The sequence below is a fragment of the Rhodococcus sp. NPDC079359 genome (assembly GCF_040702585.1).
In the GTDB taxonomy this organism is placed as follows: domain Bacteria; phylum Actinomycetota; class Actinomycetes; order Mycobacteriales; family Mycobacteriaceae; genus Rhodococcoides.
The window spans coordinates 749,729-807,399 of the sequence record NZ_JBFBLH010000001.1 but is presented as its reverse complement, the minus strand read 5'-3'; the positions used below and the strand labels follow the sequence as shown (position 1 = coordinate 807,399).

Annotated in this window: 53 protein-coding genes and 1 riboswitch (2 of these 54 running past the window's edge); of the genes, 27 read left to right on the top strand and 26 right to left on the bottom strand. The window is 65.1% G+C overall.

Annotated features, from left to right (window positions below):
* The 4 genes in view from AB0362_RS03680 to AB0362_RS03665 are tightly spaced (at most 40 nt apart) and all read left to right on the top strand, a layout consistent with a single transcriptional unit that may run on beyond the window.
* Positions 1-188 carry the 3' end of a cytosine permease gene (locus AB0362_RS03680; RefSeq protein ID WP_149405703.1) on the top strand. 1,270 nt of this gene lie to the left of the window's left edge, so 188 of the gene's 1,458 nt are visible here — the last part of the coding sequence; its start codon lies beyond the left edge, outside the window; the stop codon is at positions 186-188.
* A gap of 40 nt (positions 189-228) precedes the next feature.
* Positions 229-1,749, top strand: coding sequence for an amidohydrolase family protein (locus AB0362_RS03675; RefSeq protein WP_149405704.1), 1,521 nt, complete (start codon positions 229-231; stop codon positions 1,747-1,749).
* Positions 1,750-1,772: 23 nt separating this feature from the next.
* Complete coding sequence (locus AB0362_RS03670; RefSeq protein WP_149406002.1) at positions 1,773-2,405, top strand: GyrI-like domain-containing protein; 633 nt, start codon at positions 1,773-1,775, stop codon at positions 2,403-2,405.
* Between the two features lie 13 nt (positions 2,406-2,418).
* Positions 2,419-3,690: an MFS transporter gene (locus AB0362_RS03665; protein ID WP_149405705.1), complete on the top strand. Its 1,272-nt coding sequence runs from the start codon at positions 2,419-2,421 to the stop codon at positions 3,688-3,690.
* A gap of 18 nt (positions 3,691-3,708) precedes the next feature.
* Here AB0362_RS03665 and AB0362_RS03660 read toward each other — a convergent pair whose 3' ends face one another.
* From AB0362_RS03660 to AB0362_RS03640, 5 genes are all read right to left on the bottom strand, one after another.
* Positions 3,709-4,131, bottom strand: coding sequence for a VOC family protein (locus AB0362_RS03660; protein ID WP_068047305.1), 423 nt, complete (start codon positions 4,129-4,131; stop codon positions 3,709-3,711).
* 98 nt (positions 4,132-4,229) lie between these two features.
* Entirely contained in the window at positions 4,230-4,526 is a 297-nt protein-coding gene (locus tag AB0362_RS03655) for a transcriptional regulator (protein ID WP_149405706.1), read from the bottom strand.
* Entirely contained in the window at positions 4,523-4,942 is a 420-nt protein-coding gene (locus AB0362_RS03650) for a hypothetical protein (RefSeq protein WP_149405707.1), read from the bottom strand. Before AB0362_RS03650 ends, AB0362_RS03655 begins: the two co-directional genes overlap by 4 nt.
* Positions 4,943-4,992: 50 nt before the next feature.
* Entirely contained in the window at positions 4,993-5,283 is a 291-nt protein-coding gene (locus AB0362_RS03645) for a hypothetical protein (RefSeq protein ID WP_149405708.1), read from the bottom strand.
* Between the two features lie 19 nt (positions 5,284-5,302).
* Positions 5,303-6,454, bottom strand: coding sequence for an FAD-dependent oxidoreductase (locus AB0362_RS03640; protein WP_366234812.1), 1,152 nt, complete (start codon positions 6,452-6,454; stop codon positions 5,303-5,305).
* An 81-nt stretch (positions 6,455-6,535) separates the two neighbouring features.
* On the opposite strand from AB0362_RS03640, the gene AB0362_RS03635 reads away from it, so the two are divergent.
* Positions 6,536-7,099: a dihydrofolate reductase family protein gene (locus AB0362_RS03635; RefSeq protein ID WP_366234811.1), complete on the top strand. Its 564-nt coding sequence runs from the start codon at positions 6,536-6,538 to the stop codon at positions 7,097-7,099.
* Between the two features lie 16 nt (positions 7,100-7,115).
* Here the strand turns inward: AB0362_RS03635 and AB0362_RS03630 are convergent, their stop codons facing one another.
* Complete coding sequence (locus AB0362_RS03630; RefSeq protein WP_269594049.1) at positions 7,116-7,412, bottom strand: DUF503 domain-containing protein; 297 nt, start codon at positions 7,410-7,412, stop codon at positions 7,116-7,118.
* 103 nt (positions 7,413-7,515) lie between these two features.
* On the opposite strand from AB0362_RS03630, the gene AB0362_RS03625 reads away from it, so the two are divergent.
* Genes AB0362_RS03625 through AB0362_RS03610 form a run of 4 tightly spaced genes read left to right on the top strand, consistent with a single transcriptional unit; the run spans position 7,516 to position 12,379 of the window.
* A complete protein-coding gene (locus AB0362_RS03625; protein WP_068047468.1) occupies positions 7,516-8,190 on the top strand; it encodes a GntR family transcriptional regulator in 675 nt (224 codons plus the stop codon).
* A 57-nt stretch (positions 8,191-8,247) separates the two neighbouring features.
* The gene (atzF, locus tag AB0362_RS03620) at positions 8,248-10,080 is read left to right on the top strand and encodes an allophanate hydrolase (RefSeq protein ID WP_366234810.1); all 1,833 of its coding nucleotides are present in this window, start codon (positions 8,248-8,250) and stop codon (positions 10,078-10,080) included.
* On the top strand, positions 10,077-10,790 hold the full coding sequence (locus AB0362_RS03615) for a cysteine hydrolase (protein ID WP_366234809.1): 714 nt from the start codon (positions 10,077-10,079) through the stop codon (positions 10,788-10,790). Before atzF ends, AB0362_RS03615 begins: the two co-directional genes overlap by 4 nt.
* Positions 10,791-10,798: 8 nt before the next feature.
* Positions 10,799-12,379 carry a regulator gene (locus AB0362_RS03610; protein WP_366234808.1) on the top strand — a complete coding sequence of 527 codons (1,581 nt, stop codon included), beginning with the start codon at positions 10,799-10,801 and terminating at the stop codon, positions 12,377-12,379.
* A gap of 42 nt (positions 12,380-12,421) precedes the next feature.
* Here the strand turns inward: AB0362_RS03610 and car are convergent, their stop codons facing one another.
* Positions 12,422-15,949, bottom strand: a complete 3,528-nt coding sequence (car, locus tag AB0362_RS03605; RefSeq protein ID WP_366234807.1) for a carboxylic acid reductase — start codon at positions 15,947-15,949, stop codon at positions 12,422-12,424.
* 316 nt (positions 15,950-16,265) lie between these two features.
* On the opposite strand from car, the gene AB0362_RS03600 reads away from it, so the two are divergent.
* A complete protein-coding gene (locus AB0362_RS03600; protein ID WP_366234806.1) occupies positions 16,266-18,062 on the top strand; it encodes an acyl-CoA dehydrogenase in 1,797 nt (598 codons plus the stop codon).
* Between the two features lie 26 nt (positions 18,063-18,088).
* Positions 18,089-18,850, top strand: a complete 762-nt coding sequence (locus AB0362_RS03595; RefSeq protein WP_149405717.1) for a glucose 1-dehydrogenase — start codon at positions 18,089-18,091, stop codon at positions 18,848-18,850.
* Positions 18,851-18,853: 3 nt separating this feature from the next.
* Here the strand turns inward: AB0362_RS03595 and AB0362_RS03590 are convergent, their stop codons facing one another.
* The 3 genes from AB0362_RS03590 to AB0362_RS03580 form a co-directional block, all read right to left on the bottom strand.
* Complete coding sequence (locus AB0362_RS03590) at positions 18,854-20,116, bottom strand: cupin domain-containing protein (protein ID WP_366234805.1); 1,263 nt, start codon at positions 20,114-20,116, stop codon at positions 18,854-18,856.
* The gene (locus AB0362_RS03585; protein ID WP_032398144.1) at positions 20,113-20,370 is read right to left on the bottom strand and encodes a hypothetical protein; all 258 of its coding nucleotides are present in this window, start codon (positions 20,368-20,370) and stop codon (positions 20,113-20,115) included. Before AB0362_RS03585 ends, AB0362_RS03590 begins: the two co-directional genes overlap by 4 nt.
* 103 nt (positions 20,371-20,473) lie before the next feature.
* Positions 20,474-20,632 (bottom strand): hypothetical protein, encoded by a 159-nt coding sequence (locus AB0362_RS03580; RefSeq protein WP_317785032.1) that lies wholly within the window; start codon positions 20,630-20,632, stop codon positions 20,474-20,476.
* Between the two features lie 44 nt (positions 20,633-20,676).
* On the opposite strand from AB0362_RS03580, the gene idi reads away from it, so the two are divergent.
* The 12 genes from idi (at position 20,677) to gcvP (ending at position 31,229) form a co-directional block, all read left to right on the top strand.
* On the top strand, positions 20,677-21,285 hold the full coding sequence (idi, locus tag AB0362_RS03575; protein WP_317785033.1) for an isopentenyl-diphosphate Delta-isomerase: 609 nt from the start codon (positions 20,677-20,679) through the stop codon (positions 21,283-21,285).
* A 27-nt stretch (positions 21,286-21,312) separates the two neighbouring features.
* The gene (locus tag AB0362_RS03570; RefSeq protein WP_366234804.1) at positions 21,313-21,948 is read left to right on the top strand and encodes a CoA pyrophosphatase; all 636 of its coding nucleotides are present in this window, start codon (positions 21,313-21,315) and stop codon (positions 21,946-21,948) included.
* Positions 21,949-22,009: 61 nt separating this feature from the next.
* A complete protein-coding gene (locus tag AB0362_RS03565; RefSeq protein ID WP_149405720.1) occupies positions 22,010-22,612 on the top strand; it encodes a CDP-alcohol phosphatidyltransferase family protein in 603 nt (200 codons plus the stop codon).
* A 56-nt stretch (positions 22,613-22,668) separates the two neighbouring features.
* Positions 22,669-23,484: a DUF881 domain-containing protein gene (locus tag AB0362_RS03560; RefSeq protein WP_317785035.1), complete on the top strand. Its 816-nt coding sequence runs from the start codon at positions 22,669-22,671 to the stop codon at positions 23,482-23,484.
* Complete coding sequence (locus AB0362_RS03555) at positions 23,481-23,909, top strand: DUF1290 domain-containing protein (RefSeq protein WP_149405722.1); 429 nt, start codon at positions 23,481-23,483, stop codon at positions 23,907-23,909. The genes AB0362_RS03560 and AB0362_RS03555 overlap by 4 nt, the downstream gene beginning before the upstream one ends.
* A 3-nt stretch (positions 23,910-23,912) precedes the next feature.
* Positions 23,913-24,662, top strand: a complete 750-nt coding sequence (locus AB0362_RS03550) for a DUF881 domain-containing protein (protein ID WP_269594061.1) — start codon at positions 23,913-23,915, stop codon at positions 24,660-24,662.
* 41 nt (positions 24,663-24,703) lie between these two features.
* Positions 24,704-25,108, top strand: coding sequence for a glycine cleavage system protein GcvH (gcvH, locus tag AB0362_RS03545; RefSeq protein ID WP_068047421.1), 405 nt, complete (start codon positions 24,704-24,706; stop codon positions 25,106-25,108).
* A gap of 213 nt (positions 25,109-25,321) precedes the next feature.
* A complete protein-coding gene (locus AB0362_RS03540; protein ID WP_032377955.1) occupies positions 25,322-25,819 on the top strand; it encodes an FHA domain-containing protein in 498 nt (165 codons plus the stop codon).
* Positions 25,816-26,553, top strand: coding sequence for a MerR family transcriptional regulator (locus tag AB0362_RS03535; protein ID WP_037189245.1), 738 nt, complete (start codon positions 25,816-25,818; stop codon positions 26,551-26,553). Before AB0362_RS03540 ends, AB0362_RS03535 begins: the two co-directional genes overlap by 4 nt.
* A gap of 100 nt (positions 26,554-26,653) precedes the next feature.
* Positions 26,654-27,127, top strand: a complete 474-nt coding sequence (locus AB0362_RS03530; protein ID WP_149405724.1) for a bifunctional nuclease family protein — start codon at positions 26,654-26,656, stop codon at positions 27,125-27,127.
* A 398-nt stretch (positions 27,128-27,525) separates the two neighbouring features.
* Complete coding sequence (locus AB0362_RS03525) at positions 27,526-28,083, top strand: MerR family transcriptional regulator (protein ID WP_094642346.1); 558 nt, start codon at positions 27,526-27,528, stop codon at positions 28,081-28,083.
* Between the two features lie 12 nt (positions 28,084-28,095).
* Positions 28,096-28,193: riboswitch (glycine riboswitch) on the top strand.
* Between the two features lie 144 nt (positions 28,194-28,337).
* Positions 28,338-31,229, top strand: a complete 2,892-nt coding sequence (gene gcvP, locus AB0362_RS03520) for an aminomethyl-transferring glycine dehydrogenase (RefSeq protein WP_366234803.1) — start codon at positions 28,338-28,340, stop codon at positions 31,227-31,229.
* A gap of 61 nt (positions 31,230-31,290) precedes the next feature.
* Here gcvP and AB0362_RS03515 read toward each other — a convergent pair whose 3' ends face one another.
* The 9 genes from AB0362_RS03515 to AB0362_RS03475 all read right to left on the bottom strand — a co-directional run bounded on the left by AB0362_RS03515 (position 31,291) and on the right by AB0362_RS03475 (position 43,819).
* A complete protein-coding gene (locus tag AB0362_RS03515) occupies positions 31,291-32,430 on the bottom strand; it encodes a metallophosphoesterase (protein WP_269594064.1) in 1,140 nt (379 codons plus the stop codon).
* A gap of 3 nt (positions 32,431-32,433) precedes the next feature.
* On the bottom strand, positions 32,434-34,092 hold the full coding sequence (locus AB0362_RS03510; RefSeq protein ID WP_317785038.1) for a substrate-binding and VWA domain-containing protein: 1,659 nt from the start codon (positions 34,090-34,092) through the stop codon (positions 32,434-32,436).
* A gap of 67 nt (positions 34,093-34,159) precedes the next feature.
* Positions 34,160-36,334 carry a malate synthase G gene (locus tag AB0362_RS03505; protein ID WP_149405727.1) on the bottom strand — a complete coding sequence of 725 codons (2,175 nt, stop codon included), beginning with the start codon at positions 36,332-36,334 and terminating at the stop codon, positions 34,160-34,162.
* A 65-nt stretch (positions 36,335-36,399) separates the two neighbouring features.
* A complete protein-coding gene (locus AB0362_RS03500) occupies positions 36,400-37,314 on the bottom strand; it encodes a 3-methyladenine DNA glycosylase (RefSeq protein WP_366234802.1) in 915 nt (304 codons plus the stop codon).
* Positions 37,315-38,451, bottom strand: a complete 1,137-nt coding sequence (locus AB0362_RS03495; protein ID WP_149405728.1) for a hemolysin family protein — start codon at positions 38,449-38,451, stop codon at positions 37,315-37,317.
* Positions 38,444-39,823: a hemolysin family protein gene (locus tag AB0362_RS03490; protein ID WP_317785040.1), complete on the bottom strand. Its 1,380-nt coding sequence runs from the start codon at positions 39,821-39,823 to the stop codon at positions 38,444-38,446. The genes AB0362_RS03495 and AB0362_RS03490 overlap by 8 nt, the downstream gene beginning before the upstream one ends.
* 347 nt (positions 39,824-40,170) lie before the next feature.
* Complete coding sequence (locus tag AB0362_RS03485; RefSeq protein ID WP_317785041.1) at positions 40,171-41,607, bottom strand: GuaB1 family IMP dehydrogenase-related protein; 1,437 nt, start codon at positions 41,605-41,607, stop codon at positions 40,171-40,173.
* 11 nt (positions 41,608-41,618) lie between these two features.
* A complete protein-coding gene (locus AB0362_RS03480) occupies positions 41,619-42,518 on the bottom strand; it encodes a DMT family transporter (protein WP_094671513.1) in 900 nt (299 codons plus the stop codon).
* A complete protein-coding gene (locus AB0362_RS03475; RefSeq protein ID WP_366234801.1) occupies positions 42,515-43,819 on the bottom strand; it encodes a DEAD/DEAH box helicase in 1,305 nt (434 codons plus the stop codon). The genes AB0362_RS03480 and AB0362_RS03475 overlap by 4 nt, the downstream gene beginning before the upstream one ends.
* Positions 43,820-43,964: 145 nt before the next feature.
* Here AB0362_RS03475 and AB0362_RS03470 point away from each other — a divergent pair, with 145 nt between their 5' ends.
* Positions 43,965-44,435 (top strand): DUF4262 domain-containing protein, encoded by a 471-nt coding sequence (locus AB0362_RS03470; protein ID WP_149405731.1) that lies wholly within the window; start codon positions 43,965-43,967, stop codon positions 44,433-44,435.
* Between the two features lie 70 nt (positions 44,436-44,505).
* On the opposite strand, the gene gndA is transcribed toward AB0362_RS03470, so the two are convergent.
* From gndA to AB0362_RS03450, 4 genes are all read right to left on the bottom strand, one after another.
* A complete protein-coding gene (gene gndA, locus AB0362_RS03465; protein WP_094615060.1) occupies positions 44,506-45,957 on the bottom strand; it encodes an NADP-dependent phosphogluconate dehydrogenase in 1,452 nt (483 codons plus the stop codon).
* Positions 45,958-46,122: 165 nt separating this feature from the next.
* Positions 46,123-47,772: a DEAD/DEAH box helicase gene (locus AB0362_RS03460; protein ID WP_317810525.1), complete on the bottom strand. Its 1,650-nt coding sequence runs from the start codon at positions 47,770-47,772 to the stop codon at positions 46,123-46,125.
* 313 nt (positions 47,773-48,085) lie between these two features.
* Entirely contained in the window at positions 48,086-49,042 is a 957-nt protein-coding gene (locus AB0362_RS03455; protein WP_094641731.1) for a M56 family metallopeptidase, read from the bottom strand.
* A 23-nt stretch (positions 49,043-49,065) separates the two neighbouring features.
* Positions 49,066-49,482: a BlaI/MecI/CopY family transcriptional regulator gene (locus tag AB0362_RS03450; protein ID WP_094641733.1), complete on the bottom strand. Its 417-nt coding sequence runs from the start codon at positions 49,480-49,482 to the stop codon at positions 49,066-49,068.
* A 200-nt stretch (positions 49,483-49,682) separates the two neighbouring features.
* Between AB0362_RS03450 and AB0362_RS03445 the strand changes: the two genes are divergently transcribed.
* Together AB0362_RS03445 and AB0362_RS03440 are read left to right on the top strand one after the other, a co-directional pair.
* Entirely contained in the window at positions 49,683-50,984 is a 1,302-nt protein-coding gene (locus AB0362_RS03445) for an alpha/beta hydrolase-fold protein (protein ID WP_366234980.1), read from the top strand.
* A gap of 113 nt (positions 50,985-51,097) precedes the next feature.
* Positions 51,098-53,620, top strand: a complete 2,523-nt coding sequence (locus AB0362_RS03440) for a DUF2156 domain-containing protein (protein WP_366234979.1) — start codon at positions 51,098-51,100, stop codon at positions 53,618-53,620.
* A gap of 9 nt (positions 53,621-53,629) precedes the next feature.
* Here the strand turns inward: AB0362_RS03440 and AB0362_RS03435 are convergent, their stop codons facing one another.
* The 3 genes from AB0362_RS03435 to AB0362_RS03425 all read right to left on the bottom strand — a co-directional run bounded on the left by AB0362_RS03435 (position 53,630) and on the right by AB0362_RS03425 (position 57,068).
* Complete coding sequence (locus tag AB0362_RS03435; RefSeq protein ID WP_269594070.1) at positions 53,630-54,499, bottom strand: ABC transporter ATP-binding protein; 870 nt, start codon at positions 54,497-54,499, stop codon at positions 53,630-53,632.
* Positions 54,496-55,509 carry an iron chelate uptake ABC transporter family permease subunit gene (locus tag AB0362_RS03430; protein ID WP_231893713.1) on the bottom strand — a complete coding sequence of 338 codons (1,014 nt, stop codon included), beginning with the start codon at positions 55,507-55,509 and terminating at the stop codon, positions 54,496-54,498. Before AB0362_RS03430 ends, AB0362_RS03435 begins: the two co-directional genes overlap by 4 nt.
* Positions 55,510-55,592: 83 nt before the next feature.
* Complete coding sequence (locus AB0362_RS03425) at positions 55,593-57,068, bottom strand: iron ABC transporter permease (RefSeq protein ID WP_366234800.1); 1,476 nt, start codon at positions 57,066-57,068, stop codon at positions 55,593-55,595.
* Between the two features lie 181 nt (positions 57,069-57,249).
* On the opposite strand from AB0362_RS03425, the gene AB0362_RS03420 reads away from it, so the two are divergent.
* Positions 57,250-57,671, top strand: the 5' portion of a protein-coding gene (locus AB0362_RS03420; protein ID WP_317533970.1) for a hypothetical protein. The gene runs 340 nt beyond the window's last position; only the first 422 of its 762 coding nucleotides appear in the window; the start codon lies at positions 57,250-57,252; its stop codon lies off the right edge, out of view.

The following is a 57,671-nucleotide window of genomic DNA, read 5'->3' as shown; positions in this document are numbered from 1 at the left end:
ACGGCATGGTCCCGGCATTGCAGGGGTTCGGTTCGCAGGCGCTCGGCGGTCTCGACATCTCGTGGCTCGTCGGCGGTAGTACTGCAGCATCGACTTACTACCTTCTCGCCCGAAAATCACATCGGCAGTGGATGATTCGTCAGCAACAGCCCGAAGAGCAGGCTCCGACACCACAGCCGGTCGAATAGCTCGTAGCCGTCATCGCACCGCGCAGTCAAGGAAGGAAACATGGGAATCTTCATCAGGAACGCGCACGTCATCACCATGGACGCATCCACCGGATCCGAACCGATCGTTCGCAGCATCCGGATCGAGAACGACGTCGTCACTGCAATCGCCGCCGATCTCGAACCCGGCGACGGCGATACGATCATCGACGGCCGCGACAGGCTGGTGACACCGGGATTCGTGAACGCACACACCCATTCGTGGGAGACGTTCTACAAGGGCAGATACGACAACATGCCCCTCGAGATGTGGATGGCCATGGCGTATCCGATCCTCGGCGACAGTCGCGTCGAACCCGATCTGGTTCGTCTGCGCAGCACGTTGTTCGCAATCGAGTCCCTCGAAGCGGGCGTGACGACGATCGTCGACGACGTTCTCGAGAACCCGACTCAGGATTGGGCGCAACTGTCGGCGGTGTTCGACGCCTACGAAGAGATCGGCATCCGAGCGAACATCTCCGGACACGTGATCAGCAAACCGTTCGTCGATACTGTGCCGTTCATCGTCGATCATCTGTCGCCGGAGGCCACGGCCGAGATTCGGTCGCATCCGGTTCCCACCACGCAGGAGTACCTCGCATTCAGCAGGAAAGCATTCGAGCAGTATCACGGTCGAGGCAACGGGCGCTTGCGATACATGGTCGCGCCGTCCGCACCGCAACGGTGCGGTGCGGAGCTTCTGGTCGGTGCCACGCAGTTGGCGGCCGAATTCGACGCCGAATGCCATATTCACGTCCTCGAGACCAAGACTCAGTTGGTCACGGGAACGGAGATGTACGGCGGCTCCCTGGTGGAATACATGGGTCGGATCGGCGCACTGTCACCCAATACAACCCTGGCGCATGGCATTTGGCTGACCGAAGACGATATGTCGATGATCGCCGCGGCGGGTACGTCGATTTCGCACAATCCGATCTCGAATCTCAAGCTCGGATCGGGAATCGCCCCGTGGCATGCCCTGCGTGCCGCGGGCGTGAACCTCGGACTGGGAACCGACGGATGCTCGAGCAGTGATTCTCCCCGGATGCTCGACGTCGTGAAAGCTGCTGCGCTGCTGCACAAGGTGACCAACCCGGACTTCACCACCTGGCCCACGGTGGACGCGGTACTACACGCAGGCACCGTCGGCGGGGCCCGCAGTGCGCTCCTTCAGGACACAGTGGGCACCGTGGAGGTGGGGATGCAGGCCGACCTGGTGATCTTCGACCTCGACACCATGGCTTTCACGCCTCGGCAGAAGCTCGACCGGCAACTGGTGTACTCCGAGAACGGCTCCTCGATCGATGTCGTGATCGTGGCGGGCCGGATCGTCGTCCAGGGCGGACGCGTCACCACGGTCGACCGGTCGGCGGTGCTGGCCGAACTTGCCGAGCGCCTCGACGAGATCGTGGCACGCCAGAATGCACTCGATTCGCTGAACAAGCCCCTACTGGATGCGCTGGCGGCCATGTACGACAGAGCGGTTGCGACCCGCGGCACCGTCAACCGATTCAGCGACGACGAACGCGCGTGGCTCGTCTGAACGGCGGTGCCGGAGCGGGTGTCATGAAGGTCGATTTCAAGAAGACGCTCGACGCATATTCGGCACGGCACAACATTTTTCGTACCCTCGTCGTTCCGCCGCTGACCTACCTGATGCTCGACGGACACGGCGATCCGAACACCGCGCCGGAGTATGCCGAAGCAATCGGGGCGCTCTACCCCGTGGCCTATGCAGTCAAGTTCGCGAGCAAGAACGATCTCGAACGGGACTACGTCGTCCCGCCGCTCGAGGCTCTGTGGTGGGCCGAGAACATGAACTCGTTCACCACCGAGAGGGACAAGAGCGAGTGGAGCTGGACCGCCATGATCATGGTGCCCGACTGGATCGACCGTCCGATGTTCGAGACGGCAGTGGCGACCGCCGCCTCGAAGAGCAACTCGGACGCGTCGAGCAGGGTTCGGTTGGAGACTCTCGACGAGGGACTGTGCGTACAGACACTGCACATCGGGTCCTACGACGACGAGACGTCGGTACTCGACGAGCTCCATCATCGATACATCCCCAGTTCTGGATTGACGATGACGGGCAGACATCACGAGATCTATCTGAGCGATCCGCGCCGGGTCGAACCTGCGAAGCTGCGCACCATCCTTCGCCAGCCGGTAGCGCATTCAGCGGAGTCGGCGTCGCTCTGACACGATGGCCGTCATGACCAACGCGGTGCGCCCGGCGTCGTTCACCGCCGGGACCCTCACTCTCCTGGGGGCGCTCTACTTCGCGCAGGGAGTGCCGTTCGGATTCTTCACCCAGGCCTTGCCGGTGGTGCTCCGGGAGTCGGGGTTCTCCTTGGTGAAGATCAGCGCAACCGGTGTGTTGTTCCTACCGTGGGCGCTCAAGTTTCTCTGGGCACCGTACGTCGATCGGTACGGATCCAGGAGGCGGTGGCTGCTGTCGCTGCAGTGTTCGGCCGCAGCGGTGGCACTGGCGTTGTCGTTCCTCGATCTGTCGTCGACGTTGCGCTGGCTGTTCGTCGGCATCTTCGTCATGAATGCTCTGTCGGCGACGCAGGACATCGCGACCGACGGCATCGCGGTGCGTACGCTCACCGCGGCGCAGCGCGGGTTGGGCAACGGACTCCAGGTCGGTGCCTACCGCATCGGCATGGTGTGCGGTGGCGGACTGCTGTTGTGGCTGTTCACCTTCGCCGGATGGCGGGCGCTGTTCGTTGCGATGGCACTACTGATCGTGCTGACGACGCTCCCCGTGTGGTGGATGCGCAGACAACTCGACGCGGCCGACGCGGACTCCGATCCGCACGCCGAGCGACCGAGGCCGGGGCGGCTGGCCGGTGCCTGGTGGTCGCGGCTTCGCAGACCCGGAATGGTGGCATTCATTCTGCTGATCATCGGGTTCAAGTTCGGCAACTCGATGGGATCGGCACTCGTGGGTCCGTTCCTGTCGGACAGCGGTCTGTCGCTGCCCCAGATAGCGCTGGTCGAGGGCGGTCTGTCTTCGGTGGCTGCGGTCGGGGGAGCCGTACTCGGGGCATGGCTGGCGTTTCGGTACGGACGTCGTCGGGCCCTGCTGGTGGGCGGAGTGAGCCAAACGCTGAGCCTTGCCCTGTATGTCGTCGCGTCGCTGGGCGTAGGCGGCTTTCCGCTTCTGGTCACCGCCAACATCACCGAACATGTGCTCGGTGGTGCGGCCACCGTGGCGGTGTTCGCGCTGATGATGGACGCGTCCGAGAAGCGCTTCGCGGGAAGCGATTACACGCTGATGGCGTGCGCGATCGTCTTCGCGCAGGGTGCCGCCGGGATCGCCGCCGGTGTGGTCGGCGATCTGTTCGGATACACGGCGATGTTCGGTTCCGCGCTCGTCCTGTCCGGTATCGGCTGTGCACTGTTGCTGCTGGCACTCGATCGGGGCTGGGGGCCCGAAGGTCTCCGACAGGTGATCCCGCCGAAGACCGTCGTCGTGTAGGAGCGGCTGCGTCGGCGCTCAGCTCCCAGTGTTGGATCCTGCGATGTTGACCATCCACTGAACTCCGAACTTGTCGGTCAACATTCCGAACGTGTCGCCCCACGGAGCTTTCTCGAGACCCATGGTGAACTGCGCGTCGACGGCCAACTTGTTCCAGTAACCCGTCAGTTCGTCCTCCTCGTCGCCGCTGAGCGAGACGCTCATGGTGTTGCCGGGGGTGTGCTCCATCGACGACGGCGTGTCGGCTCCCATCAGAGTGAAGCCGTTCGAGGTTGTCAGCTGGCCGTGCATGACCTTGTCCTGGTCGGCGGGATCCTCGCTGGCGTTGGCCTCGCCGAGCGTGGTGACGGTGAGCTCGCCACCGAAGACCGACCGATAGAACTCCATCGCCTCGCGGGCATTGTCTCGGAACGACAGGTAGGGATTGAGAATGGACATGATCGAAGTCTCCTTCTTCGCTGAACGAGCGGGCTGAACTACGTCGACGGCATCCGTCGAAACAGTAGACACGCACCACGACGGAAAGTCACCGCAGAAGATCAGATGGAGGCGTCGGTATCGGCCAGAATGGTGCGGAGTGCAGCCACATGGCGTCGATACGCCGTTCTACCGTCCTTCGTCAACGACAACCACAGTCGACGCGAGTCCGTGCGTGATCGCTGCTGCTCGACGTATCCCGCATCGACCAGAGCGGCGACCTGCTTGCTCAGCGCCGATGCGCTCAACCCGCTGTGTTCCTTGACGATCGAGAGTTCCACCGTCGTGGCCGCGGCCAGAAGGGCACAGATTCGGAGCCGGTGTGCGGGATGAATGATGGGATCGAGATCGCTCGTCATCGACGTGTGCTGCGGTAGTGCAGGATCGATCCGATCGAGTAGATCGACGCAGCTGCGATGGCGAGCAGAAGCACAGGCCAGGCCGGTCCGCCGGGATTCCCGACAGCCTGCGCCAGTGCGACGCAGAGCGCCGAGAGCGCCACGCAGGTGAGGAAGCCTCTGTTGGTGGGTAGTGCCCACGGCGTCCCCATCCGATATCCGGTGATGACGTTGACCGCGATGATCACCGCGGCGACCCCGAGGAACGCGGCCCGGCTGTCGACAAGGGCGGTCAGTGCGAAGACTGCGAGCAGCACGGCGTTGACCGGATACAGCCACACCGGCCACGGAGTGTCTCGTACCGCGCGCTGAACTCGGTCGATGTCGTCGAGAGCTGTTCGTGCTTCGGCAGGTGTGGGTCTTCCGATGCTTTCCATGGTGGAAACTGTATTGGATAGTTTCCATCATGGCAACCATCTGGCGAGGGTCAGGTGTCGGCAGGCCGCGATACTTCCGATTCCCAGCGGGCTCGTCGTTCGTCGTCGGACTGCTCCCACCACGGCGTTCCTCGCTCGCCGAGGGCGACTTTGGTGGCATGCACGCCTGCGCGAGATTCGGGTGCGCCCGACGTACGTTTGACCTCCCTGCGCCACGCCATCAGAATCGACCGCAGTTCGGTATTGCGATCCTCGGGGATGTCAGGATCCGTTGCGCGCCAACGTCTACCCTTGATGACGATGTAGCGACCGTCCTCGGTGCGTTCCGGTTCTTCGGCCATGGGTCCACACTGCCATGCGTCAGCTGCTCAGATACTGCGGTACTGCAATCCCGTCGAGCCCGAGCGCAACGGCGGCACGAGCGGTGACCGGGCCGACCAGATTGCCTGTCCCGTTGTAGCCGCCGAATGCGACCACGGTGTCGTCGACGACTGTGCACAGCGGGCGCCCGTCCGCGGTGAATCCCACGGATGCAGCCCAACGCGCAACAACCGAAAAAGATTCTCCTGCAAACGATGTCGCGACAGATTCGATGTAGTCCTGCACCTGGGCGGTCGGTTCGTCGGACGGTGTCCACTCGTCGTCTACGAAGAAGTCACGACCGCCCCCGACATACAGCCGTCCCGACGCGTCCTGCTGCGCGTAGTCGTATCCCCATCGTCCGTACACGGGGCAGGGCAGTCGTCTCGGCGTGACGGGCGAGGTGGCGAGCATCTGCAGACGCGCGGTCCGAACCCGGCCGTCGAGCTGGGGGAGTACCTTTTCGAGCCGACCGTCGACGGCAACGAGAACCAGGCCGCACCGAATCACCCCACTCGGCGTCGTGACTGCTCCTGGCCCGATGGCGGTTGCGGGCGTGTGCTCGTACAACCGGGCGCGGCCCGCGAGGATCGACGCCAACCCCAGCGCGCGACGCGCAGGATTCATCACCGCGTCGTCCGGTAGGAAGATCCCGCGCCCCAACTCGCCGGAATACTGCTCGACGGCAATGTCGTTCTCGCGCAGGCACTGTGCCAGCGCATCGCAATCCTCCGAATCGGCGAGCTCGACCGGCGCGCCGGGCACTCCCGCGAGCCTGATGGATCCGGTGCGGCGGACGACGTCGGATCCGAGAAGCCCTTCCAGGGAGTCGATCTCGGCCAGAGTCGCTCGATACAGATCCACCGCACACGGGCCCCAGGTTGCGAGCGCAGTGTGCAGAAAGGTCGCCGGACCACCGAGCAGGAAGCCGCCGTTGCGACCCGCGGCACCGGCAGCGATCCGTCCTGCGTCGATTCCGACCACATCGAGACCACGGTCTACGAGGTCGGCTGCAGCGGCCAGACCCGAGCCTCCCAGGCCGACGACGCAGACGTCCGCGGTACTCCCACGCTCCAGTGCGGGCAGGCCCGGCCAGCCGGACACGACCGGGTCGTCGTCCCACGCCGGGCGGGCCGTCGCGCTGACATTCATTGGTCGATCGTATCGACGGATTCGGCGGGCGGATGGTTTACGATTCCGGCACCCGCATCCCAGCACCGGTAAGGACCGTCCATGCGCACTGTGATCGTGACCGCGTTCGTTTCGCTCGACGGCGTCATGGAAGGACCCGGCGGCGAGGTGGGTTATCGCAACTCGGGGTGGACGTTTCAGGGCATCGAATTCGACCCGGCAGCGTACGAGATCAAGGGGCGCGAGCAGGAAGAGGCCACGGCGCTGCTGTTGGGCCGCACCTCGTACGAGGCATTTGCGCCGATCTGGCCCACCATGGACGATTTCGCCGGGTACAACGCGATGCCGAGGTATGTGGTGTCGACAACGCTCGAACAGGACGACTCACGCTGGCCGGCAACCATTCTGCGCGGTATCGACGACGTCGCAGAGCTCAGGGACTCCGATGGTGGGCCGATCTCGATCCACGGCAGCGCCACCCTGGGGCGAAGTCTCGCCGACGCCGGACTCGTCGATCGGTACCACCTGCTCGTCTTTCCACTCCTGCTCGGGGCGGGAAAGCGACTGTTCAGTAAGGCAGACAAGGACACCACGCATCTCGAACTGGTCGAACACGAGGTCTACGGCAACGGAATTCAGAAGCAGGTGTTCGACGTACGTCGATGACCGGGCGGGGCAGGCCTCAGACGTCGTCGCTTCGGATGGTGCGCCGCCGCACGGAGACGAGTTGCAGCTCGGGACGTGAGGCCGCCACGCGCTCGATTCGGTCGAGAACATCGGTGACATGGTCGCGATCGCCTGCTACGACGGACGCGCCGACACCTGCTCGTCGGTGCAACTCGCGATGATCGGTCTCCGCGGCCGACACCGCGAACTTACGTTGCATTTCGGAGATCACCGGCCGGATCACTGAGCGCTTCTCTTTGAGTGAGTGAACATCTCCGAGAAGGAAGTCGAATTCTATCCATCCAATCCACATATGCCGACCATCCTAACGCTGGGGGATACCCGAGCACTCGGGATTCGACTCGGCGATGCTTCGGATGCGCACCATTCGCCGAACATGTTCGTACACTGGCGGCATGGCTGCACCGGCGGAACACGGCTCCTTGCCGCCCAGCCTTGTCGAAATGGCGACCCGTCAGGTCCGATCCGAGGTGCTCAGCGGTGCGCTCGAGCCCGGATCCCGAGTGGTCGAGGAAACCCTGTGCGCGCGCCTCGGGATCAGCCGAGCACCGGTACGTGAGGCCTTGCGCCTGTTGGCTCAGCAGGGTCTCGTCGAACATCTTCCACGTCGCGGGTTCCGAGTGACGGTGTGGTCGGCAGTGGACATTCTCGAACTCTTCGAGCTGCGTCAGGTCCTCGAACGGCATGCGCTCGAGCGAGCGCTCCCGCTCGGTTCGTCTCGCGACGGTGCGTTCGCGCCGGTACGAACGGCGCTCGACGAGATGCGTGACGCCGATGCGCGGGGCGACACCCTCGGCAAGGACGACGCCCACCGGCGTTTCCACGAAGCCATCGTGGCGTTGGCAGGCAGTCGCCAACTCGATGTGGCGTATGCACCGATTCTGCTGAAGTTGCAGCTACCGATGGCCCGCAATCTCAGGGAAGAAGCCCGAGTGGCCAATCCGGTCGACGGGATCCGGCGTCACGAATGGTTGCTCGACGCCATCGAATCGAACGATCTGTCGGTGGCTCTCGCTGCGTTGAAGCAGCACGGCGAGCTGACCTACCTGCATCTCGAGAGTACTTCCTAACAGACTCGAAACACGGCAACAACCTGCAGTAACAGAAAACTGTCGACAATCGACGGTATGAATTCAGACCTTGGACCGGTACCCGGCCCGACCGTTGCCGAGATGCTCGCGGCGTACCGAACCGGCGCCTCGACTCCCACGGCAACGGTGGAGGCCTTCTCGACCGCCGTGGCTGCGCGCGGCGACGACGGAACATGGATCACCGTCGTGGCCAGTGCGGAACTGCTCGCGGCCGCCGCGGCTCTGGAAGCGCGACCCGATGCGGTGTCGCTACCCCTGTACGGAATTCCCTTCGGCGTCAAGGACAGCATCGACGTGGCCGGATACCCGACCACTCTCGCCTGTCCCGACTACGCGTACACGCCGGATTCGACGGCCCCTGCAGTGCAGGCGTTGGTCGACGCCGGAGCCATCTTCGTCGGCAAGACCAGCCTCGACCAGTTCGCGACCGGGCTGAACGGAACGCGCACGCCGCACCCGATTCCGCGGAGCGTCTACGGCAACGACATGATCTCGGGCGGCTCCAGCTCCGGTTCGGCACTGGCCGTCGCCCTCGGGCAGGTGCCGTTCTGCGTGGCCACCGACACCGCAGGATCGGGGCGAGTGCCCGCAGCGCTCAACGGCATCGTCGGGTACAAGCCGTCACGCGGCCTGATCAGCACCGTCGGACTCGTCCCCGCGTGCAAGTCGCTGGACTGCATCACCCTGATGGCGACCACGGTCGAGGATCTCGATCTCGTCTTCGACATCATGTGCGCCGAGGATCCAGCGGACGGCTGGTCGCGTCGCCGCGGAGAGAAGTTCGACGGGCGCGAGGTCACTGTGGGTCTACCGGACCTGCAGCAGTTGGATTTTTTCGGCGACGCAGCCATGTTCGATGCACATTCGGTCGCGCGCCGGTCGCTTCCCGAGCATGGATTACGGACCACCGCAGTCGATCTCACTTCGTTTCTCGATGCCGGATCGCTGCTGTATCAGGGACCGTGGGTCGCCGAGCGGCTGGTCGAGTTCGACGAATTCCTCACCGACAAGCCCGATTCCATCGTTCCGGTCGTCCGCGAGATATTCCTGGGTGGACGGCATTACAACGCCGTCGATGCCTTCCGTGCCTTGCAGACGCTACAAGACCTCCGCTCTCGCGTAGCGCAACTCTGGACCTCGATGGACGTGATGATCGTGCCGACCATCGGTACCACCTTCACCGTGCCCGAGGTACTCGCGGACCCCATCGCGTGCAACACGAAGCTCGGCCACTACACCCACTTCGGGAACCTTCTCGACCTGACCGCCGTAGCGGTTCCCGCCGGACTCACCGAGGACGGTCGACCGGTCAGCCTCATGGTGATCGGGCCTGCGCTGGCCGACGATACGATTCTCGCAGTCGCGGCCCGGTTGCTCGGAGAGGGGCGCACCGTCTCACCGCCTCTCGCCGTCGAAGGGTCGGCAGTCGAGACCATCGACATCGTCGTTGCCGGGCACCATCTGTCAGGAGAGCGCGCCAACCCGCAACTTGTCGAGCTGGGCGGGTCCCTGGTCGAGGCCACGTGCACCGCGCCGACGTACACACTGCTTCGGATCGGAACCGCCGATCCGACTCCCGGCCTGCTGCGAGTTCCATTCGGCGGCAGCGCAATCGACGTGGAGAGGTGGCGTCTGCCCGCTACTTCTCTTGCAGTACTCGCGGGCAGAATGCCAGCGGTGCTCGCTCTGGGACGAGTGCTGCTGGCCGACGGTTCCGACGTTCTCGGCTACGTCTGCGATGCCACTGTGCAGACCGGCGCGGAGGGACACACCGTCGACGACATCAGCGAGTTCGGTGGCTGGCGGGCATATTCCCGGGCGATCAATTCTGCTCACGACACTTCCATTGCAGCACAGGAGATCTCATGACCTCAGCACACACCCCGGTAGCGTCGATACCGTCGGCGTCGCCATCGGAGTTCACCCTCGACGCGTCGACGACGGCACTGCTCGTCATCGACATGCAGAGGGACTTTCTGCTTCCAGGGGGATTCGGTGAGAGCCTCGGCAACGATGTAGGCCAGCTCCGAACCGTGATCGAGCCACTCGCGGGTCTCATCGCGGTGGCCAGGGATGCCGGGATACCGGTGATCCACACCAGGGAGGGGCATCTGCCGGACCTGTCGGACTGCCCGCCGGCGAAGTTGCGCCGCGGCGCGCCCTCTCGGCGTATCGGTGATCGGGGAGCGTTCGGCCGCATACTCGTTCGCGGTGAGTACGGCCACGACATCGTCGACGAATTGGCACCACTCGAAGGCGAGACCGTCATCGACAAGCCCGGCAAAGGGGCGTTCTACGCCACCGAGCTCTCCGAGGTTCTCACGAGCGCCGGAATCACCACCCTGCTCGTCACCGGTGTGACGACGGAGGTGTGTGTGCACACCACAGTGCGGGAGGCCAACGATCGAGGATACGAATGCCTCGTGGTGACGGACTGTGTCGGTTCGTACTTCTCGGAGTTCCAGCGAGTGGGCCTCGAGATGATCTCGGCTCAAGGCGGGATTTTCGGGTGGACCGCGCCGTCGGAGGACGTCGTGGCCGCGTTGATTGCGTTCGTTCCCACTTCTGCGAGCCGATAGGACCAGAAATGACCATGGACGTCAAAGACTCACCCGCTGCAGGCTCGTCGCCCTCGTTCACCCTCTCGTGGTGGACGAAGGGCGACACCAACGCATTCTTCGGACTCGGCTTCAACATCCTCGTCAACGTTCTCACTCTGACCACCTTGAGCATCGCGGTGGTCGGGATTCCGGGAAGCGAAGTCCTCGGGACGCTGCTGCCTGCTCTCGGAATCGCACTGATCCTGGGAAACTTGTACTACATGGTTCTCGCTCGTCGACTTGCCAAGCGCGAGAACCGAACCGACGTGACGGCGCTACCGTACGGTCCGAGCGTGCCGCACATGTTCATCGTCGTGTTCGTGGTCATGCTCCCGGTCTACCTGGCGACGGGTGACGCGGTTCAGGCGTGGGCGGCGGGACTCGCCTGGGCCTTCATGATCGGCATCATCGTCATGATCGGAGCGTTCGTCGGGCCATACATTCGCAGGATCACCCCGCGCGCGGCGATGCTCGGTACGTTGGCCGGCATCTCCATCACGTTCATCGCGATGCGCCCGGCCGCGCAGATGTGGGAGGCCGCCTGGATCGGGTTGCCCGTTCTCGCAATCATTCTCATCGGCTTCTTCACAGACGTGAAGTTGCCCGGCAACATTCCAGTCGGTCTCGCGGCGCTTCTGGTGGGCACGGCGATCGGCTGGATCGGCGGATACATGTCCGTGCCGGACGTGACCGAGGCCGCGAGCAATATCGCGCTCGGCCTTCCGGATCTGCGCCTCGATCTCCTGCTCGACGGTCTCGGTAACCTGGCACCGCTGCTCGCCACCGCAATTCCGTTGGGGGTCTACAACTTCACCGAGGCGATGAGCAACGTCGAAAGCGCGTCCGCTGCCGGAGACAACTACAACCTGCGCAGTGTGCTGCTCGCGGACGGCTTCGGTGCGGTCGTCGGCTCGGCGTTCGGATCGCCGTTCCCGCCCGCGGTCTACATCGGCCATCCCGGCTGGAAGGACGCAGGTGGCCGGACCGGATACTCGGTCGCATCGGGCGTCGCGATCGGATTGATGTGTTTTCTCGGGTTGTTCGGATTGCTGGCGACGTTGCTGCCGATCCCCGCGATCGTTCCGATTCTGCTGTACATCGGACTGCTGATCGGTGCCCAGGCATTCCAATCGGTGCCGAAGCTGCACGCCATCGCGGTGGTGGTGGCACTGCTACCCAACCTCGCGGAGTGGGCGGTGGGTCTGATCGACAACGCACTCAGCGCGGCAGGCACATCGGCTACCGAAGTGGGCAGTGAGGCACTGGGTCAGGCGGGTGTCGTCTACGACGGGCTGAAGACGTTCGGGTCGGGAGCGGTACTCGCCGGACTGATGTTGGGCACCATCGTCACGTTCGTTCTCGACAAACGGTTTCTCGCCGCCGCAGCAGCGGGTGGGGTGGCCGCGGCACTGTCGTGGGTCGGTCTGATCCATTCACACGAGGTGGGGTGGGCAGCCAACCCCCAAGTTGCCCTGGGTTATCTGTTCTTCGGGCTCGTGTGTCTGGCGTACTCGCGGCTGATTCCCGCCCCGAAGCAGACGAGCGAACCACAACCGGTCGGGGAGTAGGGCTTCCCGATGCGGGCCGCGTGGCCCGCATCGGGAACTGCTCTAGCGCGTGCTCACGAGCTCGAGCGCTACGAGATCGGAGAGATACTTCTCGATCAACTCGCGCCCGAGGTGCGGAATGTCCCCGACGGCCGAGGCGAACTCGTCGGCGGGCAGCATCGCCCCGGACGACGGGTGTTGCGGGTGTGCGTACGAGTCGATCAGGGGGAGCAGCGAGTGCGAACGCTGCTTCTCCGGCAACGCCTCGACTGCGGCACCGAACCGTTCGAACCACTCGTCGTAGTTCTCGACGATCTCGATGTCGCGACCTGCGTCACGGATCCAATCGACGAACGTGTCCAGCGAGATGTCGTCGTCGTGTGGGTTGAGGATGTCGAACGTTCGGTAGCCAGAGGTATCCCCGCCCGCGATCGACGTGATGGCCGAAGCACTGAAATCGGCAGGCAGACCGTCGTAGTGGGCCAGCGGTCGCCCTTTCTCGTCGGTCGGTGCCCCGGCGTCGGTGGCGTAGAACGTGTGAGGAGCCAGACCGGTTGCGACGACCGAGAGGATCAGGCGCGTGAACACGTCCGGAACGTTGAGCTGACCGGTCCATCTGCTGTGCGCCAGGATCATGTCCGAGCGAAAGACCGACACCGGTAGGCCGAACTCGTCGAACGCGTTGCGCAACAGCACTTCACCGGCCCACTTGGAGTTTCCGTAGCCGTTGGCGTAGGAATCGTCCACAGCTCGCGACGGGCTGTCCACACGGATGTCGCCGTTCTCCCGAAAGTTCTCGACGCCCGCTGCGACGGCCACCGTCGACAGGTAGGTCACCGGCTTGACGTGGTGGGTGAGCGCCAGCCGAATCACCTCGGCCGTGCCGACGACGTTGGGTCCGAACAGGTGCTCGTACGGCAGCGCGTGATTGACCAGCGCTGCGGGATGGACGATGCGATCCACCCGTTGGGCCAGCGCCTCGAACACGTCCTGGTCCACGCCGAACCGAGGTGACCCGAGATCACCTGCCACGACCTCGAGCGCAGCGTCGGCCACGGTTCGATAGCGCTCCGACAGGTCTGCATCGCCGCTGTCGAAGGCCGCATCGAGTCGAGCTCGCGCGTCGGTGTCGGAGCGTCCGCGCACCAGGCAGATCACCTTTCCGCCGATCTCGGCCATGCGCTCCAACCATTCCAGGCAGAGGAAGCGACCGAGGTATCCGTTGGCCCCGGTCAACAGAACCGTGCTGGTCTGTTCCCGCGGGCCTGGAATGTGGTGCGCGGCGTCGAGGAGGGTGTCGTCCAGAAATGCCGACAGTTGCAGGTCGGACGCCTCGGCGACTGTTGCGCCGCGGCCGTGGATCGATTCGAAAGTGGCCGTGTCGGAATCGTTGTCGCGGGCAGACGTGATGTACTCGGCCAGCGCTGCCAGGTCCATGGCGGGCCCGGTGATCACACCGACCGGAACATCGACGTCGTAGATCTCACGGAGCAACGTCGAGAACGTCAACGCCGACAACGAATCTCCGCCCAGGTCGCTGAAGTGGGCATCGGGGCGAACATCGGACCCGGCGCATCCGAGCAGGGCTTGGGCGGCATCGCCGACCGTGGTCAGGACAGGGGCATCGGCACCACTGCGCCTGAGCTCGCGCAGCCGGTCGTTCTGACCGGATTCGAGTTCTGCGTAGCGACGCTCGAGTTCGTCTCGGTAACGTTCGACGAGTTTGGGCCGCAGTTGTTTGCCCGCACCGGACAGCAGTCCGTTCTCCTGTGTGAACGGCTCGTGTTCGATGATGACCTCACGTGGAATCTCGTACGAGTTCAGCGCTTCCGTGCGTGCGATCCGTTGCAGCGATTCGATGACCGAACCCGCGGTGGTGTCCGGGTGGGCCGGAACGACGACCGCCAACAGATACGCCCGTTGGCCGTTGCCGTAGAGAAATATCTGATCGACCAGCTCACTGGTACCGAACAGGGATTCGAGGCGCGCCAGTGCGACGAACTCGCCCTGAGCCAGTTTCAGAACGTTCTTGCGTCGATCGACGTAGGCGAGTCGGTCGGGCTCGATCTCGGCGACGACGTCACCGGTGCGATAGAAGCCCTCGGAGTCGAAGACCTCGGCCGTGACGTCCGGGCGCTTGTAGTAACCGGGAATGATGGACGCGGTCTTGAGTAAGAGCTCACCGCGTGGATGCGGTGTGTCGGTGGAGAAGTAACCGAGTTCGGGCACATCGTCGAGCTTGTATTCGATCACCGGTGGACGTTGCACGACGCCGTCGTGCAACACCATCCCGGCTTCGGTGGAGCCGTAGTTGTCGCGGACCTCGATATCGAGCAGCTCCGTGACGAAGTCCTTGACCTCGGGAGCAATCGGTGCGGTGCCGACCATTGCGGCAAGGACACGACCGCCGAATTGCTCGATCCTGTTGCGCTCCAGAACCTCTCGACGCGTCCTGTCGGCATCGCCACCTGCAGAGCGTTCGACCTCTCGGTCGATCTCGGCGAGGACGTTGTGCCGAATCATCTCGCACACCCGCGGAATCAGCAGGGCCATCGTGGGCCGAGCGAGCGCGAAGTCCTCGAACAGGGTGGACAGGTCACTCGCCGCTGCGAAGTGGACGGTGCCGCCGGCCGCCAGCGTCGAGAAGACAAGACCACGCCCGGCCAGGTGACTCATCGGGAGATAGTCGACAGTGATGACAGGGAAGGCCGGCCGGTCCGCGGATTCGGAGGAAGCTCCGGTGTGGTGCCAGGCACCGGTCCAGGCTCCACACACGATTCGTTCGGTGTGCATCGCTCCCTTGGGAGTTCCGGTGCTGCCGGAGGTGTAGATCAGCGTCGCGAGTCGTTCGGGATCCTCGCCGTCGGGGAGCGGGATCTCCGGCAGTTGCGCGCCGTCGCGAACCAGCTCGGTGAGTGGCCGAATGACGACTCCCACCGGTTCGGCGTCGACCAGCGCGGATCTCATGGTCCGTGCATGCGCGTCGATCGCACCGTCGTAGTCGAGAACGACGATTCGACGAATGGACCGACAGTGCGTGGCAACCTGGACCGCGGCGGACAGGTTGTCGACATCGGCTGCCAGGACGACGGGTTCGACCTCGTCGGCGATGGCCGAGAGCTGGCCTGCGGTGGCACCGGCCTGCAGCGGAACGGCAATCGCGCCGAGTCGGATCGTGGCCAGTTCCGCAACGACGTACTCGGCACTCGCGAATCCCAGGGTTGCGAAGAAGTCTCCCGAAGAGATGCCGATCGCGTCGTGGGTCAGCGCCGAGGCCAGTGCGCCGGCGTCGCGCCATGCCTGGCCGTAGGTGATGGTGTCGAACCGGGGGAGAAGGTGAAACGTGTCGACGTCGTCGATCTTCACGATCTCTCGAGCTCGGCGGCCGAGGGCCGGCCGATCGGAGTAACGCGTCATGATCTCGGCGACCACTCGGGCCAGGTTGGGCGACAACTCCTGAGCGGCATCGGCCACGGCGCTGTCCGGTTCTGCGGCTCGAAACTCCCGGTCGGTCTCGTGCAGCTCCTGAAATCGGCTGCGTTGCCTGCTCTGTCGATCCTGTCGGCTGTCGACGTCCAGTGTGTGCGTCATGCTCGACTCCCTCCGACGAAGCCCGCCTACTGTTCGGGGGACCTCGCGATTGTCGCTCAATATCGTTATCAAAGGTAAGTATATGCCGTCGGGCCTCTCGCCAATCGTGACGCTCCTCATAGTCCGATAAGTCGTAAAAGTCTGGCTCACTGCACTTTTGGGGCCCGGATCGGCGACGCTGATTTGGGGTGGCAGCTCCCGTGGGTACTCGGTGAAAGCGGGAGATCGAGACTTGTATGGTGAAACCACAGTCATGTGCGTCACAGTGCTAGTCACCGTCGCGCGCACGTGTCACCCCTCGCGATCGGAGAAGTGAATGTCGGACGTCCTCTCGCGACGCGACCTGGATTTTCTGCTGTACGAATGGCTGGACGTGGCGGCACTGACAGCTCGACCGCGCTTCTCGGAGCACTCGAAGGAGACCTTCGACGCGGTCCTCGACCTCAGTGCGGACATCGCCCGCAAGCACTTCGCGCCGCACAACAAGAAAGCGGATGCGCAGGAGCCGACGATGAATGCGGACGGTTCGGTCGAGCTGATACCCGAAGTCAAGGAAGCGCTCGATGTCTATGCGTCCGCGGGTCTGATCGCCGGGCAGTTCGACGAGTCGATAGGCGGGATGCAACTGCCTGCGACCGTCTCTCGGGCAGCGATGGCGTTCTTCCAGGCCGCCAACGCCGGGACCTCCTCGTACCCTTTCCTCACCATGGCCAACGCCAACCTGATCGCGACGTACGGCACGCCGGATCAGGTGCAAGATTATGTCCGGCCCATGCTGGAAGGGCGCTGGTTCGGAACCATGTGTCTGTCGGAACCGCAGGCCGGATCGTCACTGGCGGACATCACGACGAAGGCAGTGCCGCAGGACGACGGTAGCTTCCGCATCACCGGTACCAAGATGTGGATTTCGGGTGGAGATCACGAACTCACCGAGAACATCGTCCACCTGGTGCTCGCCAAGACCCCGGGAGGACCGCCAGGAGTCAAGGGAATCTCCCTGTTCATCGTTCCCAAATTCCTCCCGAACGGCGACGGCGGTACGGGCGAGCGCAACGACATCGTGCTGACCGGCCTCAATCACAAGATGGGCAACCGCGGTACCACCAATACCCTGCTGGCGTTCGGCGACGGAACCCACTCTCCCGGTGGGCAATCCGGAGCTGTCGGCTACCTCGTCGCCGAGGAGAACCGCGGTTTGTCGTACATGTTCCACATGATGAACGAGGCCCGGATCGGCGTCGGATTCCTGGCCATCGCGCTCGGGTACGTCGGTTACCTGAAGTCGGTCGAGTACGCGAAGACGCGTACTCAGGGACGACCGCTCGGCGCGAAAGATCCGGCAGCACCCCCTGTCGCGCTGATCGAACACGCCGACGTTCGTCGAATGTTGTTGGCGCAGAAGTCGTACGTCGAAGGCGCGCTGGCCCTGGGACTCTATTGTTCGCGTCTGGTCGACCATCAGGATTCGGCATCCGACGATGCCGAAGCAGCACGATCGACACTGTTGCTCGACGTACTGACCCCCATCGCCAAGAGCTGGCCGTCTCAGTGGTGCCTCGAAGCCAACAGCCTGGCCATTCAGGTGCACGGCGGCTACGGATACACCCGCGACTACGACGTCGAGCAGCACTACCGCGACAATCGCCTCAACCCGATTCATGAAGGCACACACGGCATTCAGGGATTGGATCTGCTCGGGCGCAAGGTGATCATGCAGGGCGGCGCGGGATTGGCTCTGCTGGCCGAACACGTCGCGGAGACGGTGGAGCGGGCCCACGCAGCAGGCGGTGACGCTGCTCGATACGCCGCCGAACTGCACGCGCGCTTCGACAGAATCGTCGAGGTCACCGCGGCAGTGTGGGGTACCGGCGACGCCGCCGTGGCGCTGGCGAACTCCACGGCCTACCTCGAAGCGATGGGGCACACTGTCATCGCCTGGATGTGGCTCGAGCAGTTGCTGGCGGTCGGCACGAAAACCGGAGACTTCTACGACGGAAAGCGTTCTGCAGCTAAATACTTCTACGTCTACGAACTGCCGAAGGTGGACGTGCAGCTCGATCTGTTGGCGAGACTGGACCGCACCACCCTCGATATGTCACCCGCTTGGTTCTGAGTCGAAAACAAGGAGATTCATCGAACATGTCGATCTTGGAAAAATTTCGCCTGGACGGACGCGTCGTCATTGTCACCGGTGCATCCTCCGGACTGGGCGTGGCATTCGCCAAGGCAGCCGCCGAGGCAGGAGCGGACGTGGTGCTCGCCGCACGACGAGTGGACAAGTTGGCGCAGACCGCAGAGTTGATCGACAGCGTCGGAGGGCGTTCGATCACGGTCGCCACCGACGTGGTGGACCCGGACCAGTGCACCGCGATGGTCGAGGCCGCGGTCAAGGAGTTCGGAAAAGTGGACATTCTGATCAACAACGCCGGGGTAGGCACGGCCTACCCCGCAACCCGTGAGACACCCGAGCAGTTCCGCTCGGTGATCGACATCAACTTGAACGGGTCGTACTGGGCAGCGCAGGCCTGCGGACGGGTGATGGCACCCGGCAGTTCGATCGTGAACATCTCCAGCATTCTGGGGCTGACCACCGCAGGCCTTCCGCAGGCGGCCTACAGCGCGAGCAAGGCAGCGATCATCGGCCTCACCCGCGATCTGGCGCAGCAGTGGGGCGCGCGAAAAGGCATCAGAGTCAACGCCATTGCGCCAGGTTTCTTCCAGAGCGAGATGACGGACTCGTACCAGCCGGGATACCTCGACTCGATGGCTCCGCGAATGATCCTCGGACGCAAAGGCGATCCCGAAGAACTGGCCGCAACTGCCATCTGGCTCGCCTCGGACGCCGGGGGATACGTGACGGGTCAGACCATCGCGGTGGACGGTGGAATCACGATCACCTGACGGCTATCGTTCGGCCGGCACGGCGATGCCCTCGCGGATCAGTCTGCGCGCAACCACCAACGCGTCGTCGGTGTCGAGTCCGGGCAGGGCATCGAGGCGGCACGGTGCGCCCTGGTTCAGCAGGTCGAGAGCGTCTGCGCACTGGGGCGGCATCGTCACGGTCTTGGTGCGCACGACCACGGACACTGCGTGGGCAGATCGCACGACACGGGCGAACACGCCGGGCCGTAGTCGGATCGAATCCTCGCCCCGCAACGCTCCCATCGCAGCGACGCTTGCCAGTGGGCGCACCGGTTCCGGTCGGACAAGCTCGTCGTGACGATCAGCGACGCGTTCGGCCAATCGACGTATCGCGTCGGGGTCTCGGTCGATCTCGTCGAGCGCGGCGCGCATGGCGTCCACGACTCGGTGTACATGCGCAGCGATGGACTCCGAGTCGGAGTGGTCGAGGCCGGCGGGAAGGGGAGCGCGCAGACTCTCGACGTCGCCCAGCGACTTCAGCACGTGGTGGGCGACGTCGTAGTCGTTGTACGACGCCACGCCGATGGTCAGGTGCACGGTTGTGTCACCGAGCGCTTGCGCCGAGTGGATCCACCCGCGCGGCAGGTAGAGCACATCGCCGGGCTCGAGGACAACGTCCAGTTCGGGAGTGTTCGATGCGTGGTCCTCGACGGCCGACCGTCGGTCCGACCACGGTTGATTGTTGAGCGGATGCACGTGCACCGGAGAGTGAATGCTCCACCGCTTGGTGCCCGCGATCTGCACGACGAACACATCGTGTACGTCGTAGTGCGGTGAAAAGCCTTGCGATGCGGCCGGTGTCACATACGAGTTCACTTGCACGGGGTGGCCCAGCTCGCGAACGAGATCACCGACGAAATGAATCAGCGGCGGCCACAGTCGATGCAGGCCCTGAAGTACCAGCGTGTTTCCGGCCGCGAAGGCTGCCAGCACCGCTGCGGATTCGACCTGGTCCGTTACCTCGGCACCGAACCCGCCGGACGACGTGAACTGCGACTTGTCCAGCAACCGACCGTCTTTGGCCATCCGCACGAAGGGAGTGCGTACTCCGCGTTCGGAGATCAGCTCGTCGACCGCGTCGAGTGTCATCAGATCGTCGAACGAGTCCGACAGCTCGGCGGATCGGGTCAGTTTGGGAGCTGTACCCCAGAACCGGTCCGCGAACGTCCTGAAGTCGGTACCGGTGAGACGACGGAGCGCGGACCGATTATCCGATCCGCGCTCGCCGCTCGACTCAGTGCTCAAGCGGTACCGTCCGCACCGCCGTCGTGTCCGTTGGGGTTCGATCCACCGTCGGCCGGGCCCTCGCCCGCTCCGGCGGGGCCGTCTGCTCCGCCGTCGTGACCGTCGGGGTTGGATCCACCGTCGGCGGGTCCTTCACCGGCTCCGGCGGGGCCGTCTGCTCCGCCGTCATGGCCACCGGGGTTCGATCCGCCGTCGGCGGGTCCTTCGCCTGCGGCTCCGCCCGTGGTGGTGATGTCGTCGTCGTTGATGCTCATCGAAGTCCTTCCGGTCGTGGAGGTTCGTGTACCCGCGCAGCGCGAGAACATCGGAGGTATTGACGCAAACTCTGTTTCTCAAACAGCGGTGGTGTGGCGAATCTCAGGCAGAGTCCTCGGCGATCTCGGGTGCGTTCTCCCGGGTCGCCATTCCGCCTCCGCCGCCGCCGTCCACCGGTCCTGGTCGGCCGCCCTTCGGCGTGTCCGATGTCTTCTCGGGCTCTGTCGGGTTCTCGTTGTCGGTGTTCTCGTCACGTCCCATGGTTCGACAGTAGACCGCCGCGCAGGCCGTGGGACGATGGAACGATGGATCGATCCCGAGCGCAGCACGTGGTGCTGCTGGACGACGAAGGCCGCGCCGTCGGTACGCATGACAAGACCACCGTCCACACGCAGGACACGCCACTTCACCTGGCATTTTCCAGCTACGTGGTGAGAGCGGACGGCGCTGTTCTTCTCACGCGCAGGGCGTCGAGCAAGACGACCTGGCCAGGGGTGCTGACCAACACGTGCTGTGGCCACCCGGCTCCCGGTGAGAAGCTCGACGACGCCGTACTGCGCCGAATCGGTGAAGAACTGGGCCTGCGTGCGGAATCCGCCGAGTTGGTACTGCCGCACTTCCGATACCGGGCCGTCATGGACAACGGAATCGTGGAGAACGAGATATGTCCCGTGTACCGCGTGAGAGTCGACGAGCACGCGACACTCGATCCCGATCCGGCCGAGGTGGAGGAGACTCGATGGGTGTCGTGGCGTGAGTTCTCCGCGGGAGTGCTGGGCGGCGCCATCGACGTATCACCCTGGTGCCGAACGCAGGTGGAGCAGTTGACCGCTCTGGCCGACGAGCCACTCGGCTGGCCGGCATCGCCGGACGACATGCTTCCCCCCGCTGCCCGTCCTGCCGACACCCGCTGATCCTGCCCGGCCTCTAGGGTTTGTGCTGTGACCGTCGACAATTCCGACAGGCCGAACGAGGACCTGCTCGATCGTGCCTCCGTCGCGCGCGAACTCGCCCGCTTCTGCCACCGCACCGCCGAAACGGACGGACTCCGCGCCGCCGCCGTTGCCGTTGCGGTCGGTGGACCGCCGGGGGGCAGGCGCATGCTTCTGACGAGGAGGCCGGATCGGTTGCGCGCACATCCGGGCCAATACGCGTTGCCCGGCGGAGGTGTGGACCCGGGCGAGTCCCGGATGCAGGCCTGTCTGCGGGAATTGGCCGAGGAGTTGGGGATTCGCGCCGACGAGACCGACGTGCTCGGTAGGTTGGACGACTACGTCACCCGATCCGGGTACGTCATCACTCCGTTCGTGGTGTGGGTCGGCGACTACTCGTCCACGTTGCTGCCCAGCGAGGACGAGGTGGCCGAAGTGTTCGAGGTGACGGTCGACGAACTCGACGTCGACGCCCAATTCGTGTCGATTCCCGAATCGACGCGTCCGGTTATCCGGTGGCCGTACCGAACGGGTGCCATCCATGCTCCGACCGGCGCGATCGTCCATCAGTTCCGTGAAGTGGCACTGCATGGTCGACACACCCGAGTCGCGGACTTCGAGCAGCCGGTGTTCGCGTGGCGCTAACGTGGCCGCAAGCCCGAGCGGGCAGAGCGAGACAAGCGGCACGAGAAGGAGGTGATCGCCGATGACGAACGACCGTGAGCTCGAGGTATCGGATCGCATCGCGACCATTCCCAACCTTCTCAGCGCAATCCGGCTGTTGGGTGTTCCGCTGTTTCTCTACCTCATGCTCGGCCCCGAGGCCGACGGTTGGGCGCTGGTGCTCCTGCTGGTCAGCGGTGGAACCGATTGGCTCGACGGCAAACTCGCTCGCATGCTCGGTCAGGCATCGAAGCTGGGTGCAGTTCTCGATCCGTTGGTCGATCGGCTCTACGTGGTCAGCACCCTGGTGGCGTTCGTGCTGCGCGGCATCATTCCGTGGTGGGTTGCCGCGATACTCATCGGTCGCGATGCCGTACTCGGATTGACGATGTTCGTCTATCGCCGCAGATCCCTCCCGCCTCCGGACGTCATCTATCTCGGTAAGGCCGCGACCTTCGTGGTGATGATCGCGCTGCCGGTCCTCCTGGTCTCTGCCGGCAGCAATTCGGTGGCCGATGCCGCAGGACCGCTCGGATACGCGTTGCTGATCTGGGGCACCGCGTTGTACATCTGGACCGGTCTGCTGTACCTCGGCAAGGCGATCGCCGTCGCCAGGGCAGTCGAGCCGACTGTGGCCGGCACCTGACGGTGGAGCCTGCGGAACGACCGGAGAAACAGGTCAGGAGGAATCCCGTCCCGTCGTTGCTGACGTCCTTGTTGACCGACCATCTGGATCCGGGATACGGCGCGGCGGCTGCCGAACGAACTGCGCAGCACACCCGCAAGCCGCGGGTACCTGCCGCGCTCTGGTTGTTGGCCGGTGCGGTCGTCGTCGGGGTGATCTTCGGTATCGCGTTCTCGCAGCTGGCTTCCGGCGGCGCCGATGTGGACCGTGCGGGTTCCGATGCGTCCGCTGCTGTCCGCGCCGCGCAGGATCGCAGCGCCGAATTGGAAGCGACACAACAGGCACTGGTCGAGCAGGTGTCCTCGGAGCGTGACAGAGCTCTGCAGTCCGATGTCTCGGGCAGTGCCCTGCTGGACCGGTTGAGTGCTGTCGAATCCGCCGCCGGCATCGATTCGGTGACCGGCCCCGGGCTCTCGGTCGTCGTCACCGAGCCGGTGGCCGAGGACGCCACGTCGGATCGGTCGATTCGTGGGGGTTCGGGCGCAGCCGTGCTGGATCGAGACATCGCTGCGATCGTCAATTCGTTGTGGGCGAGCGGTGCCGAGGCGGTGTCGGTCGACGGTATTCGCGTCGGACCCAACGTGACCATCCGGCAGGCAGGCGGGGCAATGCTGCTGGACAATCGCCCGATCGACTCGCCCTACGCCATCGACGCGATAGGGCCGCCCCAACGCATCCAGGTCCAGTTCGTCGTCAGCGACGCCTATCTGCGAATGAGCACGGTGGCGCAGTTGTACGGCGTCGGATTCACGGTACGCCCGGCAACCGATCTCGAACTCGGTCCCGCCGCTGTGAGAGAGTCGTTCGTGGCAGAGGAGGTAGGCCGACGATGACGGAGCACGATCCACCGAGTGCCCACCCGGCGGAGTCCGACGTGCACGAACCGTCCGACTCGCCGATCACCCCCACCCACGGGGTCTACGCTCTTGCCGCGATCGCCGCTCTGATCGTCGGAGTCGTCATCGGGACGGTTGCAGGGCCGCAGGTTCCCGCCGTGGTTGCGCCCTATCTGCCGATTGCCGTCGTCGCGGCGATCGACGCGGTGTTCGGCGGTGTACGGGCTTTCCTCGACGGAATCTTCGACGCCAAGGTGTTCGTGATCTCGTTCGTCTTCAACGTCCTCGTCGCGGCTCTGATCGTGTGGCTCGGCGATCAGCTCGGAGTGGGAACTCAGCTGTCCACGGCAATCGTCGTGGTCCTCGGAATCCGTATCTTCGGCAACGCCGCCGCCCTGCGCAGGCGTCTGTTCGGTGCCTAGATCATGACGGCAGGCGGCGGTCGGCACGGATGGCGCGCGCGACGTCCCGGTGCACAGGGACGAAGGCGCGGAGCGGCATTCGGTGTTCTCGCGCTCGCGCTGTTGTGCGTCCTGGGAATCGGCCTGGCCACGCAGGTACGAGAGACGAGCACCACCGACGGCCTGGAGAACTCTCGGCCCGAGGACCTGCTGGTCGTGCTGGACACCCTGACCCGACGCGAGGCGTCGATCCGGGACGAGATCAGCACCCTGCAGGCCACTCTGGCGACGCTGCGTCAGTCCGGATCGGGATCGGAGGCGGCGGTGGCGGAAGCGCAGGAACGATTGTCCGCGTTGTCGATTCAAGTCGGTACCGTCGCGGCACAGGGGCCGGGGGTGACACTGGTGATCGAGGACCCGAACTCGGGCGTGGGATCGGAGGTGCTGCTCGACGCCATGCAGGAGTTGCGTGCAGCAGGTGCCGAAGCGCTCCAGCTCGAGGGCGGCGGAAATGCCGTGCGCATCGGCGTCGATTCGTGGATCGCCGGTTCCGCGGGTCGGATCGTGGTCGACGGTAGAGAACTGCGTGCCCCGTACACCTTCACTGCCATCGGGGATTCGCCGACTCTCGCGTCGGCACTGAACATTCCCGGCGGGGTCGTCGACACGGTGACTCGCAACGGTGCGACGTCGAACATCGCGCAGTCGGACCAGGTCACGGTGTCCGCCTTGCGGGACCCGCGCCCGCGTCAATACGCTCAGCCCGGTAACTGACCGCCCGCTCGCCCCGGGCCACGATCGAAGGGAATGCCGCGTTGAGCGACATCGACACACCAGCTGATCTGTACTACACCCCCGAGCACGAGTGGGTGCAGCGCACGGGGCCTGCAACGGTGCGAATCGGTATCACCGATTTCGCGCAGGCGCAGTTGGGCGACGTGGTGTTCGTTCAACTTCCCTCGATCGGCGACACCGTGACCGCGGGCGCGTCTCTCGGCGAGGTCGAATCCACCAAGAGCGTGTCCGACGTGTTCAGCCCTCTGACCGCGAAAGTGGTTGCCGTGAACGAGGATCTGGACGGCGAACCGGAGAAGGTGAACTCGGGACCCTACACCGGAGGCTGGCTGATCGACCTCGAGGTTTCGACACCGGAGGAGTTGGACGCGGCACTGGCGCAGATGCTCGATGCCGCCGGATATGCTCTCATCACGGCCGAGTGATCGGCCGGCTGTCGACACCAGCCAACAGGCCACACGGCCACCACTGCGCAGGGTACGGTCGACACCGAGCGAATACCCTGTCGGGGCGAAGGTCCAGCAAGCTGTACGAAGCTACGCAACACCGAACGCCAAGCAACACCTGATGTGAAGACCATGTACTGCGTTACCCGCGGCGTTCTCTGCCCCGGGTGAACGGACTGAGAAGGAGTAACGGTGAGCCAGAACGACAACGACAGCAACTACGGGGAGTCACCGGCAGAGACCACCTCGGTCTTCCGTGCAGATTTCCTGCAGGAGCTGGACAACTCCGCGGCCGCCCAGAGCACCGAAGCTCCGGTATCGGGTGTCGAGGGGTTGCCTGTCGGTGCCGCGCTGCTCGTCGTCAAGCGAGGACCCAACGCCGGATCACGGTTCCTGCTCGACCAGCCCACCACCTCGGCCGGTCGGCACCCCGACAGTGACATCTTCCTCGACGATGTCACCGTCAGCCGTCGGCATGCCGAGTTCCGGCAGGACGAGGACGACTTCCAGGTCGTCGACGTCGGCAGCCTCAACGGCACGTACGTCAACCGGGAGCCGGTCGACTCCGCTGTGTTGGCCAACGGCGACGAGGTCCAGATCGGCAAGTTCCGGCTGGTGTTCCTCACCGGACCGCGGGGCGGCAACGGATCTCAGGTCGGCGACGCGTCTGCGGGTGCAGGAAGCCAGTGACCGCCGTCGGGCAGCAGTCCAACGGGGGGATGTCGATTGGCTCCGTCCTCGATCGACTTCGGCCCGACTTTCCTGATGTCACCATCTCGAAGATCAGATTTCTCGAAGCCGAGGGGCTGATCTCGCCGGAACGCACACCGTCGGGGTACCGGCGGTTCTCCATCGCCGATTGCGAGCGTCTGCGCTTCGTGCTGACCGCGCAGCGCGATCAGTACCTGCCGCTCAAGGTGATCAAGGAACAACTCGAAGCCATCGACCACGGGGTCGCGACCGTCGAACGGGCCGATGCGTCGGTCAAGCGTCCGCGGTCGCTGACAGTTGCCGCGGGTGAGGTCTCTCCGGAGGAGTTCCTGCCTGATCGTGAGGTTCGCATCGCCAAGGCAGATCTACTCGCTCAGGCGGGGATCGACGATGCGTTTCTGACCGAGCTGTTGCGAGCCGGCTTGATCACTCCGGGGCAGGCCGGTTTCTACGACGACGGAGCGGTGACGCTCGCCCGGACGGCGCACGCGATGTTGCAGTTCGGTCTCGAGGTGCGCCACCTCCGCGCCTTCAAGCTCGCGGCGGACCGCGAGGCCGGTCTGGTAGCGCAGATTGCCGGACCTGTGGCCAAGGGCCGAGACGCCGGTGCACGCGATCGCGCAGAAGAAATGATTCGCGAATTGGCTGCACTGTCCTTGACCTTGCACACCTGCCTGGTCAAAGCCGCGGTGCGCGGTGCACTCGACCGGTGACGCTCGCTCGCGTCGTTTCGACTTCTAATAGACTCGGCAGCGACGAGCTGAGCAAGTTTTCAGTGCAGCCCGGAATTTCTCGAGGTGAGAGGCAGTCACGATGAGTGAGATGCGTGTGGTCGGTATTCGTGTCGAACAGCCGCAGAACCAGCCCGTGTTGCTGCTGCGTGAGGCTGACGGCGACCGGTACCTCCCGATCTGGATCGGCCAAACCGAGGCTGCCGCAATTGCTTTGGAGCAGCAGGGTGTGCAGCCGGCCCGTCCGCTCACCCACGATCTCGTCAAGAATCTGATCTCGGCGCTCGGGCACCAGCTCAAGGAGGTGCGCATCGTCGACCTGCAGGAGGGCACCTTCTACGCCGATCTGGTGTTCGACAAGGACATCAGGGTCTCCGCTCGGCCGTCGGACTCCGTTGCCATCGCGCTTCGGGCCGGGGTGCCGATCTTCGCCGAGGAGCCCGTGCTCGCCGAAGCCGGATTGATCATGCCCGACGAGCGCGAGGACGAGGTCGAGAAGTTCAAGGAGTTCCTCGACTCGGTTTCTCCGGACGACTTCAAAGCCACCGACGGGTAACAGAAGAGTCTCAACCTCAACTTTAGGTTCAGGTTTACGGCGCGTTGCGTTGAATCTGCACGAACGTCCCCATAACGTTCGTGCCAGTGAAGTTCATCGCCGTCGCTGGACCGATCCGGGTTCGGTTCACGCCTCTTCGATACCTGCCGAGGCGTACTCTGGCCTGGTACACGGTATGACTTCACGCGAGTACACCGAGGCATTTCCAGTGTCCCGGACGGATCGCAGTACTGACTCGATCCGAACGCAGTGAGACATCCGAGAGGGAGCAGTCAGTGGGAGATCAGCCGCAGCAGCATCACGGCCGTCGAGAGTCCGAAGCCGCAGGCCGGACCGAGGACACGCCGGTCGGTGCCGATGCTCGGGTCGACACCCCCGATCAGGCGTCGAGCGCCCGAATCGAATCGCCCCAGGACATTCAACCGGGATTGTTCCCCGACGACTCCGTGCCCGACGAACTCGTGGGCTACCGCGTGCCGAGTGCGTGCCAGATCGCCGGCATCACCTACCGTCAGCTCGATTACTGGGCCCGCACCGGGCTCGTCGTCCCGTCCATCCGCGGCGCAGCGGGATCGGGAAGCCAGCGGCTGTACTCGTTCAAGGACATGCTCGTCCTCAAGATCGTCAAGCGGCTGCTCGATACCGGTATCTCACTGCAGAACATCCGCGTCGCCGTCGATCACCTACGCCAGCGCGGGGTGGGAGACCTCGCCAACATCACGCTGTTCTCCGACGGCACCACCGTCTACGAGTGCACGTCGGCAGAAGAAGTGGTCGATCTGCTCCAAGGTGGGCAGGGTGTGTTCGGCATTGCCGTGAACGGTGCGATGCGCGAGCTCACCGGCACCATCGCCGACTTCCCGGCCGAACGAGCCGACGGCGGTGAAAGCCAGCCGAGCCCCGAGGACGAGTTGGCGTCGCGCCGCAAGAATCGCGCGAGCCGCAAGACCGGCTAGACTTTCTTTCGTCGCGCCCGCGCGGGAGAGTTCCGAGGCATCCAGTCTCGGACGCCGAAGGAGCAATACCTCCCCGTCAATCTCTCAGGCACACGGACCGTGTGGGCTTCGACAACTCTGGAAAGTGGTGGGAGCACCCACCCGCCCAAGGGGAAAGGTGCCGGCGCGCTTCACTGGCGCGCCGTGTCCGACCGAATCTCTCAGGCGCACGCGTCAGCGGGCACACGACAGAGGGGGAGGAGCGGCCGGAGCGCATGCCTCGGCCGTCCGACGCCTCGTCTTGGGAGCACATCGTGACCGACCGAACCGGCTCGCCCGCACACACTTTCGTCGACCGTCACATCGGCCCCGACGCCGCCGAGTTGGTCCGCATCCTCGACACCATCGGCGTCGACAGTCTCGACGAGCTGGCCCGCAAGGCCGTTCCTTCGTCGATCCTCGATACCGTGGTCGACGGCGTTCCCGACGGGTTGGCGACGCTACCGCCCGCGCTGAGCGAGCACGAGGTGCTCTCAGCACTGGCCGACCTCGCCGGGCAGAACACCGTGGCGACGTCGATGATCGGCCTGGGCTACTACGACACTCTCACACCGCCGGTGCTGACCCGAGGCATTCTGGAGAACCCGGCCTGGTACACCGCGTACACGCCGTATCAGCCGGAGATCAGCCAGGGGCGACTCGAAGCGTTGCTCAACTTCCAGACCATGGTTGCCGACCTCACCGGCATGGACGTGGCCAATGCGTCGATGCTCGACGAGTCGACGGCGGCCGCCGAATCCATGACCTTGATGCGGCGCGCGAACAGGGCGTCGAAGTCGCCTCGGCTACTGGTCGATTCCGATATCTTCCCGCAAACCGAGGCCGTGTTGGCCACTCGCGCCGAGCCGCTGGGCATCGAATTGGTCTACGCCGATCTGACCGACGGCCTGCCCGACGGAGAATTCTTCGGTGTGCTCGCGCAGCTGCCCGGAGCATCGGGCCGTCTTGTCGATCACACGGCGATCATCGAGGCCGCGCACGACCGCGGGGCTCTGGTTGCAGTGGGAGTGGACCTGCTGGCTGCCACCGTGGTGACCCCGCCCGGTGAGATCGGCGCAGACGTCTGCTTCGGAACCACCCAGCGGTTCGGTGTTCCGATGGGATACGGCGGACCGCACGCCGGCTACCTCGCAGTGCGGTCGGGTCATTCCCGTCAGCTGCCCGGTCGATTGGTCGGGGTCTCGCTCGATGCCGACGGCCACCGCGCCTACCGGCTGGCGCTGCAGACCCGTGAGCAGCACATCCGCCGTGAGAAGGCGACCTCCAACATCTGCACCGCTCAGGTCCTGCTGGCCATCGTCGCTGCGATGTATGCCAGCTACCACGGCGCGGACGGATTGCGTGCCATAGCAACTCGGGTGAATGCGCATGCTCGAACCGTGGCGGCAGGTCTGCGGGAGGCAGGTGTCGAGGTGGTGCACACGGACTTCTTCGACACCGTCCTGGCGTCCGTCCCGGGTATGGGTCAGGCCGTCGTCGACGCTGCCAAGCAGCGCGGGATCAATCTGCGGCTCGTCGACGCCGACCACGTGGCCGTCGCGTGCGACGAGGCGACGACGCCCGAGCACATCGCGAACGTGCTCGCCGCGTTCGGTGCAGAAACCGCAGGTTCCGGGGCCGAGTCGTTGCCGGCGAACATGACTCGAACCTCGGAGTACCTCACGCACCCGGCATTCACCAGGTACCGCACCGAGACGGCCATGCTGCGGTACCTGCGCGCGTTGTCCGACAAGGACATTGCGCTCGATCGCAGCATGATTCCGCTGGGTTCGTGCACGATGAAGCTGAACGCCACCGCGGAGATGGAGTCCATCACCTGGCCGCAGTTCGCCCGTCAGCACCCCTTCGCTCCGTCCTCGGACGTGCCCGGTCTGCTGAAGGTGATCGCCGACCTGGAACGGTGGCTTGTCGACATCACCGGCTACGACGCGGTCAGCCTGCAGCCCAATGCGGGAAGCCAGGGCGAGTACGCGGGGCTGCTCGCCATTCGCCGCTACCACCTCGGCAACGGCGATGCCGAACGCACCGTCTGCTTGATCCCGTCGAGCGCCCACGGCACCAACGCGGCCTCGGCCGTGATGGTCGGGATGCGCGTGGTGGTGGTGGCCTGCCGTCCCAACGGTGACGTCGACGTCGACGACCTGCGCGCCAAGATCGCCGAGCACGCCGACACCCTCGCGGCGATCATGATTACCTACCCCTCCACCCACGGCGTCTACGAGCACGAGATCTCCGAGATCTGTGCTGCGGTCCACGACGCGGGCGGTCAGGTGTACGTCGACGGTGCCAACCTCAACGCTCTCGTCGGTCTGGCGCGCCCGGGCCGATTCGGCGGCGATGTCAGCCACCTGAACCTGCACAAGACGTTCTGCATCCCGCACGGCGGCGGCGGGCCCGGTGTCGGACCCATCGGTGTGCGGTCGCACCTGCAGCCGTACCTGCCGGGTCACCCATTGGCCCCGCAGCTCGGTTCGGGACCGACGGTGTCCGGTGCCCCCTACGGCAGCGCCTCGATCCTGACGATCACGTGGGCCTACATCGCGATGATGGGTGCGACGGGGCTCCGGCAGGCGACGTTGACGGCGATCGCGTCGGCCAACTACATCGCCCGTCGCCTCGACGAGTACTTCCCGGTTCTGTACACCGGCGACAACGGCATGGTTGCCCACGAGTGCATTCTCGATCTTCGGGGCCTGACCAAGGACACCGGAGTCACCGTCGACGACGTCGCGAAGAGGTTGGCGGACTACGGCTTCCACGCGCCCACGATGAGCTTCCCGGTGCCGGGAACTCTGATGGTCGAGCCGACCGAGAGCGAGAACCTCGAGGAGATCGACGCGTTCTGCGATGCGATGATCGCCATCAGGGGAGAGATCGATCGCGTCGGATCGGGCGAATGGACGGTCGACGACAACCCACTTCGAGGTGCACCGCACACCGCTCGGAGTCTGGTCGGCGAATGGGATCACCCGTACTCACGGGAACTCGCTGCCTACCCGTCGGGCTACGACCGTCCGAAGGTGTGGCCGGCGGTGCGTCGCATCGACGGTGCCCACGGAGACCGCAATCTGGTGTGTTCGTGCCCACCGATCGAGGCGTTCGCCTGAGCCGAGAACAGAGCCCGCCACGACGACGTGGCGGGCTCTGGCGTGGTGGAGTCGGAGGCTTCTAGCCCCGGGTGAGTTCGAGCATCGCGATCTCGGGCGGAGCGGCCACCCGCACCGGTGGACCCCACGCGCCGGCACCGCGGGTGGTGTAGAGCGTGGTGTTGCCGATCGTGTCCAGCCCTTGGACACTGGGCTGCTGCAGCGGCACCAGATAACGGATCGGCCAGATCTGACCCCCATGCGTGTGACCGGACACCTGCATGTCCACTCCGAAGTCCGATGCCTCCACCGCCTGCAACGGCTGATGTGCCATCAGTAGTACGAAGCGATCAGGATCGATCCCGTCCAATGCCGCGGCCAGATCGGGTTCGTACGGAGCCGGTGCGGTGGCGTCGTTGATGCCGGCGATGTCGATGGCAGCGTCGCCACGAGTGATCGTCGTACGCTCGTTGCGCAGCACGTCGATGCCGAGCGTCGACCAGAAGTCGAGCCATTCGCCGCCGTCGCCCGCGTAGAACTCGTGATTGCCGCTGACGGCGAACACACCCAGCGGCGCTTCGAGATCGCGTAGCGGCTCGAGATCTTCTCCCACCAGAGCAACCGTCCCATCGATGAGATCACCGTCGAGGAGCACGACATCGGGATTCTGGGCGTTGATCGAATCGACGACCTTCTGCACGAAATCCGCGCCGCGGGAGGGGCCGACATGGAGATCCGACACCAACGCCACTCGGACGCCGTCGAATTCGGCCGGTAGCCTGTCGAGCACGACGTCGGTGTTCGTCGCACGCGGAGTCGCCGCCTCGACGAGTCCGTATCCCACTGCAACCACGCTGACGAGTGCCACCGCCGCCGAGCCGATCCGCGACACCCGCAGTCGAACAGCGGACGAATCGCGTTCACGAGCCGCGAACACCACTCTCACGACGGTGCAGACCACGGCCACCAGAATCGTTCCCAGGAACAGGTACAGCACCACGGCGAGCCAACTGAGGCCGACGAAGGCGGGTCCTCGTGCCCAGGACGGATCGAACTCCACGCCGCTGCCGAAACCGATCACCGCACCCAGCCACAGCAGTGCCAGTGCAGCATCGACAGCTCGTTTGGGACGTGTCGGCATCCTGGTCACGGAGAGAAACCGCCAGTGCAGGAACAGGGTGATGAGGAGTAGAAAAACGCCGACAAAAATTACACGAGACATGTTCTAGTACAGCAACTTTCCGAGTAGATCGATGAATTCCGGTGAATCGGACGTCGGTACGGTCGTGGCAGTGCCGCCGGTACGGGCCGCGATGTCGGTGAACGCAGTCGCGTCGGGGTTGTCGCCGATCATCACCACGTTCACGGCGACCGGACGCGCGGCATCGGACGCCGAGTTCAGGTCGGTGAGCAGTTCTTCGGGGGACAGGGGTGAATCGTCCGGTCCATCGGTGACGAGGACCACCGAATTCACCCGGCCCGGAACGTATCCGGCCACAGCATCGGCGTACGCGACCAGTACGGATGCGAACGTGAACGACGCGCCCGCAGGCGTCGCCGCGGCCGCGCTGGAATCCAGAGCAGCCCGCCTGGACGTCGGCCCGATCGCGGCCGACATCGGCCCGGTCGGAACATCGACCCGGAAGGGGAGTGCATTGTCCAGATCCTCGCCGAAGCTCCACAGCCCCAGCTCGGTGGCGTCGGGCACTCGCTGGAACTGCTCGCTGAGAGCTCGAACCGTGTTCTGCAGCCGAGTCGCGCTGCCTTCGGACGTACCCATCGACTCGGATACGTCGAGCAGCACCGTGGCGCGGCGCGGCAGGACCGGGCTTCGCAGCACGGCCAGCAGTGCGTCGGCCACCGATCCGGAGGGCGCAGCGAGGGCATCGGCGTCCTGGGTCTCGCCGACGCCGAAGCCCGCATCCGTGAGCAATTGCGCACCGTCCGGCTGCCGGACGAAATCGACGAACGCGGCGGCCGCCCGAGTCGATGTCTCGTCGCCGGAGAGTACGGCCGCGGGATGATCGGCAACGGGAGTGGGGCCCTGAGGTTCGACGGCGGTCAACGTCGACGAATCGGTCGATGCCAGTTGCTGCTCGGTGACCGGGACCGCGTGGACGGGGGCATCGGAGCCGGGCGCGTTCTCCAGCGCCGCGAGCGCGTCGTAGGTGGTGGATTCGGACGTCGCGGAGGCTCCGGTGTCGGTAACGGCCAGCTCCGACACGGCCGAGACCACTTCTCTGGACGAGGCCTGTTCCAGGGTCAATTCGCTGGTCGGATCTTCGCGTATCCCGGCAGCGATTGCGGCGAGCGCCAGTGTGGTTGCGCCGGAATCGGATCCGGTCGGTAGTGCGAGACGGAGTGCGCCCCACTCGCCGAGGCCGAATGCCTGCGGATCACGTTGCAGGCGGACCAGGTCGGCCCAACTTGCCGTGGCCAGAGCGTCGTCCACGGCAGACGGCACTGCGAGCACTACCGGACTCGACGCCAGTGGCCGCGGGGTGCCGTCGACTGCTCCGCGGTCGGTCACGGCCTCCACGTCACCCGACGATTGGGGTATCCACAGGCCCGGCCGAGCACCGAGTGCGCCGACGTCCCAGTTGTCGATACCGGCGTTCAATGCCGTCCGCACAGCATCGGAGGCGGTAGCTCGAACCTGCACCGTCACACAGTGATCTCGCACCACCGGTGCGGTGTCGTTGAACCGGGAAGCCAGTTGTTCGACAGGTCCGGAGATGTCGGGATCGGCGGCGACAGTGAGCACCGCCGATCCCTCCACACATGTGTCGGCAGCTTCGACCCCTTGGTCGAAGATGCGATCCCGCAGTTGAAACCATCCGAAGACGGCCGCGACCAGCACCGCGATCGTGATCACGACGATCACGGGTCCGGCGGCTATCGAACGCCCGCGCCCTGTGTTCCGATGTTCACCCACGTGATCGACAAGTCCGTCAGGCGTTGACGGCCTTGTACTCCCGTCGGCGACGATGCAGGATCGGCTCGGTGTAGCCGTTGGGCTGGCTGGTGCCCTGGAAGATCAGGTCACTGGCAGCCTGGAAAGCGATGTTGGTGTCGAAGTCGGGAGCCAACGGCTTGTACGTCGGATCGGCTTCGTTCTGGCGGTCCACCACCGGTGCCATCCGCTTCAGCGACTCGCGCACCTGGTCTTCGGTGACGATGCCGTGGCGCAGCCAGTTCGCGATGAACTGACTCGAAATACGAAGCGTCGCACGGTCTTCCATGAGTGCGATGTCGTTGATGTCGGGCACCTTCGAGCAGCCGACGCCGTGGTCGATCCACCGCACCACGTAGCCCAGGATCGACTGCGAGTTGTTGTCGAGCTCGTTCTGCTTCTCCTCGTCGGTCCAGTCCGTGGACGGCGCGAGAGGAATTTCGAGAATGTCGTCGACGGTGGCGCGCTTGGCCTGTGCGATCTCGTGCTGGCGGGCGAAGACATCGACCTTGTGATAGTGCAGGGCGTGCAAGGTCGCTGCGGTAGGCGAGGGAACCCACGCGGTGTTGGCTCCGGCCTTGGGGTGGCCGATCTTCTGCTCGAGCATGTCGTGCATCAGATCGGGCATGGCCCACATGCCCTTACCGATCTGCGCCTTGCCTTCGAGGCCTGCAGCCAGACCCGTGTCGACGTTGAAGTCCTCGTAGGCCGCGATCCACTTCTCACCCTTCATCGCACCCTTGCGCACGACGGGACCCGCCTCCATCGAGGTGTGGATCTCGTCGCCGGTGCGGTCGAGGAAGCCGGTGTTGATGAACACGACCCGCTCGGATGCGGCCTGGATGCACGCCTTGAGGTTGACCGTCGTGCGGCGTTCCTCGTCCATGATGCCGACCTTGAGTGTGTTGGTCGGAAGGCCCAGGACCTGCTCGACACGGCCGAACAGCTCCGCGGTGAACGCGACCTCGTCCGGTCCGTGCATCTTGGGCTTGACGATGTACAGCGAACCGGTGCGTGAGTTGGACAGCACGTTGTCCGAAGTCAGCGAGTGCATACCCGCGAGCGAGGTGAACAGCGCGTCGAGGATGCCCTCGGGCACCTCGTTGCCGTCGGCATCGAGGATCGCATCCGAGGTCATCAGGTGACCGACGTTGCGGACGAACAGCAGCGAGCGACCGTGCAGTGTCAGTTCGGAACCGTCGACCGAGGTGTAGGTGCGGTCCTTGTTCATCGCACGAGTGAAGCTCTTGCCGCCCTTGGAGACTTCCTCGGTCAGGTCGCCCTTCATCAGACCGAGCCAGTTGCGGTAGCCGAGGACCTTGTCGTCCGCATCGACTGCAGCGACGGAGTCCTCGAAGTCCATGATGGTGGTGACAGCCGACTCGAGCAGAACGTCCTTGACTCCCGCGCCGTCGGTCTTGCCGATCGGGCTCTCGGGGTCGATCTGGATCTCGAAGTGCAAGCCGTTGTGGACGAACAGGATCGCCGACGGCGCATCCGGGGTGCCCTGGTAACCGAGCAGCTGTGACGGATCCTTCAGCCCGACGGTGCTTCCGTCGGCGAGAGTCACCGTCAGAGACGCTGCGTCGACGACGTATCCGGTGGTACCGACGTGCGAACCGGAGCTCAGGGGCAACGCTTCGTCGAGGAAGTCCCGCGCGAAGGCGATGACCTTGTCGCCGCGGACCCTGTTGTAGCTGGTGCCCTTCTCGGCACCGTCGGTCTCGGGAATGGCATCGGTTCCGTAGAGAGCGTCGTACAGCGAGCCCCACCGTGCGTTGGACGCGTTGATCGCGAACCGGGCATTGAGCACCGGCACCACGAGCTGAGGCCCGGCCGTGGTGGTGATCTCGGTGTCGACACCGGAGGTGCTGATCTGGAAGTCGGCCGGCTCGTCGAGCAGGTAGCCGATCTCCTTCAGGAATGCCTTGTACGCGGCGCGGTCGTAGTTCGGCCCCGCGTGCTCACCGTGCCAGGCGTCGACCTTGCCCTGGATCTCGTCGCGGACAGCGAGCAACGACTTGTTCTTGGGAGCGAGATCGGCGATCAGCGACGCGGCACCGGTCCAGAAGGCATCCGAATCCACGTCGGTACCCGGCAGCGCCTCCTTCTCGACGAAATCGAATAGGACCTTGGCGACCTGAAGTCCACCAGCCTGCACACGATCGGTCATGAATTCCTCACTCTTTCCGGTCATGGACACCGGTGACCGGTGTCCCCACGACAACGCTGTCGATGTTACTCGGCGGTAGGTCCGACGCCGAACTCGCCGCCGATCAGTAAATTCTGGCATCGAGCGATCAACGCCGAGCGCAGAGGTGCCGCTTTGCTCGACAACTCTCCCTGCGCGCGCACATATTCCGCTCGTCCGGCCGCGGTCTCTATTCGAATGGGTTCGAGATCGTAGTCGCTCAGGTCGTACGGGCTCGCGCGCATGTCGATCGTTCGCGCGTGCAGAGCCAGCTCGAAGCAGTCGGTGAGAAACTCGGAATCGATCAGCGGTCCGAGCTTGTAGCACCACTTGTACAGATCCATCGAGGCGTGAATGCACCCGGGTTGCTCGGATGTCAGACGCGACTCCGCTGACAGCGTAAGAGCATTGCGCGGCGCAGCATCGGGAGTGAAGAAGCGGAAGGCGTCGTAGTGCGTGCACCGCAACGTCATCGAATCGACCACGGCATCGGTTCCGTCGTGTCCCAGACGCAGTGGCACCTGCTCGTGACGCTGCGCCGACGTTCCCCCGCGGTAGACCATCGCCCACTCGTGCAGTCCGAAACATCCGAGCACCGGCGGCCTGTCTCGGGTGGCGGAGAGCAGGCCGAGGGTGAATTCGATGCTCGATCGTCGACGCTCGACCAGATCCGACCGCACCCGAAAACCCGGGCCGTCGGCGGTGTCCACCTGCTCGTAGGACGCGAACTCCGCGTAGTCACGCGCACGATCGCCGGTGAGTACGACGCCGTGACCTGGATTCCATCGGCGTAGCTGACCCGGGCGGTGACTGTAGTAGGTGAACAGAAAATCGAGCACCGGATGGACGCCGCCGTGGCCCCGGTCGGTCAGATAATCACCGACGAGGTTCTCCACCCGCGCCGTATGCGCAGCACGACGAGCGGTCCACTGCCCTTCGCTCACCAACGTCGAATTGGGCATTCACGCGTTCCGTGGGGGAGTAGTCGCAGGCTTGAAGTTGGACGACGATTGACCCGGACGGGGACCGGCCACCCGGTGTGTGCCGTCCCGAACCGTACCGACGAACTCCTCGACCAGGTCCTCGAGCGCGACGATACCGACCGTGGCACCGGTCGCGTCGTGCACGGCACCGAGGTGGCTGCTGGCCCGACGCAACTTGGTCAACGCGTCGTCGAGCACCGTGTCGATGGAGACCACCGGCAGTGCTCGCACATCACTGCGGGGAATGACCGTGTCCGGTCCTGCCGACTCGTCGGCCATGTCGTCGAGTACGTCCTTGAGGTGCAGGTAGCCCACAAGTGCACCCGAGGCGTCGCGAACCGGATAGCGCGAGAATCCCGTTTCGATGACGGCTCGTTCGACCGAGCCCAGGGTGGGTCCGAGGGTGTGATCGGGACCGGACAACTCGATACTGCGAACCTGGTGCGAGGGAATCAGAACCTCACCCACCGTTCGGCCGGACGTTTCCAGGGCCTGCCGCAGTCGTCGATGCTCCTCGGCGTCGATCAGTCCCTCGGATCGTGATTCGCCGATCATCTGCGACAACTCGACCGCCGATACCGAGGAACTCAGCTCGTCCTTCGGCTCGATCCGCAGCAGTCGAAGGGTGAGGTTGGCGCACATGTTGTAGAACGAGATCAGCGGCAGTGCCACCTTGATGAACAGCAGATGGATGGGCACCAGAACCATGGCGGTGCTCTCCGGGCCTGCGATCGCGATGTTCTTGGGCACCATCTCACCGATGAGAATGTGCAGAACGACCACAAGCGTCAATGCGATGGCGAAGGCGATCGGGTGCAGGAAGGACTCGGGAATGCCGACTGCCTCGAGCGGAACCTCGATCAGGTGTGCCACTGCAGGCTCTGCCACACGACCGAGAAGGATAGAGCAGATCGTGATGCCGAGCTGTGCAGCGGCGAGCATCTGCGACAGGTTCTGACCGGCCTCGATCACGCTCTGAGCGCGCTTCTTGCCCTGTGCGAGCAGCGCTTCGAGGCGATCCCGCCGGGCCGAGATCAGTGCGAACTCGGCACCGACGAAGAATGCGTTGCCGGCGAGCAACAGAACGGCGAGACCGACTCCGAGGAAATCACCCATCGATCTCACCCTCCGATCTCATCCGAGCCACCGCCGCCGCGTCGACGGGCAGAAGCACCACCCGGTCGATGCGGCGGCCGTCCATACGAATCACCCGTGCCACCCAACCGCCGTCTCGTTCGAGCGGATCCTCGTTGGCCGGGGGAGGCAACATGACTGCGTCCCCCTCGGTCGGAATGCGACCCAACTCGGTCAGTACCAGACCGCCGATGGTTTCGTACTCGCCCTCCGGCGCGGAATACCCCGTGGCCGACGCGACCTCGTCGATACGCAGCAGGCCTGCGCAATCCCATCCGTCGCCCGACCTGGAGACGTCGAGCTCCGGCTCGTCGTGTTCGTCGCGCACGTCACCGACGATCTCCTCGATCAGATCCTCCATCGTGACCATGCCCGCGGTGCCGCCGTACTCGTCGACGACGAGCGCGACCTGCATACCGTCGGCGCGTACCCGTTCCATCACCGCGTCGCCGTCGAGGCTGGACGGTACGACAGGAACGTCGCGTGCCAGGGACTCGACCGTCGTCGAGCGACGGTGCGCTCCGGCGACGGTGAACGCATGCTTGATGTGAACGACGCCGATGGTGTCGTCCAGATCGCCGTCGACCACCGGAAAGCGCGAGAAGCCGGTCCGCGCAGCCGTTTCGATCAGATCGGCCACGGTCGCGTCGGTGGCGAGCGTTTCGATCTTGACTCGCGGCGTCATCAGTTCCTCGGCCGTACGATCGCCGAACTGCAACGACCGATCCACCAGCCGGGCAGTGTTCTCGTCGATCGATCCCTGCCGTGCCGACGTGCGAACCAGTGAACCCAGCTCCTGCGGCGACCGCGCGGATCTCAGTTCCTCGGCCGGCTCGATCCCGAGCCGGCGTACCAGCCAGTTCGCCGAGCCGTTGAGCCCGTTGATGGCCCATTTGAAGACCAGCGAGAACCCGGCCATCGCGCCGGCGGTGACCCGAGCGGTCGACATCGGTTTCGCGATGGCGATGTTCTTCGGAACCAGCTCGCCGAAGATCATCGAGAACGAGGTGGCCAGGATCAGCGCCACCGCGAGCGAGATGCCTGCGGAGAGGGTCTCGGATGCGCCCAGCGCGTCGGCCACGGGTCGGATGAAGCCGGCCAGTACCGGTTCGGCGAGGTAACCGGTGATCAGAGTCGTGATGGTGATGCCGAGTTGGGCACCGGACAGCTGAAAGGACAGTGTCTTGTGGGCGTGCAGCACCTGGCGTGAGCGCAGGTCGCCGTTGTCGGCCTGTGACTCGACGGCACTGCGTTCGAGAGCAGTGAGCGAGAACTCGGCCGCGACGAACAGTGCGGTGCCGGCCGTCAGAGCGACGAAACCGAGCAGGCTCACGATGGTGAGAAGAAGTGCCACGCGTCAGCTCCGCCTGAGCCGGGACCGTCGAAGCTGGGACAGGAGCATCGCGCCGCCGGAGTGCACGTGGTTGCCGAAATCTGTGTCGCCGGGTTTCTCTCCCGGCTCGATAGAGGATCCCTCCGAAGTGGAACTCTCGTCGTGTTGTTCCGCAGTTGCCGCGACGGCAACCGAGATAGTGGGTGCCTCGGGCACCTGATTCCCTTCTGTTCGGTTCGCGATGTGGTCCCACTCCGTGAGGAGCCGACCGTTCCGCCACCTGTCGAGAATCGAATGCTCGAATGTCCGACGAGTGGCGAGCGCGAACAACTGTGTTTGCTGTGGGTGAGTCTAACCGTGCCCGACCGTCACCACCCGGAGGGCAGGGGCCGTCCTTCGGCGAATCCGGCTGCGGACTGGACCCCCAGAACTGCTCGTTCGGCCAACTCCGGCAGCGAACGGGCACCCGCATACGTGCAGGTACTGCGAACTCCGGCACAGATGTGATCGATCAGGTCCTCGACACCGGGGCGATCGGGATCGAGGCGCATCCGCGAACTGGAAATGCCCTCCTCGAACAAGGCCTTGCGAGCCCGGTCGAACGCCCCATCGGTGGCGGTACGGGCGGCAACGGCTCGCTTCGACGCCATACCGAAGCTCTCCTTGTACCGATTGCCGGATGCGTCCACCCGCAGGTCGCCGGGCGACTCGTAGGTGCCGGCGAACCACGAGCCGATCATGACGTTGGCGGCGCCGGCAGCCAGTGCGAGTGCCACGTCACGAGGATGGCGTACACCGCCGTCGGCCCACACCGAAGCCCCGAGTTCGGCTGCCGCAGCGGAGCAATCGGCGACAGCCGAGAACTGGGGGCGTCCGACGCCGGTCATCATGCGTGTCGTGCACATCGCTCCCGGCCCGACACCGACCTTGACGATGTCCGCGCCCGCCTCCACCAGATCGCGCGTCCCCTGCGCGGACACCACATTGCCGGCCGCCAGGGGAACGCCGAGATCGAGGGAGCGCACGGCAGCGAGGGCTTCGAGCATCTTCTGCTGATGCCCGTGAGCGGTGTCCATCACGAGCACATCGGCCCCGGCCTCGACCAGTGCAGTCGCCTTCTCGGCCACGTTGCCGTTGATGCCGACCGCGGCAGCGATACGGAGGCGACCCGACGCGTCGACTGCAGGCGCGTAGATGCCGGTTCTGATCGCGCCGGTCCTGGTGACCACACCTGCCAGGGAGCCGTCGTTCTCGACGACGACGGCGAGGTGGGCGTGTGCCGCCTCCATCAGCTCGAAAACTTCCTTGGGTGACGCATGGCGAGGGGCTCGCACGAAATCGGCCGACGCCACGGAGCTGAGCCGCGCGAATCGGTCGACGTCGGCGCAGGCACCCTCGGACACGACTCCGATCGGCTTGCCGTGTTCGACGATCACGACCGACCCGTGTGCACGCTTGTGCATCAGCGCCAAGGCGTCGGACACGGATGCATTGGGGCCGAGGACGACCGGTGTGTCCGCGATCAGGTCACGACTCTTGACGAATGCGACGGTCTCGGCGACGGCCTCGGTGGGGAGATCCTGTGGGATCACGGCGATCGCTCCGCGACGCGCGACGGTTTCGGCCATTCGCCGTCCCGACACCGCGGTCATGTTCGACACGACGATCGGAATCGTGGTGCCCGAACCGTCGACCGTACTCAGGTCGACATCGAACCGCGACGTGACGTCGGTCCGGTTGGGGACGAGAAAGACATCGTCGTAGGTGAGATCGTAGGGCGGTCGGTGACCATCGAGGAACTGCACGTTGATCGAGACTACCGGTCGGGCGCGATCGGCGGGGTCGACGCCCCGTCCACCGTCTCCCTTTCGATGCGAGTCGACGCCTGGGTCTGCGACAGTCGAATCGTCGCGGCGATCATGACGGACACCGCTACGGCGATGACGGCGAGGGAAGCCCCGTCGGTTCTGATTCGCTCGTCCAGGACCGTGATGCCGATGAACGCAGCGCCGAGGGGCTCGCCGATCGTGACGGCAGGCATGGACGCGGACAGCGGACCGACTTGAAACGCGCGTTGTTGGAGGTAGAAGCCGAGAACTCCCGATCCGACGAGGGCGTAGGTCTGCCAGGCCGTCAACGCGCCGAACCTCTCGTTCTCCACGAGGTCGGTGACCAACTTCGTCAGAGCCGCGGCCAGACCGAACAGCAACCCTCCTGCGGCTCCGAGCAACAGGGCCCGCACACCGGGGGCGGTCAGGAGCAGACCTCCCACTGCTGCGCCGCCGATCACGACCGCGGCGACGATCAGAGGAACGATCCAGTCGGACAGAGGGGCGTCGGTGTCACCTTCGCTGGGGTCGCCGACCACGATGAACACCGCGAGGGCGGCGGCAAGCAGGAATGCGAGCACCCACGTCGAAGCAGGGAGAACCCGGCCCGCCAATTTCGCCGACATCGGGAGTGCGAACAGCAGGGCGGTGACGAGCAACGGCTGCACGACCAGGACCGAACCGACCCACAGTGCAGCGATCTGAACGGCGTAGCCGCCCCCGTCGCCGAGTACGCCCACCCACCATCTGGGGCTTCGGATCAGAGCCGAGAGCAGTGACGTTCCCTCGGGGACCGACGCCGCGGCGCTCTGCTGTGCCACCGACGCACAGGCGAACAGGAATGCCGAAACCAGGGCGAGCGCGATCGACAACCACGACGCGGTCACCCGCGTCGTCCTCTGTTGCCGCCCCGCCTGCCCCCGGCCCGCCCGCCTCGCTCGTGTCGGACGGGCGCAGCACCGCGCCGCGAGCCACGTTGTGCCGGTGGTTCGACCGCTTCGGCCGGGAGCGGCCTGCCGATGGGTGTACGCGCCCCGGTCAATCGACGCCACGAGGTGGGATCGCTCTCGGTGTCGACCACCGTTGCCGAGACACCGGCATCGCCCGCCATCGCGCACACGTGATCCACCTGTTCGGCCGTAGCCAACGTCACGACGGTTCCGCTGGAGCCGGCGCGGGCAGTGCGACCTGCGCGATGCACGTAGTCCTTGGAATCCAGTGGTGGGTCCACGTGGACCACGAGGCTGACGTCGTCGACGTGAACCCCACGTGCCGCGACATCGGTCGCGATCAGCGCGGTCGATGCGCCGTCGCCGAAAGCGGCCAGCGAACGTGTGCGGTGCGCCTGAGTCTTGTTGCCGTGCAACGACGATACCGGTACGCCCAGCCGGCGACAGTCGTCGGTGAGCCGGTCGACCGCGTGAGTGGTGCGGACGAACAGCAACGTGCGCCCGTCCCTGTTGGCAAGTGCGGCAGCTACTTCTGTCTTGCGGCCGGCATCGACCCTGAACACGTAATGCGCGATGTCCGGTTCGCTCACCGACTCCGCGGTGGAATGTTCGGCCGGATCGCTGAGGAACTTCTCGACCAGGCGGTCGACGTCTCCGTCCAGGGTCGCCGAGAACAGCAGCCGCTGGCCGCCGGTCGGTGTCGCAGCGAGAAGCGAATCGACCTGGGGCAGAAATCCCATGTCCACCATGCGATCTGCCTCGTCTATCACGGTGACCTCCACTCGATTCAACGTGATCGAACGACGCTCGAGGAGATCGTTGAGGCGACCGGGGGTGGCTACCACGATGTCGATTCCGCGCTGGATCTCTCTGACATTGCGCTCGAGCGGAACGCCGCCGACCACGCCGACGCTGCGCAGGCCGAACGTCGCACCGTGGACGTCGAGCACTTCCTGGATCTGGAGCGCGAGTTCGCGAGTGGGAGCCAGCACGAGTCCACGCGGTGCACCGGGCTCGCTGCGTCGGCCGGCAAGCCGCACGAGCAGCGGAAGCCCGAACGCGAGAGTCTTGCCGGATCCGGTCGGAGCACGGCCCAGCACATCGCGACCCGCGAGCGCATCTGGCAGGGCGGCGGACTGGATCGGAAACGGCTCGGAGACACCCGCTTTCCTGAGCGAGTGCACGAGAACCACGGGCAGTCCCAGTTCTGCGAACGATCGAACGGATTGACCCGGCATGGCTGTGACCATACCGCTGCGTCGGCCGTGCGTCGGAATCTTCTTGTCGGTGCCCCGCGCAATACTCGGGGCAGAACGCATGTTCGATCGGCGTTCGACACCGTGATTGCCGAGGGGGCGATCGCACGCAGAGTGTGGGGGAGCTATGTGCAAGATGTGTCAGGGCCACAGCGTCGACGAGTACATCGAGGGCGTGATACGCACCATCGACAGGTGTGGCTGGGCCCTGCAGTACGTCGAATCGGAAGTCGATCCCGACGGTATCCATCCGGCGTTCTGCTACACGGTCGGTCTCACGAATTTCGGCAGCCCGGAGATCGTCCTGACGGGGCGCGGGCCGCACGAGTCCTCGAGAATTCTCAATTCGCTCGGCGCATCGGTGGTCTCGGGAATGCTGGAGCTCGAGTCCGGAATCGGTTGCACTGCAGCCGGATTCGATCTGTTCACCATCGACGTACCGGACTGTGCGGATATTCTGTACACCGCATCCGACGTGTACGGCCAAGGGTGCTTCAGTGCGGTGCAGGCGGTGTGGAAGGACCTGGAAGGTGCACTGCCGTGGGAGGGCATCCCGTCGACGGTGGTCCAACCGATACTCGGGCCGGTGCCCGTCTGACCTTGTTCTCGGTACGTACCACCGGTGGCGCTGCGTGAAGCACGCAGCGCCACCGGCGGGCGGTCGTCGGTCAGGCTTCGATCTCGGAACGATCGCCGCTCCACAGAGTGTGGAACTTTCCTTCCGAGTCGGTTCGCTCGTAGGTGTGCGCCCCGAAGAAATCTCGCTGTCCCTGTGTCAGAGCGGCAGGTAGACGCTCTGCACGCAACGCGTCGTAGTAGGAGAGCGAGGACGCGAACGCGGGGACCGGAATACCCAACGAGGCCGCTGTGATGACGACCCGACGCCAGCTGTCGATGGCGTTCTCGATGGCATCACGGAAGTACGGGGCCAGGATCAAGCTCGGCAGTTCGGCGTTGTCGTCGTACGCGTCCTTGATGCGGTCGAGGAACCGCGCGCGAATGATGCAGCCACCGCGCCAGATCGTGGCGAGGTCACCGGGATGCAGATTCCAGTCGTATTCGGCACTGCCCGCGGCGATCTGGTCGAAGCCCTGTGCGTAGGCGACGATCTTCGACGCGTACAGAGCCCGACTGATGTCGTGTGTGAACTGCTCCGCGTCGGTCGGCTTGTCGGCCAGTGTTCCCGAAGCGAGTCCGACGGCTGCCTTGCGCTGAGCGCGTGACCCCGACAGAGCCCGAGCGAACACCGCCTCGGCGATACCGGTGACAGGAACCCCGAGGTCCAGGGCCGCCTTGACCGTCCAGCGACCAGTGCCCTTCTGTTCGGCAGCATCGACGATCACGTCGACGAGAGGCTGACCGGTCTTGGCGTCGACCTGTCGAAGAACCTCGGCGGTGATCTCGACGAGGTAGCTCTCCAGATCACCGTTGTTCCATTCGGTGAACACGTCCGCTACCTGAGCAGGCGTGTAGCCGAGAGCGTCGCGGAACAGGTTGTACGCCTCACCGATGAGCTGCATATCGGCGTATTCGATGCCGTTGTGGACCATCTTGACGAAGTGTCCGGAGCCGTCGGGTCCGATGTGGGTGCAGCACGGCGTGCCGTCGACCTGAGCTGCGATCGATTCCAGTAGCGGACCAAGGGCCTTGTAGGACTCGGCCGGACCACCCGGCATGATCGACGGTCCGTTGAGCGCGCCTTCTTCGCCGCCGGAGATGCCGGCACCGACGAAGAGCAGTCCGCGCTCCTTCATGGCCGCCTCGCGACGAATGGTGTCGGTGTAGAGGGCATTACCACCGTCGATGATGATGTCGCCCTCCTCCATCGCGCCTGCAAGCTCCTCGATCACAGCGTCGGTCGGGTCGCCTGCCTTGACCATGATGAGCACTCGGCGCGGCTTCGCGAGAGCGGCGACGAACTCCTCGATGGTTTCGGTGCGAACGAAGTTGCCCTCGGTGCCGTGCTCGGCGATCAGGGCATCGGTCTTGGCGACACTGCGGTTGTGCAATGCGACGGTGTGGCCGTGATGGGCGAAGTTGCGGGCGATGTTGGAGCCCATGACGGCGAGTCCGGTGACTCCGATCTGAGCCAGTTCTGTCGGTTCTGCTGCTGAGGTCATACAGACAGCTTTCCCTGCCGAGCGGCGTCGCGCGAGCCAACCCCCCAGGAGAACTCAAACCTGGCCGTAGACAACGACAAAAGGTGCCGCATTCGCGAAGAATGCGACACCTCATGTCGTCGAAATATGCTCCGGTCGAGTTACGACCGCACGGTTACGAACCGATCAGTGGCTGCGAGCCGGACCGTCGAAACCGTCGTACGAACGGCGTTCCGTGCGGCTGCGGAAGCCTCCGGAGCGGTGCTCGTCCTGGCGGGGGCCGGACGCGGGACGACGGTTGTCGGAGCCACGGTTGTCGGATCCACGACCCTCGTAGCCGCGGCCCTCGGAGCGACGCGGGCGGTCGCCCTGGTAGCCCTCGCTGCTGCGGGGGTTCGAGCCCTGGTATCCGCCGCTGCTGCGCGGGTTGGACCCCTGGTAGCCCTCGCTGCTGCGCGGGTTCGAGCCCTGGTATCCGCCGCCACTGCGGGGGTTGGAGCCCTGGTATCCGCCGCCACTGCGGGGGTTGGAGCCCTGGTATCCGCCGCCGCTACGGGGGTTGGAGCCCTGGTAGCCGGGACGGCTGTTCCGGTCACGAGGAGCGGACTCGGCGCGCAGGGGCTCACCGGTCGGCTTCTTCGCCCCGGTGATGCTGTTCAGCTCGGCCGAACCGGGCGAGACGTTGACGGCAGTGGCCTTGACGCCGGCCATACCGGTCAGACGCAGAACCTGACGACGCTGGTTGGGGAGCACGATCGCGACGACGGTGCCCTTCTCGCCTGCGCGTGCCGTGCGTCCTGCGCGGTGCAGGTAGTCCTTGTGGTCTGCGGGCGGATCGACGTGGACGACCAGGTCGATACCGTCGACGTGGATTCCGCGAGCAGCAACGTCGGTAGCGACGAGGACGGGGGTGCGGCCGTTCTTGAAGCGCTCGAGAACGCGGGTGCGCTGGTTCTGAGCCTTGCCGCCGTGCAGCGACTCCGCGGCGATACCGAGCGCACGGAGGCGATCGGTGATCCCGTCGCAGCCCAGCTTGGTACGCGCGAACATGATGGTGCGACCGCCTTCGCGAGCACCGATCTCGGAGAGAACGAGATCCTTCTGACCCCGGTCGACCATGAGGACGTAGTGATCCATGGTCCGGACACTGGCTTTGCCGTCCTGGGTGGAGTGCTCGACGTGATCGGGCAGGAACTGGCGTACCAGTGACTGAACCTCACGGTCGAGGGTGGCAGAGAACAGCATGCGCTGTCCGTCTGCCGGGGTGTCGGCGAGGACTGCACGCACCTCGGGCAGGAAGCCCATGTCGGCCATCTGATCGGCCTCGTCGAGCGCGGTGATCTCGATGGAGTCCAGGATGCAGGTGCCCTGGCGGAGGTGATCGGCGAGGCGGCCGGGAGTGGCGACGAGGACGTCGACTCCGCGTCGGAGCTGCTCGACCTGCTTGTTGAACGGGGTACCGCCGACGGCTGGCATGACTCGCAGGCCCTGAGCGTTGGCGTAGGGAGCGAGGGATTCGACGACCTGGAAGGCGAGCTCTCGGGTGGGGACCAGCACGAGCGAACGCGGGCGCTTGGCGGCCGGGCGATCGGTGTGCAGCGACAGGCGCTGCAGGATCGGCAGGCCGAAGGCCAGGGTCTTACCCGAGCCGGTCTGCGCACGACCGAGGACGTTCTTACCGGCGATCGCGTCGGGAAGCGCCTTCTCCTGGATGGGGGAGGGCACGGTGATCGAGTTGCGCGCCAATGCGGCGACGACAGCCTCGGGCAGTCCGAGATCGGCGAAGGTGAAGGCCGGTGCCGCTACGGGCGTCGGGACTGCCGTGGTGTCGGAAATGGTGGAAACGGGTGTGTTGGAAACAGCGTGGGTCACGCAGTAAAGCCTCTCCGGATTACGGGCACGCCAATAAGCCCGAAGCTGAGAGCACCCGAAGAACCGGGAAACACGAAAAACAGCCAGAACACATTGATACGAGCCAGGGCACTGTCACCTGGCCATCAGAATGCAGATGAGAACTGCATAAAGTGGGGCTGTTTGTGCCATTTCGATTGCTAGGTCGCGATGGCGACCGGTCTCTACTGTACGGGACGTACCGCCAATTGTTCGACTCGAGTCGATGTGACCTGTGCGACCCCGATCGCGTGCGAGCTCACCCGATGAGCTTGCTCAGCTCCTCCAGCCACGGCATGGCAACGTAGATCGTCGGAAGAACCAGGATCACCACGGCCGCCGCGTAGGCCGCCGCGGCGATGCGCACATCGCTGCCCGGGCCGCTCAAGCGCTGCACACGGATGAGGGTGTGCGGCCCTCCGGCGGCCATCGCGCCACGCGGTGCTGTAGACCCGGCGCACGTGACCAGTGCCCTGGCCAACGGAGTGGGTCCGGTGACCTTGACCGCCGAGTCGTCTGCGAGCAGCTCGACCAGCAGCTGCACGCTGCCGAGCGCCGACTTGCTACGGACGATCCGCGGGAAGGCTTCGTTGACGGCGGTGAACGCTTCGAGAACCAGATCGTGGCGGGCGCGTAGATGTGACCGCTCGTGGCTGAGGATCGCAGTGACCTCGGCCTCGGACAGGCTGGCCAACGTGCCCCGACTCAGGACCACCCGCTGACGCAGACCGGGTAGGCAGTACGCGATCGGTTCGGCCGCGTCGAGTACCCGGATGTCTGCGTCGCGAAGGCCGCGAAAAGGGTTCTCTCCCAAGTCGGTTCGATCCAGCAGATCAACGAGCACGCGATGCCTGGAACGTCGGCGACGGGTTCTGACCGCTACCCGAACGACGGAGAACATGAGCTTGGCACCGATGCCGAGCGTGATGGCGAGGACGACGACGTAGAGAGTCCACAGGGGCAGACCGAGCGCGTCGATCTCGTCGGTCGGTGCCGTCGTGGGACGACCGTCAGGTCCGGGGACGAGCAGCAGTCCGCCGATCGCGAGGCCGGAGCTGAAAGCCGAGAGCACCGCAGCGAGAGCAATTGCCTGCCAGAGAACCAAAGCGGCGCGCGGTGACCGGTACGGCCAGCTCGCGCGAGCGAGCACTGCCGGAACCGGCCCAGCCAGGATCAGCGCGAGTACTGCGAATACCAGCGCAGTCGTCGAGTTCATGTCCTCACCTACTGCCGCGAGCGTCAGTCCGTCGGACGGCGATCTCCAGCCGAAGGGGACTTCGATGTCGATTGTGCCACTTCCAACGCGGCAAGCGCCTCACGGAGGGCGTCGGCTTCGTCGGCCCCCACCTGACCGACGAAGTGCACGAGTGCCGCTGCGCGTCCACCCGACGCCGGTGCCTGCGACAGCGCGTCGACCATAAGGCTTGCGACCAGCTCGTCGCGACCGTGCAACGGTGCGTAGCGGTGCGCTCTGTCGTCGCGTTGCTGGACGACCAACTTCTTCTTGGCCAGCCGCTGCAGCACCGTCATCACCGTCGTGTACGCGAGTTCGCGATGCGTCGCAAGTGCCTCGTGGACCTGTCGAACGGTCTGGGGATCGGACGACTCCCACAGATGGTCCATCACTGCGCGCTCTAGTTCACCAAGACCAGCCATTCGTCCGAGTCTACGGCTACTCCGACGTGGATGCGTACTACTCGTGGTAGTACCGACCGTTCAACTGATGTGGGATCGGTCATAGTCGCAGTCGCGACGAATCGGCGGGTCTCGACCGCAGGACTCCCGGGGCGAATAATCTGTGCTGTGATCGTGCCGCCTCTCGGCCCGACTTTCGAGAAGTGAGCGGAGACGAAAGCGTGGAGTGGTTCGATTCCCTGTCGTTGATCGATGGTCCGGTACCGGTGATCGTGTCCGTTCTCGGTGCCCTCGGTGGTCTGTGGCTGCTCGTCTCGAGGTCGCGGCGATACGCCACACGTGCAGTGCCGATCGTCGTCACGGCAGCGATCGTCGTCACGGCGATCGGCTACGTGGTGGTCGAGAAGGTGTGGCGACCGTTCCCGGATCCGATAGAGACCTCGATCTACGTGTGGATCGGAGTGGGCCTCGCTGCGCTGTTCGCGGTGATTCCCAGGGCGGCGAACGCCCGAGGCGTGCTGGGCACGCTGGCGTCGGTGCTGGCGATGGTGTTCGTGGTGGCGGCGTCGGCCCTGCACGTCAACCTCGAGTTCGACGCGTATCCCACCGTGGGCAATGCTCTCGGCGCCGAGTCGGCGGCGCGCATTCAATTCTCGGATGTGCCCAGTGCGGTGGAACAGACCGTTACGGGCACGCCTCTGGAGTCGGTGTGGACAGCACCGGCAGATCTGGCGACCGCCGGAAAGATCACCTCGGCATCCATTCCGGCCACCGCGTCGAACTTCACCGCACGAGATGCGGAGATCTACCTGCCGCCCGCCTATTTCGCCGATCCTCGCCCGCTCCTTCCGGTTCTCGTGCTGCTCGCCGGCCAGCCGGGAGCACCCGAGGACTGGCTCAACGGCGGAAAACTCGCCGAGACGATGGACGATTTCGCTCGCGATCATGCCGGTCTCGCGCCGGTTGTCGTCGTCGCGGACGGAACCGGGTCGTCGATGGCGAATCCGCTCTGTGTCGACTCGCCTCTGGGCAACGTGGACACGTATCTCTCCCGCGACGTTCCCGACTGGATCGACTCGGCGCTGCAGGTGGACCGCAATCGCGCACACTGGGCGATCGGCGGATTGTCCTACGGCGGTACGTGCTCGATTCAGATGGCGACCAATCACCCCGATGTCTATCCCACGTTCCTCGACCTCTCCGGCCAGCGCGAGCCGACTCTCGGCGATCGAGACCGCACGGTGCAGCAGGCCTTCGGAGGGAACTCCGCGGCGTTCACCGCCATCAACCCACTCGACCTGCTGAAATCACGTCAGTACCCCGACTCCGCCGGTATTTTCGTCGTGGGGTCCGACGACAACGACTACAAACCGGGCCAACAGGAGATGTACGACGCGGCGAAGGCCGCCGGAATGGACGTGCAGTACGTGGAAGTACCGGGCGGACACAGCTTCGCGGTGTGGTCGGAAGGCCTCCGGCGCGAGCTCCCATGGTTGGCGACGAGAACAGGGTTGATTTCGTGAACGTGACCGATCCGGATCGACCGTCTGCGGCGGACGCCGAAGTATCGACACCCGCCGAACCGTCGTGGATGTCCGCGCGCACCGAATCCCTGAGGTCCGGTGCGTCTGCAGTGATGCGCCAGCTTCGGCGGGTGTGGGCGCTCATCGTGTTCGGTGCCGTGGGAGCACCGGTCAGTTTCACTTTGCTCGCCGTCGTCTGGGTGATGGGCATCGTCGCCGCGGTCGTGGACAACCGCGGCGAGATGGACAAGTACTTCGCCGTGGGCATCATGCCATTCGAGCACTGGCACCTGTGGACCCCGCTCACCTCGGGTCTGGCGGCGCCCAACATCGCCGGTTGTGTGGTGGCCACGGTCGGGGTGCTGCTGGCCGCCGCACCGATCGAGCGCCGTATCGGATCCCGTCGCTTCGCCGTCGCTGCGTTCGTGACGCAGGTGGCCGGTTCGTGGTTCGGCCTCGGTCTCGCGGTTCTGGCCAAGACCTTCGACGCGGACTGGGGATTCCGGTTGCACGTCGGAACCGCTGTGGGCCCGACGACTTGGATCTTCGGTGTGGTCCTGGTCGCGACCTCGCGAATGGATACGTTGTGGCGCAGGCGAATCCGCGTCGGCGTGCTGGCCTTGCTGGTGACATTGGCATTGTTCGGTGGACACCTGCAGGACGTCGTTCGGCTCGCTGCAGCGGTGATCGGCTTGATCGTGGGCCCGTGGATCGTCGGTCGATCGGCACGTGGCCCTCGACTGGCGGGTACCCGACGCGAAGGCCGGGTGCTGGTTGCGCTGATCGTCGCTGCGAGCGCCCTCGGCCCGGTACTGGCGGCCCTGAGCCCCAACGCTGTCGGGCCGTTCGCGGTACTTCGTGATGTGGTGCGGGGGGTTCCGTACACGGCGGCGGAGGTGCGCGAAATCTGCGCCGACGCGACCACCGACCCGGTCGAATGCCGTCGTGGTCTGCTCGATCTCAGACTCGGGGGGGTCGGTCCGACGATCCTGAGCATCATGCCGTCGTTGTTCCTGCTGGTGGTCAGTGACGGCCTGCGTCGAGGCAGGCGTTTCGCGTGGGCCATGGCGGTGGTCTCGCAGGGAATTCTGCTCGCACTGTCGGTGGCCAACTTCGCGATTCGATTCCTCGAGTCCGGTGACGACCAGTCCCTGTTCTACGGCTTGGAATCGCCGACGGCGTACCGCACTGCGGTGCCGTTCCTGCTGCCCCTGATCGTGTTGCTCGTTCTGATCGTCACGCGCAAGTTCTTCGACGTGTCGGCGCCTTCGGGTACCTACCGTCGATGGGCGGCCTCGGTGGTCGGGGTGGCGGCAGGACTCGCCCTGATCTACTCGCTCGGTGGGTATCTGGCCCGCGGTGGCTTCGCCGATTCGCCGTCCTTCGGCGGACTGCTGGTGGACTTCCCGCAACGATTGGTTCCCCCGGTCTACCTGCAATGGCTCGAACCTGCCCTGCTCCCGCAGAGCACGCCGACGACCCTGCTCTTCGAGTGGACCGGGGTTGTGTTCTGGGTGGTGGTCTGCGTGCTCGCTGCGAGTACTTTCCTCACCCCGGTGTACGGCACCGAGACCGACGCCGCCGAACGGGCGCGCGGATTGCTGATGTCGAGCAGCGGATCCGCTCTGTCGTGGATGACGACCTGGCGCGGCAACAAGTACTGGTTCGGTTCCGACGGTCGCAGCTACGTCGCCTACCGGGTCATCTCCGGCGTCGCACTGACCACCGGGGATCCCGTCGGTCCGCGGGAGTCTCTGCGGGACAACGTCGTCGAGTTCGCCGAGTTCGCGTCCGAGAACGGGTGGATCCCGTGCTTCTACTCCGTCACCCCCGCCGTCCGCCGCATCACCGACTCGCTCGGTTGGGGAGGAATCCAGGTCGGTGAGGAAACGGTTCTGGACCTCGACGGCATTGCGTTCACCGGCAAGCGATTCCAGGACGTGCGGACTGCGCTGAACAGAGCGAAGAAAGCCGGCGTCGTCGCCGAGTGGATCCGCTTTCCATCTGCCCCGCTGGCGATCACGGATCAGATCACGGCGATCTCGGAGGAGTGGGTCGCGGACAAGGGTATGCCCGAGATGGGCTTCACCCTCGGCGGTCTCGAGGAGGTCGACGACGAGAACGTGCGGTGCCTGATCGCCGTCGACGAGAACCGGACCGTGCACGGCGTGACCTCGTGGATGCCGGTGTACGAGGACGGCGTCATCGTCGGATGGACGCTCGACTTCATGAGACGCAGATCCGAGGGCTTCCGGCCCACGATGGAATTCCTCATCGCATCGGCGGCCCTGCTGCTCGAACAGGAAGGTGCCCGATTCCTCAGCCTCTCGGGCGCACCCCTGGCCAAGGTCGACGAGAAGCAACCCGAACACGTCTCCAGTGCCGAGCAGTCCACGCTGTCTGGGCTGCTCGAGCGATTGCTCGACGTCCTCGGACGCACCCTCGAACCCGTCTACGGATTCCGTTCCCTACTGGCGTTCAAGTCGAAGTTCCAGCCTCGCTACGAACCGATGCACATGACCTTCGCGGATCCGGCCGCGCTGCCCAGCATCGGAAATGCGATCGGCCGGGCATATCTGCCCGACGTGTCGATCGGCCAGGGCGTCAAGCTGGTACGCACGATGATCGAGCGGTGAGACCCCGCGCTACCGCTCGGTGGAAGCACCTGCGGCGGCGTGACTCTCGGACCGGACGGGTCCACCGACCGACCCGTACACGTGGCGGGTGCCGATCGGAACGATGAGCGGACGGTCGGACATCGGATCGTCTATCACGGCGGCTTCGAGGCCGAACACGTCGAGCAGCAGCTGCTCGGAGATGACGTCCTGTGGCCTGCCCGAGGTGACGATCCGGCCCTGCTTCATCACGATCAACCGGTCGCTGTACCTGATTGCCAGGTTCAGATCGTGCAGGACCATGACGATGGTGCGGCCGAGTTCGTCGTGCAGGCGGTCGACGAGATCCAGGACCTCGATGGAGTGCGCCAGATCGAGATAGGTGGTCGGCTCGTCGAGCAGCAGGATATCGGTGCCCTGGGCCAGTGCCATCGAGATCCAGGCGCGTTGCCGTTGGCCACCTGACAATTCGTCGACGGGTCTGTCGGCGAGGTCGCTGATTCCGGTCAGTTCGAGTGCGTTCGCGACCTCTGCCTCGTCGTCCGAGCTCCACTGCCGGATCCACGATTGGTGGGGGTGACGACCGCGTGACACGAGATCTGCGACGGTCAGTCCTTCGGGAGCAGTGGGCGCCTGAGGCAGCATCCCGAGGGTGCGGGCCACCTCTTTGGTCTTCATCGACGAGATCGCCCGACCGTCGAGCATCACGCTGCCGGCCTTGGGCTTGAGTAGGCGGCCGAGCGAACGCAGCAGCGTCGACTTTCCGCAGCCGTTGGGTCCGATGACCGTGGTGATGACACCGGTGTGAATCTCGAGATCGAGGTGTTCGACGATGGTGCGGTCGCCGTACCCGAGGCTCAGATCGTTCGCGATCAGACGCGAGGTGTGGCTGGTGGTCATACGGAGGCCTTTCGGTTACTGCGAACGAGTAGGTAGAGCAGGAACGGTCCACCGAGGGCCGAGGTGACGATGCCGACCGGGAGTTCCACCGGCAGAATCGTGCGCGCGATCAGATCGCTTGCCACGACCAGCAATCCACCGAGAAGTGCCGACGCGATGATCGGCGGGCCGGGCGTTCGCAGCACCCTCAGCGCTATTTGGGGAGCGGCGAGCGCCACGAATCCGATGGGTCCCGCGGCGGCGGTGGCGATCGCGGCGAGTGCGACGGCCGCGAGCAGCATCATGGCCTGACTGTGTTGCAGACGGACCCCGAGCGATCGTGCGTTGTCGTCGCCGAGTCGCAGGGCACCCAGAGTGAACGTCGCGACGACTGTGCCGCCACCGACGAGGACGACCGCGATGGCGACCGGCCAGACCGCGGACCAGTCCGCTCCGTTGAGTGACCCGTTGAGCCAGACCTGAGCGCGGGAGACGTCGTTGATGTCGGCGCTGATCAGCAGCCAGCCGATCACCGCGGTGAGCATGGCGTTGACGGCGATGCCGACCAGAATGAGCCGGAATCCGTCGACGCCCTTGCGCCAGGCGAGGGTATAGATCGCGATGGCGGTGAGCAGGCCGCCGATCAAGGCCGCCAGAGGAAGGCCGAGGGTGGCGAGCAGCCCGCTGAAGCTGCTGCCACCGCCGAGCACGATCAACGCGACGGCCGCGGCACTGGAACCGGCCGTGATGCCCAGTATGTCGGGGCTGGCGAGGGCGTTGCGGGAGATCGACTGCGTGATCGCGCCGGATATACCGAGGGCGGCCCCGACCAGGAGCCCGGTCAGTGATCGGGGCAGCCGCAGGTCCATCACGATGAATCGTTCGATCCTCGAACCGCCGCCGAGCAGCACGTCGAGGACCTGCACGATCGACAGCGGGAAGTCGCCTCGGCCGATGTTCACACACATGACCAGCACCAGCGCCGCAGCCAGTAGGACGGTCGTCAGTACCATCAGTGGCCGTCGGACCATCGAGATCGGACCGAGGCGGAACGCCGGCCGGGTGCGAACGCCGCCGTGGCCGGGCGTCGGTGTGGGGGACTGCAGGTCGGCGGTCACAGGCCGACCAACTTCCGGCGTCGGACGAGAGCGATGAAGAACGGCGCTCCGATCAGTGCCAGAACGATGCCCACCTGAAGCTCGCCCGGGCGCACCACGACTCGGCCGATGACGTCGGCGATCATGAGCATCACTCCGCCCATGAGGCCTGCATACGGGACGAGCCAGCGGTAGTCGGGTCCGGTCACCGCGCGGGCGATGTGCGGGACGACGAGGCCGACGAACGCGATGGGCCCGCATGCTGCGGTCGCTGCACCGGTGAGCAGCGTGATGGCGAGGATGCCGACGGTTCGGGTGATCGCGATGTTGGTCCCGAGGGATCGTGCGACGTCCTCGCCGAGGCTCATGACGTTCAGGCCGGGGGTGCTCGCCAGTGCGATGAGGACGCCGATCACCAGGAACGGCAGGACCTGCCATAGCACGTCGAGGCCGCGTCCGGCAACGGATCCGACCACCCAGAAGCGGTAGCCGTCCAAGCTGGTCTGATCGAGCAACACGACGGCGTTGGTCATCGCCGAGAGAAAGAATGCGACGCCTGCTCCGGCCAGGGCGAGATTGACCGGACTCGATCTGCCCGACCCGATCGACGACAGTCCGAAGACGACGATGCTCGCCACCGCCGAACCGGCGAACGCGAACCACAGGTACTGACTCGGCGAGGTGAACCGAAACAGATAGATAGCCATGACGACGAAGAACGCCGCCCCGGAATTGAGGCCGAGCAGGCTGGCGTCTGCCAACGGGTTACGGGTGTGCCCCTGGATGAGAGCGCCTGCGATGCCGAGTGCGATGCCGACGACCAGTGCGAGCACCGTGCGTGGGATCCGCAACGTGCGCACGATGATGTCGGTGTCGGTGCCCGTCGAATTCAGCAGCGCATGGGCGATTTCGGCGAACGTCAGTGGCCGCGCGCCGATGGCGATGCTGGCGAGGATGCCCGCCACGAGCGCGACGACCAGGACTGCCAGGCCGAGCAACCTGCGCCTTCGGATCGCGGCGACCGAGCCGTCCTTGGGAACGGGCTCGAATCCTTCTGCTGCCGCGGTCTTGTCGCGGACCACTTCCGACGACGACGTGTCGATCCCGAACTGACGACGCAGAGCCCGGCGTGCGCCGATGGGGCCATGGGTCGAGGTGTCTCGCAGCGTGAGCCCCAGCCAGCGCTTGCCGGTGCTCTGGCCTTCGTTGCCGTCGCGGTATCCGCGGTTCCAGACGAACAGAGCCACCGCGACGCACACCGCGATGGTGCCGAACACGAATCGGTCCGCCTGGCCGCCACCGTTGTCGTCACGAAGCGCGTCGACGATCGACCAGCCGACGAACAGGGGGATCAGCACGATCAGTGCGTCGATCGCGGCTGCAGCGAGGCGAGAGCTACGCGGCGGCGGCCCGGTGGGCACGTCCTCGGTCCCGTACGGCTCGTCGGAAGACCGGCGTGCGCCGTGGGGGCCGAGTAGCGGAGCTGTTGTCACAGTGCTCGTGACTCCTCGCTGTTTCGAAGGGACACGGTTTAGGTTACGGAACCCTTCCTCGGCGCGTGAGGTGAGGTAAGGGTAGCGGTGCCTGACCGCTTTATGATCTGGTTAGGCTAACCTACATTGAGTGGGTAGGGGTGCGACGCGTGCACCCGCCGGGAAACTGAGGAGCGATCAGATGTCAGTTGCAGCAGCGTCGTATACGGGTTGGGCCGATGTGCATCGACTCTCGAGTCGATCCGGCGGGGCGGCGCTGTTGGCCGACTCGTGTGCGACCCTGCGTGCACTCAACCCCGATTACCCGCGGATGTACGCGGTGGCAGCGATGGCGAACGAGGGCAAGCGCCGTTGGTGGCAGTTGGCGGTGGGTCTCGACGACGGTCGCGTCGAGCAGATGTACCGGCGATCGCTCGAGGATCTCGACGTTCCCGAAGCTGCGGCAGTGCAGGTCGCTACGGCTCTGATCCATGCCGTCGTCGGGCGCGTGGCCGCGCTGCTGGTGTTGGAGGCACGAGCTTGGGATCCGGGCATCGACAATCTGTGGATCCACATGGACAGTGACGGCGGGATCGATTGGGCAGGAGTGACATCGCCGATCCT

Bases quoted from the DNA above. Each gene is read 5' to 3' on its own strand.
- AB0362_RS03675 (WP_149405704.1), top strand. From the start codon at position 229: ATGGGAATCTTCATCAGGAACGCGCACGTCATCACCATGGACGCATCC.
- AB0362_RS03670 (WP_149406002.1), top strand. From the start codon at position 1,773: ATGAAGGTCGATTTCAAGAAGACGCTCGACGCATATTCGGCACGGCAC.
- AB0362_RS03665 (WP_149405705.1), top strand. From the start codon at position 2,419: ATGACCAACGCGGTGCGCCCGGCGTCGTTCACCGCCGGGACCCTCACT.
- AB0362_RS03655 (WP_149405706.1), bottom strand. From the start codon at position 4,526: ATGACGAGCGATCTCGATCCCATCATTCATCCCGCACACCGGCTCCGA.
- AB0362_RS03650 (WP_149405707.1), bottom strand. From the start codon at position 4,942: ATGGAAAGCATCGGAAGACCCACACCTGCCGAAGCACGAACAGCTCTC.
- AB0362_RS03645 (WP_149405708.1), bottom strand. From the start codon at position 5,283: ATGGCCGAAGAACCGGAACGCACCGAGGACGGTCGCTACATCGTCATC.
- AB0362_RS03640 (WP_366234812.1), bottom strand. From the start codon at position 6,454: ATGAATGTCAGCGCGACGGCCCGCCCGGCGTGGGACGACGACCCGGTC.
- AB0362_RS03635 (WP_366234811.1), top strand. From the start codon at position 6,536: ATGCGCACTGTGATCGTGACCGCGTTCGTTTCGCTCGACGGCGTCATG.
- AB0362_RS03630 (WP_269594049.1), bottom strand. From the start codon at position 7,412: ATGTGGATTGGATGGATAGAATTCGACTTCCTTCTCGGAGATGTTCAC.
- AB0362_RS03625 (WP_068047468.1), top strand. From the start codon at position 7,516: ATGGCTGCACCGGCGGAACACGGCTCCTTGCCGCCCAGCCTTGTCGAA.
- atzF (WP_366234810.1), top strand. From the start codon at position 8,248: ATGAATTCAGACCTTGGACCGGTACCCGGCCCGACCGTTGCCGAGATG.
- AB0362_RS03615 (WP_366234809.1), top strand. From the start codon at position 10,077: ATGACCTCAGCACACACCCCGGTAGCGTCGATACCGTCGGCGTCGCCA.
- AB0362_RS03610 (WP_366234808.1), top strand. From the start codon at position 10,799: ATGACCATGGACGTCAAAGACTCACCCGCTGCAGGCTCGTCGCCCTCG.
- car (WP_366234807.1), bottom strand. From the start codon at position 15,949: ATGACGCACACACTGGACGTCGACAGCCGACAGGATCGACAGAGCAGG.
- AB0362_RS03600 (WP_366234806.1), top strand. From the start codon at position 16,266: ATGTCGGACGTCCTCTCGCGACGCGACCTGGATTTTCTGCTGTACGAA.
- AB0362_RS03595 (WP_149405717.1), top strand. From the start codon at position 18,089: ATGTCGATCTTGGAAAAATTTCGCCTGGACGGACGCGTCGTCATTGTC.
- AB0362_RS03585 (WP_032398144.1), bottom strand. From the start codon at position 20,370: ATGAGCATCAACGACGACGACATCACCACCACGGGCGGAGCCGCAGGC.
- AB0362_RS03580 (WP_317785032.1), bottom strand. From the start codon at position 20,632: ATGGGACGTGACGAGAACACCGACAACGAGAACCCGACAGAGCCCGAG.
- idi (WP_317785033.1), top strand. From the start codon at position 20,677: ATGGATCGATCCCGAGCGCAGCACGTGGTGCTGCTGGACGACGAAGGC.
- AB0362_RS03565 (WP_149405720.1), top strand. From the start codon at position 22,010: ATGACGAACGACCGTGAGCTCGAGGTATCGGATCGCATCGCGACCATT.
- AB0362_RS03555 (WP_149405722.1), top strand. From the start codon at position 23,481: ATGACGGAGCACGATCCACCGAGTGCCCACCCGGCGGAGTCCGACGTG.
- AB0362_RS03550 (WP_269594061.1), top strand. From the start codon at position 23,913: ATGACGGCAGGCGGCGGTCGGCACGGATGGCGCGCGCGACGTCCCGGT.
- AB0362_RS03530 (WP_149405724.1), top strand. From the start codon at position 26,654: ATGAGTGAGATGCGTGTGGTCGGTATTCGTGTCGAACAGCCGCAGAAC.
- gcvP (WP_366234803.1), top strand. From the start codon at position 28,338: ATGCCTCGGCCGTCCGACGCCTCGTCTTGGGAGCACATCGTGACCGAC.
- AB0362_RS03515 (WP_269594064.1), bottom strand. From the start codon at position 32,430: ATGTCTCGTGTAATTTTTGTCGGCGTTTTTCTACTCCTCATCACCCTG.
- AB0362_RS03505 (WP_149405727.1), bottom strand. From the start codon at position 36,334: ATGACCGATCGTGTGCAGGCTGGTGGACTTCAGGTCGCCAAGGTCCTA.
- AB0362_RS03500 (WP_366234802.1), bottom strand. From the start codon at position 37,314: ATGCCCAATTCGACGTTGGTGAGCGAAGGGCAGTGGACCGCTCGTCGT.
- AB0362_RS03495 (WP_149405728.1), bottom strand. From the start codon at position 38,451: ATGGGTGATTTCCTCGGAGTCGGTCTCGCCGTTCTGTTGCTCGCCGGC.
- AB0362_RS03475 (WP_366234801.1), bottom strand. From the start codon at position 43,819: ATGCCGGGTCAATCCGTTCGATCGTTCGCAGAACTGGGACTGCCCGTG.
- AB0362_RS03470 (WP_149405731.1), top strand. From the start codon at position 43,965: ATGTGCAAGATGTGTCAGGGCCACAGCGTCGACGAGTACATCGAGGGC.
- gndA (WP_094615060.1), bottom strand. From the start codon at position 45,957: ATGACCTCAGCAGCAGAACCGACAGAACTGGCTCAGATCGGAGTCACC.
- AB0362_RS03455 (WP_094641731.1), bottom strand. From the start codon at position 49,042: ATGAACTCGACGACTGCGCTGGTATTCGCAGTACTCGCGCTGATCCTG.
- AB0362_RS03450 (WP_094641733.1), bottom strand. From the start codon at position 49,482: ATGGCTGGTCTTGGTGAACTAGAGCGCGCAGTGATGGACCATCTGTGG.
- AB0362_RS03440 (WP_366234979.1), top strand. From the start codon at position 51,098: ATGCGCCAGCTTCGGCGGGTGTGGGCGCTCATCGTGTTCGGTGCCGTG.
- AB0362_RS03435 (WP_269594070.1), bottom strand. From the start codon at position 54,499: ATGACCACCAGCCACACCTCGCGTCTGATCGCGAACGATCTGAGCCTC.
- AB0362_RS03430 (WP_231893713.1), bottom strand. From the start codon at position 55,509: ATGGTCCGACGGCCACTGATGGTACTGACGACCGTCCTACTGGCTGCG.